Source organism: Desulfosporosinus burensis, assembly GCF_054657535.1.
In genome coordinates this window covers 117,501-175,171 of record NZ_BAAHYN010000012.1, presented here as the reverse complement: position 1 = coordinate 175,171, position 57,671 = coordinate 117,501, and the positions used below count along the sequence as shown (strand labels likewise).

The 57,671-nt window shown below is 44.0% G+C and carries 51 protein-coding genes, 3 rRNA genes and 1 pseudogene (2 of these 55 cut by a window edge); 14 read left to right on the top strand and 41 right to left on the bottom strand.

Features of this window, described 5'->3' with window-relative positions; all coding sequences use genetic code 11:
- The 28 genes from dtd to hypF all read right to left on the bottom strand — a co-directional run.
- Positions 1-87 carry the 5' portion of a D-aminoacyl-tRNA deacylase gene (gene dtd, locus ACYQ3Q_RS20625; RefSeq protein WP_459930374.1) on the bottom strand. Its footprint begins 363 nt before the window's first position, so only the first 87 of its 450 coding nucleotides appear in the window; its start codon is at positions 85-87; its stop codon lies beyond the left edge, outside the window.
- A 1-nt stretch (position 88) separates the two neighbouring features.
- Positions 89-2,299, bottom strand: a complete 2,211-nt coding sequence (locus ACYQ3Q_RS20620; RefSeq protein ID WP_459930373.1) for a RelA/SpoT family protein — start codon at positions 2,297-2,299, stop codon at positions 89-91.
- A gap of 55 nt (positions 2,300-2,354) precedes the next feature.
- Complete coding sequence (locus ACYQ3Q_RS20615) at positions 2,355-2,867, bottom strand: adenine phosphoribosyltransferase (RefSeq protein WP_034146003.1); 513 nt, start codon at positions 2,865-2,867, stop codon at positions 2,355-2,357.
- Positions 2,868-2,884: 17 nt separating this feature from the next.
- Complete coding sequence (gene recJ, locus ACYQ3Q_RS20610; protein ID WP_459930372.1) at positions 2,885-5,251, bottom strand: single-stranded-DNA-specific exonuclease RecJ; 2,367 nt, start codon at positions 5,249-5,251, stop codon at positions 2,885-2,887.
- Between the two features lie 66 nt (positions 5,252-5,317).
- Positions 5,318-6,337, bottom strand: a complete 1,020-nt coding sequence (locus ACYQ3Q_RS20605; protein WP_459930371.1) for a cation diffusion facilitator family transporter — start codon at positions 6,335-6,337, stop codon at positions 5,318-5,320.
- Between the two features lie 200 nt (positions 6,338-6,537).
- Complete coding sequence (locus ACYQ3Q_RS20600; protein ID WP_459930370.1) at positions 6,538-6,984, bottom strand: hypothetical protein; 447 nt, start codon at positions 6,982-6,984, stop codon at positions 6,538-6,540.
- A gap of 735 nt (positions 6,985-7,719) precedes the next feature.
- On the bottom strand, positions 7,720-7,899 hold the full coding sequence (locus ACYQ3Q_RS20595) for a hypothetical protein (protein ID WP_034146007.1): 180 nt from the start codon (positions 7,897-7,899) through the stop codon (positions 7,720-7,722).
- Between the two features lie 44 nt (positions 7,900-7,943).
- Positions 7,944-8,075: a hypothetical protein gene (locus tag ACYQ3Q_RS20590; protein WP_034146008.1), complete on the bottom strand. Its 132-nt coding sequence runs from the start codon at positions 8,073-8,075 to the stop codon at positions 7,944-7,946.
- 214 nt (positions 8,076-8,289) lie between these two features.
- The gene (locus ACYQ3Q_RS20585) at positions 8,290-9,177 is read right to left on the bottom strand and encodes a polysaccharide deacetylase family protein (protein WP_459930369.1); all 888 of its coding nucleotides are present in this window, start codon (positions 9,175-9,177) and stop codon (positions 8,290-8,292) included.
- Positions 9,178-9,445: 268 nt separating this feature from the next.
- Positions 9,446-10,390 (bottom strand): protein translocase subunit SecF, encoded by a 945-nt coding sequence (secF, locus tag ACYQ3Q_RS20580; protein ID WP_459930368.1) that lies wholly within the window; start codon positions 10,388-10,390, stop codon positions 9,446-9,448.
- Entirely contained in the window at positions 10,390-11,622 is a 1,233-nt protein-coding gene (gene secD, locus ACYQ3Q_RS20575) for a protein translocase subunit SecD (RefSeq protein ID WP_459930367.1), read from the bottom strand. The genes secF and secD overlap by 1 nt, the downstream gene beginning before the upstream one ends.
- A gap of 97 nt (positions 11,623-11,719) precedes the next feature.
- The gene (locus tag ACYQ3Q_RS20570; protein ID WP_034146012.1) at positions 11,720-12,382 is read right to left on the bottom strand and encodes an HD domain-containing protein; all 663 of its coding nucleotides are present in this window, start codon (positions 12,380-12,382) and stop codon (positions 11,720-11,722) included.
- Between the two features lies 1 nt (position 12,383).
- Positions 12,384-13,148, bottom strand: a complete 765-nt coding sequence (locus ACYQ3Q_RS20565; protein ID WP_459930366.1) for an EcsC family protein — start codon at positions 13,146-13,148, stop codon at positions 12,384-12,386.
- A gap of 150 nt (positions 13,149-13,298) precedes the next feature.
- The gene (yajC, locus tag ACYQ3Q_RS20560; RefSeq protein ID WP_034146013.1) at positions 13,299-13,589 is read right to left on the bottom strand and encodes a preprotein translocase subunit YajC; all 291 of its coding nucleotides are present in this window, start codon (positions 13,587-13,589) and stop codon (positions 13,299-13,301) included.
- Between the two features lie 207 nt (positions 13,590-13,796).
- Positions 13,797-14,915, bottom strand: a complete 1,119-nt coding sequence (tgt, locus tag ACYQ3Q_RS20555) for a tRNA guanosine(34) transglycosylase Tgt (RefSeq protein WP_034146014.1) — start codon at positions 14,913-14,915, stop codon at positions 13,797-13,799.
- Between the two features lie 117 nt (positions 14,916-15,032).
- Positions 15,033-16,055, bottom strand: a complete 1,023-nt coding sequence (gene queA / locus ACYQ3Q_RS20550) for a tRNA preQ1(34) S-adenosylmethionine ribosyltransferase-isomerase QueA (RefSeq protein WP_459930365.1) — start codon at positions 16,053-16,055, stop codon at positions 15,033-15,035.
- A 43-nt stretch (positions 16,056-16,098) separates the two neighbouring features.
- Positions 16,099-17,445, bottom strand: coding sequence for a SpoIID/LytB domain-containing protein (locus tag ACYQ3Q_RS20545; RefSeq protein WP_459930364.1), 1,347 nt, complete (start codon positions 17,443-17,445; stop codon positions 16,099-16,101).
- 360 nt (positions 17,446-17,805) lie between these two features.
- Positions 17,806-18,831 carry a Holliday junction branch migration DNA helicase RuvB gene (gene ruvB, locus ACYQ3Q_RS20540; RefSeq protein ID WP_459930363.1) on the bottom strand — a complete coding sequence of 342 codons (1,026 nt, stop codon included), beginning with the start codon at positions 18,829-18,831 and terminating at the stop codon, positions 17,806-17,808.
- A 61-nt stretch (positions 18,832-18,892) separates the two neighbouring features.
- Positions 18,893-19,492, bottom strand: a complete 600-nt coding sequence (gene ruvA, locus ACYQ3Q_RS20535; protein WP_459930362.1) for a Holliday junction branch migration protein RuvA — start codon at positions 19,490-19,492, stop codon at positions 18,893-18,895.
- Positions 19,489-19,986 (bottom strand): crossover junction endodeoxyribonuclease RuvC, encoded by a 498-nt coding sequence (ruvC, locus tag ACYQ3Q_RS20530; protein WP_459930434.1) that lies wholly within the window; start codon positions 19,984-19,986, stop codon positions 19,489-19,491. Before ruvC ends, ruvA begins: the two co-directional genes overlap by 4 nt.
- 69 nt (positions 19,987-20,055) lie before the next feature.
- A complete protein-coding gene (locus ACYQ3Q_RS20525) occupies positions 20,056-20,424 on the bottom strand; it encodes a hypothetical protein (RefSeq protein WP_459930361.1) in 369 nt (122 codons plus the stop codon).
- A gap of 126 nt (positions 20,425-20,550) precedes the next feature.
- Complete coding sequence (locus ACYQ3Q_RS20520) at positions 20,551-21,303, bottom strand: YebC/PmpR family DNA-binding transcriptional regulator (RefSeq protein WP_459930360.1); 753 nt, start codon at positions 21,301-21,303, stop codon at positions 20,551-20,553.
- Positions 21,304-21,419: 116 nt separating this feature from the next.
- Positions 21,420-22,343, bottom strand: a complete 924-nt coding sequence (gene cysK / locus ACYQ3Q_RS20515) for a cysteine synthase A (RefSeq protein WP_459930359.1) — start codon at positions 22,341-22,343, stop codon at positions 21,420-21,422.
- 88 nt (positions 22,344-22,431) lie between these two features.
- Positions 22,432-22,842, bottom strand: a complete 411-nt coding sequence (locus ACYQ3Q_RS20510; RefSeq protein WP_459930358.1) for a DUF3842 family protein — start codon at positions 22,840-22,842, stop codon at positions 22,432-22,434.
- Between the two features lie 21 nt (positions 22,843-22,863).
- Positions 22,864-23,856, bottom strand: coding sequence for a hydrogenase expression/formation protein HypE (gene hypE, locus ACYQ3Q_RS20505; RefSeq protein WP_459930357.1), 993 nt, complete (start codon positions 23,854-23,856; stop codon positions 22,864-22,866).
- Positions 23,856-24,947 carry a hydrogenase formation protein HypD gene (hypD, locus tag ACYQ3Q_RS20500; protein ID WP_459930356.1) on the bottom strand — a complete coding sequence of 364 codons (1,092 nt, stop codon included), beginning with the start codon at positions 24,945-24,947 and terminating at the stop codon, positions 23,856-23,858. Before hypD ends, hypE begins: the two co-directional genes overlap by 1 nt.
- Positions 24,931-25,161, bottom strand: coding sequence for a HypC/HybG/HupF family hydrogenase formation chaperone (locus ACYQ3Q_RS20495; RefSeq protein WP_459930355.1), 231 nt, complete (start codon positions 25,159-25,161; stop codon positions 24,931-24,933). The genes hypD and ACYQ3Q_RS20495 overlap by 17 nt, the downstream gene beginning before the upstream one ends.
- The gene (gene hypF / locus ACYQ3Q_RS20490; RefSeq protein WP_459930354.1) at positions 25,162-27,459 is read right to left on the bottom strand and encodes a carbamoyltransferase HypF; all 2,298 of its coding nucleotides are present in this window, start codon (positions 27,457-27,459) and stop codon (positions 25,162-25,164) included.
- Positions 27,460-27,756: 297 nt separating this feature from the next.
- On the opposite strand from hypF, the gene ACYQ3Q_RS20485 reads away from it, so the two are divergent.
- The 5 genes from ACYQ3Q_RS20485 to ACYQ3Q_RS20465 all read left to right on the top strand — a co-directional run bounded on the left by ACYQ3Q_RS20485 (position 27,757) and on the right by ACYQ3Q_RS20465 (position 34,183).
- Positions 27,757-29,961, top strand: a complete 2,205-nt coding sequence (locus tag ACYQ3Q_RS20485; RefSeq protein WP_459930353.1) for a sigma 54-interacting transcriptional regulator — start codon at positions 27,757-27,759, stop codon at positions 29,959-29,961.
- Positions 29,962-30,442: 481 nt separating this feature from the next.
- Complete coding sequence (locus tag ACYQ3Q_RS20480; RefSeq protein ID WP_459930352.1) at positions 30,443-31,516, top strand: hydrogenase small subunit; 1,074 nt, start codon at positions 30,443-30,445, stop codon at positions 31,514-31,516.
- Positions 31,517-33,079: a nickel-dependent hydrogenase large subunit gene (locus tag ACYQ3Q_RS20475; protein ID WP_459930351.1), complete on the top strand. Its 1,563-nt coding sequence runs from the start codon at positions 31,517-31,519 to the stop codon at positions 33,077-33,079.
- Between the two features lie 16 nt (positions 33,080-33,095).
- Positions 33,096-33,686 carry a Ni/Fe-hydrogenase, b-type cytochrome subunit gene (cybH, locus tag ACYQ3Q_RS20470; RefSeq protein WP_459930350.1) on the top strand — a complete coding sequence of 197 codons (591 nt, stop codon included), beginning with the start codon at positions 33,096-33,098 and terminating at the stop codon, positions 33,684-33,686.
- 2 nt (positions 33,687-33,688) lie between these two features.
- On the top strand, positions 33,689-34,183 hold the full coding sequence (locus ACYQ3Q_RS20465) for a HyaD/HybD family hydrogenase maturation endopeptidase (RefSeq protein ID WP_459930349.1): 495 nt from the start codon (positions 33,689-33,691) through the stop codon (positions 34,181-34,183).
- 239 nt (positions 34,184-34,422) lie between these two features.
- Here the strand turns inward: ACYQ3Q_RS20465 and hypB are convergent, their stop codons facing one another.
- On the bottom strand, positions 34,423-35,100 hold the full coding sequence (gene hypB, locus ACYQ3Q_RS20460) for a hydrogenase nickel incorporation protein HypB (RefSeq protein WP_459930348.1): 678 nt from the start codon (positions 35,098-35,100) through the stop codon (positions 34,423-34,425).
- Positions 35,101-35,442: a hydrogenase maturation nickel metallochaperone HypA gene (hypA, locus tag ACYQ3Q_RS20455; protein WP_459930347.1), complete on the bottom strand. Its 342-nt coding sequence runs from the start codon at positions 35,440-35,442 to the stop codon at positions 35,101-35,103.
- Positions 35,443-35,735: 293 nt separating this feature from the next.
- On the opposite strand from hypA, the gene ACYQ3Q_RS20450 reads away from it, so the two are divergent.
- Positions 35,736-35,957: an alpha/beta-type small acid-soluble spore protein gene (locus ACYQ3Q_RS20450; RefSeq protein WP_034146038.1), complete on the top strand. Its 222-nt coding sequence runs from the start codon at positions 35,736-35,738 to the stop codon at positions 35,955-35,957.
- Between the two features lie 206 nt (positions 35,958-36,163).
- Here ACYQ3Q_RS20450 and larA read toward each other — a convergent pair whose 3' ends face one another.
- Complete coding sequence (larA, locus tag ACYQ3Q_RS20445) at positions 36,164-37,417, bottom strand: nickel-dependent lactate racemase (RefSeq protein WP_459930433.1); 1,254 nt, start codon at positions 37,415-37,417, stop codon at positions 36,164-36,166.
- Between the two features lie 44 nt (positions 37,418-37,461).
- On the bottom strand, positions 37,462-38,325 hold the full coding sequence (locus ACYQ3Q_RS20440) for a methyl-accepting chemotaxis protein (RefSeq protein ID WP_459930346.1): 864 nt from the start codon (positions 38,323-38,325) through the stop codon (positions 37,462-37,464).
- 241 nt (positions 38,326-38,566) lie between these two features.
- Here ACYQ3Q_RS20440 and ACYQ3Q_RS20435 point away from each other — a divergent pair, with 241 nt between their 5' ends.
- A complete protein-coding gene (locus tag ACYQ3Q_RS20435) occupies positions 38,567-38,959 on the top strand; it encodes a YmaF family protein (protein WP_459930345.1) in 393 nt (130 codons plus the stop codon).
- Positions 38,960-39,180: 221 nt separating this feature from the next.
- Here ACYQ3Q_RS20435 and ACYQ3Q_RS20430 read toward each other — a convergent pair whose 3' ends face one another.
- The 6 genes from ACYQ3Q_RS20430 to ACYQ3Q_RS20405 form a co-directional block, all read right to left on the bottom strand.
- On the bottom strand, positions 39,181-39,513 hold the full coding sequence (locus ACYQ3Q_RS20430) for a type II toxin-antitoxin system RelE/ParE family toxin (RefSeq protein ID WP_459930344.1): 333 nt from the start codon (positions 39,511-39,513) through the stop codon (positions 39,181-39,183).
- The gene (locus tag ACYQ3Q_RS20425) at positions 39,510-39,800 is read right to left on the bottom strand and encodes a type II toxin-antitoxin system Phd/YefM family antitoxin (protein WP_459930343.1); all 291 of its coding nucleotides are present in this window, start codon (positions 39,798-39,800) and stop codon (positions 39,510-39,512) included. The genes ACYQ3Q_RS20430 and ACYQ3Q_RS20425 overlap by 4 nt, the downstream gene beginning before the upstream one ends.
- Positions 39,801-40,289: 489 nt before the next feature.
- Positions 40,290-40,405, bottom strand: a 5S ribosomal RNA gene (gene rrf, locus ACYQ3Q_RS20420).
- A 238-nt stretch (positions 40,406-40,643) separates the two neighbouring features.
- Positions 40,644-44,199 (bottom strand): 23S ribosomal RNA (locus ACYQ3Q_RS20415).
- 499 nt (positions 44,200-44,698) lie between these two features.
- Positions 44,699-46,460, bottom strand: a 16S ribosomal RNA gene (locus ACYQ3Q_RS20410).
- Together the 16S, 23S and 5S rRNA genes form the textbook arrangement of a ribosomal RNA operon.
- Before the next feature lie 399 nt (positions 46,461-46,859).
- Positions 46,860-47,087, bottom strand: coding sequence for an arsenate reductase/protein-tyrosine-phosphatase family protein (locus ACYQ3Q_RS20405; RefSeq protein ID WP_459930432.1), 228 nt, complete (start codon positions 47,085-47,087; stop codon positions 46,860-46,862).
- 607 nt (positions 47,088-47,694) lie between these two features.
- Between ACYQ3Q_RS20405 and acs the strand changes: the two genes are divergently transcribed.
- From acs to ACYQ3Q_RS20370, 7 genes are all read left to right on the top strand, one after another.
- Positions 47,695-49,653, top strand: coding sequence for an acetate--CoA ligase (gene acs / locus ACYQ3Q_RS20400; RefSeq protein WP_459930342.1), 1,959 nt, complete (start codon positions 47,695-47,697; stop codon positions 49,651-49,653).
- 45 nt (positions 49,654-49,698) lie between these two features.
- A complete protein-coding gene (locus tag ACYQ3Q_RS20395; protein WP_459930341.1) occupies positions 49,699-49,992 on the top strand; it encodes a DUF4212 domain-containing protein in 294 nt (97 codons plus the stop codon).
- The gene (locus tag ACYQ3Q_RS20390) at positions 49,989-51,680 is read left to right on the top strand and encodes a sodium:solute symporter family protein (protein ID WP_459930340.1); all 1,692 of its coding nucleotides are present in this window, start codon (positions 49,989-49,991) and stop codon (positions 51,678-51,680) included. The genes ACYQ3Q_RS20395 and ACYQ3Q_RS20390 overlap by 4 nt, the downstream gene beginning before the upstream one ends.
- Positions 51,681-51,853: 173 nt before the next feature.
- Entirely contained in the window at positions 51,854-52,285 is a 432-nt protein-coding gene (locus ACYQ3Q_RS20385) for a hypothetical protein (protein WP_459930339.1), read from the top strand.
- A gap of 58 nt (positions 52,286-52,343) precedes the next feature.
- Positions 52,344-54,224 carry a DUF294 nucleotidyltransferase-like domain-containing protein gene (locus ACYQ3Q_RS20380; protein ID WP_459930338.1) on the top strand — a complete coding sequence of 627 codons (1,881 nt, stop codon included), beginning with the start codon at positions 52,344-52,346 and terminating at the stop codon, positions 54,222-54,224.
- A gap of 14 nt (positions 54,225-54,238) precedes the next feature.
- A complete protein-coding gene (locus ACYQ3Q_RS20375) occupies positions 54,239-54,937 on the top strand; it encodes a 3'-5' exonuclease (RefSeq protein ID WP_459930337.1) in 699 nt (232 codons plus the stop codon).
- A 301-nt stretch (positions 54,938-55,238) separates the two neighbouring features.
- On the top strand, positions 55,239-55,787 hold the full coding sequence (locus tag ACYQ3Q_RS20370) for a hydrolase (RefSeq protein ID WP_459930336.1): 549 nt from the start codon (positions 55,239-55,241) through the stop codon (positions 55,785-55,787).
- Positions 55,788-55,895: 108 nt separating this feature from the next.
- On the opposite strand, the gene ACYQ3Q_RS20365 is transcribed toward ACYQ3Q_RS20370, so the two are convergent.
- From ACYQ3Q_RS20365 to ACYQ3Q_RS20355, 3 genes and pseudogenes are all read right to left on the bottom strand, one after another.
- Positions 55,896-56,057: a hypothetical protein gene (locus tag ACYQ3Q_RS20365; RefSeq protein ID WP_459930335.1), complete on the bottom strand. Its 162-nt coding sequence runs from the start codon at positions 56,055-56,057 to the stop codon at positions 55,896-55,898.
- Between the two features lie 26 nt (positions 56,058-56,083).
- Positions 56,084-56,425, bottom strand: a pseudogene (locus ACYQ3Q_RS20360) (methyl-accepting chemotaxis protein); the annotation flags it as partial.
- Between the two features lie 106 nt (positions 56,426-56,531).
- A protein-coding gene (locus ACYQ3Q_RS20355; protein ID WP_459930334.1) for an IS1634 family transposase crosses the window boundary here: on the bottom strand, positions 56,532-57,671 show its 3' portion. It continues 627 nt past the right edge of the window; 1,140 of the gene's 1,767 nt are visible here — the last part of the coding sequence; its start codon lies off the right edge, out of view; the stop codon is at positions 56,532-56,534.

The following is a 57,671-nucleotide window of genomic DNA, read 5'->3' as shown; positions in this document are numbered from 1 at the left end:
AACTAGGAGACCACCAGATATCTGACCCACGGTTTCACCATGGACGGTTACAGAGGCGCGTTTAACACGCTGAATCACACTGCGCATTCTATCTTCCTCCTGAATGGATCCGCTTAACCTCCGTGATATCCTTAACCTTGCGGATTTTATGCATGACCATCTTGAGCTGATCAAGGTTTCGAATCTCAATCCGCAACTGAATATGAGCCAAGTTATCCTTACCTACCCGAGCGTTAATTCCCAGAATATGCGTGCGAGTATCTAAGACTGTATTCATGACCTCCGTAACCAGACGCGGCTTGTCCATCCCAAAGATTTGAATATCGACAGGATAAGTGGAATCCACTTGTTCTGCCCAGACGACTTCCACAACCCGCTCACTCTCATCTTCAGAGTGGCTGAGGATATTGCTACAATCTCCACGATGAATAGAAACTCCTCTGCCACGAGTAATGTAACCGATAATGGTATCCCCCGGAAGCGGATTGCAACACTGTGCAAACCGAATTAACACATTATCAATACCCTTAACCCTTACACCGTGCGAAGCTTTACCGTATGAAGTCTGAGTGGGTATTTTCCCCTCTCCCTGCTGAAGTGACGCAAGCTGCAGCTTTTCGCGTTCCTCTTTGGAGAGATCCTCACGCAAACGCATCAAGACCTTATTGGTGGTAAGTACACCATCTCCAATAGCGGCATATACATCATCCAAAGCCAATAAATTTTGACTTTTGCCAATGGCTAGCAGGCTTTCTGGCTTGAGAATATCCGGATCCACTCCATGTTTACGGACCTCCCGTTCCAAGCTTTCTCGCCCTCGGACAATGTTATCCTCTCTTTGCTCTTTCTTAAACCATTGCCGAATCCTATTCTTAGCCTGAGACGTTTTGACAAAAGCTAGCCAATCTCGGCTGGGAGCGCCTCCTTGCTTCGAGGTAAGAATTTCTAGAATATCGCCGTTGGTAAGTTTAGTTTCCAGCGGAACAATCCGACCATTAATCTTCGCACCAATACAACGATGCCCTACATCCGTATGGACTCGGTAAGCAAAATCAATCGGACAGGAATCCGCTGGTAGTTCAACCACGTCTCCCTTAGGGGTAAATACAAACACCGTATCTGTAAATAAGTCAATCTTTAAGGATTCCATAAATTCTCCGGCATCCCGGGAATCATGTTGCCACTCGAGTAATTGACGCAACCAAGAAAGTTTTTGCTCAAAGTTAACGCTTGCTGTCTTGTTACCAGCCTCTTTGCCGCCCTCTTTACTACCTTCTTTGTACTTCCAATGCGCAGCGATCCCATATTCTGACGTGCGATGCATTTCACAAGTTCGAATTTGAATTTCAAAAGGTTCCCCGTGAACCCCGATCAGTGTAGTATGTAGTGATTGGTACATATTAGGCTTTGGCATAGCAATATAATCTTTAAATCGACCTGGTAGAGGCTTCCACAAAGTGTGGACGATTCCGAGTGCGCCATAACAATCATTGACTGATTCCACAACCACTCGAATCGCCATTAGGTCGTAAATCTCACTCAGTTCTTTATGCTGAGTGGTCATTTTACGATAGATACTGTAAAAATGCTTGGGACGACCAGCAATGTCCGCATAAATATCGACTTCTCTTAAACGTTCTCGCATTAATACAATAACTTCGTTGATATAGGCTTCCCGTTCACGTCGTTTGAGGGCAATCCCTTCCACTAGATCATAGTATTCTTGAGGTTTTAAATATCGAAACGAAAGATCTTCCAACTCCCATTTAATCCGAAATATTCCTAGACGATTAGCCAGAGGTGCAAAGATTTCAAGTGTTTCTTGAGCAATTTCCTTTTGTTTATCAAGCGAATGATATTTCAACGTACGCATATTATGGAGTCGATCAGCCAATTTGATGAGAATTACACGGATATCTTTGGCCATGGCCAAGAACATCTTGCGTAAATTTTCGACTTGTTGCTCCACTTTACTCTTATACTCAATTCGCCCAAGCTTGGTAACCCCATCGACTAATAACGCAATTTCCGAACCAAATTCCTTCTCAATGTTTGCAAGGGTGAACGAAGTATCTTCCACAACATCATGCAGCAGGGCAGCGGCAATGGTCGCCTCGTCCAATTCCAGTTCGACCAAAATTTGCGCGACTTCAAGAGGATGAAGAATATAGTCTTCTCCGGAGTTTCGAAGTTGGTTTCGATGTGCCACTTCAGCAAATTCATAGGCCTTATCTACAATTGCTAGACGTGCCTGGGGAGATTTCTTTTGTAGTTTTACCCTTAACTCCGCGAAGGACATTGGCGAACCTCCTCTCATCCGATATCGATTAAGCTATTTATATCGCAGCGTTAAATTAGTACTCCACCAATGAAAAAACGGGATATTCTACAAGCTTTTCCCTACCCTTTAAAAACGTTAATTCAATCAAAAATCCCATACCCAGCACGTCCGCTCCAATTTTCTGCATTAAATTTGCGGTTGCCAGCATTGTTCCTCCGGTTGCTAGCAGATCATCAACGATCACGACCCGTTCTCCCGGACGAATGGCATCGGCATGGACTTCTAAGGTATCAAAACCATATTCTAAGGCATAGGTTTCAGCGATTGTATTAGCAGGTAACTTGCCCGGTTTGCGGACAGGAACAAAGCCAATTCCCAAGGCATAGGCGACCGGAGCTCCGAATAAAAAGCCCCGTGCCTCTGGACCGACGATCACGTCAGGTTGCCATGGTTTAATTTTTTCTACGAGGGCGTCTATCGCTGAGCGGTAGATCTCACCATTTTTAAGCAAGGTAGTAACATCTTTATAGGATATCCCTTCCTTAGGAAAATCAGTAATTATGCGAATATGATCTCGAAAATCCATTGTAATTAGGCCGCCTTTCAATTATAAACTATTCCAACACTATTTAATAATTCAAGCTGAAATTTCAGAGCTTTTTCTAAGCGTTCTTTTGCAAACCGAAAACGTAAAGATGTCTCAAGATCTAGCTTGCTTTGCGCCGGAATCCACTCTATGGCAAGCTTATCAGTTCCCCCTAAAATACGGAGTAGCCCCAATTCTTCAAAAATCTTCAGGGCGAGCTTCCCATTTTGTGAGACTTTGGCGTCAAACTCCCAATGAAAGGGATTCCCTGTTTTCGATTTAGCAAGGAGCTCCCGATACAGATTGATAAGTTCTTCACGCGCTATAAACCTACACCGCTGACGAACCTTTTCCTCATCAGGACTTTGAAATCCTGCAAGGGCAATCCGAAAAACTCCTAAATCTTGTAGCTTCTCGACCGCTTCCCTAAAATCTTCTTCCGTTAGCGGTAAACCGAGAATCACACCAAAACCTGCACCCTGAATTCCAGTCTCTTCTTGATCCAACTGTGAAACGAGTTCATTCTTCCCTCGACGAAGGGCAAGCTCGCTCAGATCCGTGTCCCATATCCAGAGTGGCTCCTCATCTCGTAAAGGCCAATCTTCTTGGCTTAAGTTGCGCCAGTCCAACCACTCCACCGTAGGTTCATCATTCGTAGCCGCAATTTCCTGAACTGAAGACCATTGCGCTTCAGATTGGATATCCTTGATCATTAATTGAACGTTTTCCCGCCCTCGAAAGGTATTCCAATCTAAGCTGAACGCTGCATCAAGGCTTATTTTATCCTTTAGTTCATTCATGCGATCTCCCAATCGAAAGGCAATTCCTTCCTGTTCTCCTTGAGCTCCGAAACGAAACTTTATATGACTCCGTTCTTTGCCAACCGCACTGACAGAATGCACGGGAATTGCTTGAGAGGCTAGAGTCGGTCCAGGATTTCCATAGCCAAACGGGGCCATTTGTTCAAGTTGACGGAGCAAATCCGCCGAAACCGCCTCGATAGAAACTTGCCGGTCAATTTTTAGGACTTCTTGAAAAAGAGTTTCCTCAAAAACCAAGGCCTGTTCATTTAATCCTGCTCTAAAATGCCCGATATCTGCTGTGAGAAGAGAAAAGCCAGCCGCCTGTCTATGCCCGCCAAACTTTATTAACAGCTGCGCTTGGGTACTCAGTTGTTCCAAGACAGGATAACCCGCTATCCCACGAGCTGAGCCTTTAGCTTCGTCCCCTTCTTCCGCTATCATAAATACTGGACGATAATAACGTTCCACCAAGCGAGATGCCACGATCCCAATCACACCGTGGTGCCAATGATCTGCAGATAGAACAATTACCCTAGGGATAGGTTCACATTCCAGCATAGCAATCGCTTCAGCCAGAATCGCTTTCTCGACGTCCTGACGTGCCTGGTTTTCTAGAGTTAATTGATGAGCAAGCTCACTCGCTCGTTCCTGATCCCCCGTCAAGAGCAGTTCCAGTCCTGCTCGTGCGCTGTCCATCCGTCCGGCCGCATTAATCCGAGGAGCTACCATAAAGCCAATCTGACCTGCTTTTAGAGGAGAGCCGTTCCTCAGCCCACACTCTTCGAGTAGAGCTAATAGTCCTAGGTGATGAGTATCTGCCATCTGGCGAAGGCCAAACTGAACAAAGATCCGGTTTTCTCCAACCAATGGAACTAGGTCTGCAATCGTCCCTAAGGCCACTAAATCTAAGAGTTGGGTTTCAGTATGAATGCCCACTTCCTGATTTCCGAATGAATGGAGTAACGCTTGGGCTAACTTGAAGGCCACTCCTACCCCGGCTAAATCTCGAAATGGATAACCTGAATTCTCAACTTTGGGATTTAAGATCGCAAAGGCTTCCGGTAAAGTATCGGGAGGTTCATGGTGATCTGTAATAATGACATCAATCTTCAAGGTATGGGCAAGTCTCACTTCCGAAACAGCTGTGATTCCGCAATCGACCGTTATTAGAAGACCTACACCGGCCTTTGCGGCCCGTTCAATAGCTTCAGAATGTAATCCATAGCCCTCGTCTTGGCGGTGGGGAATATAGGCTACTGCTTGGAAACCCAAATCACTGAGGACTTTGTATAATATAGTAGTACTTGTCACCCCATCTACATCATAGTCTCCATAAATGAGTATCTTTTCTTTCTGTACAAAAGCTAAGGACAAGCGCTGGACAGTTTTATTCATATCCTTAAAACAAAACGGTGAAAGCAGATTCAAGAGTGTTGGTCGCAAAAATTCGATCGCTTCCTCTGGTTCCCGAAAACCCCTTTGGGCCAAAATATCGGTTACTACTGGAGAAATACCCAAGGAACCGCAAAGGATTTCTGACATTCGTCCGGAAGATTGTTGCATGGACCATATTCGTTTCATTTATACTCCCCCATACTCGAGGCGCGAGGTTCGAGGCTCGATGTTCGAACTTCGGACCTCGACTTATTAATCTTGAACCTCTGACTTCTGACCTTTGATTAACCCCTGGTTTCTGACCTCTGGCTTCTGACTTCTGGTCTCTGGGTCAAGTTGGCAACGTTGACAGACGGTCGCTATCCCTTCTTCAACAGGGCATTCCACATCCCTGGTACTGCAAGGTTCTGCGTGAATCAGGACAAACGCTAAATGTAATCTCACATTAATTTCTTGCTCAATCCTGTCACAAAGTTCATGCACATCAACGACTGGAGTGTACTTCGGAACGACTAAATGTAAATCGATATGTCTTTCCGCTCCAGCCTTCCTAGTGCGAAGCTTATGAAACTCCACAAATTCATCCGCATGAAGTAAGAGAACTTCGGCAATTATTTCACGTTCTTCATCCGGTAAACTAACGTCCACCAGGGGTGCAAACGCTTTCTTCGTTAAATCGATGGATGCCTTGATGATCATTAACGCTACACCGAGCGCTATGATCGGGTCAAGAATGGTCCAGCCAGTAATTTTTATTAGTAGTAGCCCGAAAAAAACCCCCACTGAGGTAAACACATCGGTCCGTAAATGCAAGGCATCAGCTTCGAGGGCTACTGAATCAGTACGTTTAGCTACCTTCATAAGTCGTGTTGATACGATCAAATTAGTGATTGCCGAAACACCCATGACGAGCAGACCTAGGCTCAAGCCCAAATCTGAGACATGCCCACCTTGACCATAAATGATCTCCATAATCTTCTGAAACGCTTCAAAAATGATCATTAGGGCAGCAACAAATATCAAAGCAGCCTCAATCGTACCAGAAACATTTTCGATTTTTCCGTGTCCATAAGCATGACAAGAATCTGCTGGTTTTCCCGACTGCCTCACCGCAAAAAGCGCGATAAAAGCCGCCACCAGGTCAATACCAGAATGAATTCCCTCTGACAGGATGCTCATCGAACCGCTAGCTAACCCAATTACGATTTTACTAAATGTTAAGAAAGTATTAGAAACGACAGATAATAATGCCACCTGCGTCTTCTCATTCACGACCTACTCTCCTCACCTTCAAAAACTCTGCCTAAGGTATTTAAAATCATGACTGCACATAAAAAATAGGACCCCTTATATCAAGGAAGTCCCGCGGATTCCTCCGCTGCCTCAACACATGAAGCCCAGCTATTGCCTGACAAAGATAGTTTATGTATAAGATATCAAAAATTATACCGTAAAGCAAGGTTTATTCTGGATCAGATTGTTAAGAAGTTACCATAGAAGATTAATGCCAGCCCTATAAGTAAGCGCATAATTGTGGGAGAGTAGATTTTTATGACCTGTCTCTTTTTATTCTTCGGAATAATTCCTGTACCAACCACCATGAACCAAATAATTAAAGCCGCAAGCGGGGTGAGAAAAGCACCGAAGAGAACCAAACTGATCAATCCTCCGACCAACCCGCTTGCTTTGTTATTGTGATTGCATATTTTCCCAATAATAAGTTGGAGTATTATGCCTATCGTTCCACCGATCAGAAAAGGTATTTCCCATTGCCAAAATTGTACCGCATCATAAACAAGATGATTAAGCCCACTTAGGACAATCATCGCTAAAAAAGTTCCCCATATTCCCCCAAAAAAAATTAATCCTGCGGAAATAAGGAGCACCCCCTCTAATAATACCAATTGAAGAAATTCCAATTACCTCCCCCCCTCTTTGCTCGTTGTAGTATATCCCAATAAAATCCAATCTAATCAATCTATGCTTCTATACTGTAATTGTATCGCAATTTTAATTGGAACATTATTCCTTTATTTTTCATACTCTGTATTAGCATTAACTTCTACAAGGCGAATTATAACAAGAAGGAGGTTTTCTCTATGTGGTGGGGTCGCTGGGGCTTTGGTTTCCCTTGGTGGGGCGGTTTTGGATTTGGTCCATGGTGGGGCTTTCGTCGTTGGTGGTGGTAAGCGTTGCTTAACCTAAGGACTAATTTCTTTATGTTGATTCTTAAATCTTATGAATCTCTAAATTCTAAGCATATATTCTAAATCAAAAGGATTGCTTCATGTTCAACATGTTAGCGGTCCTTTGTATTTAAATTGAATAAGTGTCACCATTCCTAATTTAAAGAGGACCCCTAAATAAGGGTCCTCTTTAAATTCGCTTTGAGATGGTTTAAAAGATAACCCCCAAGGCAATGAGAATCAAAATCGCAATTGCAATAATCCCAGCTCCTACACATCCACCAACGCCAGCTCCATACCCGTACATAAACTCACCTCCAAGTATCACAACTTTCATTAGTTTCTTAGAATACGATTCCCATTGCAATCAGCAAAAGAATAATTACGACAACAGCAGCGATTCCAGCGCCAATTCCGGTTCCACCTGTAAACATAGTTTCGACCCCCTTCGTTAAAGAATCTTTTAGTTTAGAAAATTACGCCTAAAGCGATTAAGATTAGAATTGCGATAGCAATGATCCCAACACCAACACCACACCCGACTCCAACAGGTGCAACGACTGGTGTGCATGGAGGTGGGCAACAACCAACTCCATATCCTGTGCGACCTGCTGCATATCCTGCATAACCTGCTCCAAATCCGTACATGGTATACCCTCCTTTATTTTTTTAGTCATTAGAATTAATTGAATTTAGAATACGATACCCATAGCAATCAATAAGAGAATTATGACTACGACAGCTGCAATACCAGGTAAATAATTTGGCGGACATACACATCCTACAGCTTCAACACCATCAACAACGCCTGCCCCATATGCCATATCGAACAACTCCTTTTCCATCTCTTGAATTATCGTGCTCTCACAGTACAATATGAAAATAAATGCTTAATTGTTAATAATTTCCTTAAAATATATTCTCTTTTTATAAAACCCTGAGGCTACCACTTCAACGAGGAGTGACATCCCTGAAGAGTTCAATGGCATATAAAATCCCGTACTTCGAGTATTCGGAGTGCGGGATTTTATATAACTATTAATAGTCTGAGTTCTGTAGACGCCGAGCAAATTCGTTCTGCCCCATATTAGCATAGCAATAAACACGTTTAACCTGAAATTCATCGACTGTGAAGCTTGCCCAGCCTCGTTGTGTAGTAAAAGACATCAGATACCCAGTATCCTGCACCGCTTTTAAGACAGCAGAATTAAAGTCTCCATATGGATAAGCAAAGAAATTCACCGTCTTTCCTATCCCTTTTTCTAATAGATCCTTAGAGCTTTTGAGTTCCTGCAACAAAGATGCACCGTCAACTTTTGTTAAATAGGGATGAGTAGTCGTATGACCTTCGACTTCCCAGCCATTAGCGGCAAGCTCTTTGAGCTGCGCCCATGACAAAAAACCTTCTCCATCAATATAACTTGAGACCATGAAGACCGTAGCCGTGAACCCATACTTTTTCATAATAGGGAAAGCAGTCGTATAATTATCGACATAGCCATCATCAAAAGTGATTACAAAGGGTTTGGGAGGTAAACTACCACCCTGATAATAGGCTTGGTACAACTGCCCTAAGGTTATACTTTGATACCCATTGTCACGCAAATAAGCCATTTGAGCTTCAAACTGGTCGGGAGGCATTCTTACTTCGTTCCCGACCTCCAGCATAACTGAATGGTAGTAAAGGATAGGTACCGCTTGAGCTTCTTGTACGCTTGGTAATCTTGATGTATTAGCTGGCGAATCAGGCAATACAGCGCTAGGATTTGTTTCTTCCAATTGAGCTTGATAAGTAGGAGGAGGCGCCTCACGAGTATCTGTCTGATTCGATGGATCTTGTGATGGCATCATCGACGCCCCACCACAACCACTGATTCCAAGTACAAACATAGTGTAGATGAGCACTCTGATAACTTTCTTCAGCATCATAAACTCCTTTGATGATATGTCGAACATTTCAAGTGATAATTAGAATATGCCGGTAGTTCAGTAGTGTAGTTCAGTATTTTCTATCTCATTTTAGCATATAATTCGGCGTTCATCAGTCATTATTTAGTCACCAATATATTTCATGCACCCGATTATTCCATTGAACCGAATATTCCCCTGTACCGAAGCTTATCCATCCTGATAAAAAAGGAGACCTCAAGAATAAATCTCAAGATCCCATTAATAACCTATCGTTCAGTTGAACTTAAGCGCGAACTACTTTACCACCCTTACGTGGCTTCTTCATACGCTTCTTGATTTCCAAGAGGATTTGGCTGGCGATAAAGATCGAGGAGTAGGCTCCTGTAAATACCCCGATCAACATAGCTAAGGAGAACAACTTTGTGGATACGCCGCCCAAGATAAATATCGAGAGCAAGGCGATCAGTACCGTGAGAGACGTGTTGATGGAACGGCGCATAGTCTGCCAAATAGATTTATCCACCATATCTTCGAAAGTATCTCCCTTTTTCATCTTAGCTTCATTCTCACGAATCCGGTCAAAGATAATCACGGTATCATTGATCGAGTATCCGAAAACGGTTAGGATCGCCGCTACAAAGGAGGAATCGATTTCTAATTGGAACAACGAGAAAATCCCAACCACCACTAAAACATCGTGTAATAAGGCGATAATCCCAGAGATTGCGAAAACGAACTGGAACCTGATCGTAATATAACCGATCATTAAACCCATCGCAATGAGTAATGCCCATAAAGCATTTCTGGTCAGCTCTTGCCCCATCGCTGGGCCAACCTTATCGTCTTTAAGAGAAGTTTTGTCATATTCCCCCACATTGGTTTGCAAGGCCGCTAGTAATTCATTGCGTTTTTCTTCTTCGAGAGCTTCTGTTCGTATTAACGCTGAAGTATCCCCATTAGACAATTGCACGGGTCCTTCAAGTCCCACGGATTTCATCGTATCAGTAATTGCTGCCTGGGTCACTGGTTTGTTGAACGTCATATCAAGCATTGATCCGCCCTTGTAGTCAATTCCTAAATTAAGCCCCTGCATGAAAAGGGAAATAATTCCTGGAATAAGGACAACTAACGAGAGGGCAAACCACCATAACCGTCTCTGCACAATATTAAAGTAAAGTGGGTGGACCTGCTTCACTTCATCGTATGTCGCTGGATGTCCAGTTTTCATTATCCATCCCTCCTAACGCCAAACCATGTTGTGTTCATTTTTGGACTAGTACCCACAATCCATCGTAGCACTGTTCGAGTAAAGGTAATACCAGTAAACAGTGTGACAACAATCCCAACACCTAAGGTTAAAGCAAACCCTTTGATGGCGCCAGTTCCAAAGTAGTAAAGAGTTAGCGCAGCTATCAGTGTTGTTACATGAGCATCAATAACTGTGATAAATGCGCGGCTAAAACCAGATTCCACGCCTGCTCTAAGGGATTTACCAGCCCGAATTTCTTCTTTTATCCGTTCATAAATAATGATATTGAAGTCTACAGCCATCCCGACCGAGAGAATAAACCCGGCGATGCCTGGAAGGGTCAATACAACTCGAAAACCCCAAAAAACCCAAAGCACAATAAGGGCGTATACGAACAATGAGAAATTGGCGACAGCCCCTGGTATTCGATAGAAAATTAACATAAAGAGGAAGATAAAGATTAAACCGTATAGCCCTGCCTGAATACTTTTATTTAAGGAGTCTACCCCTAAAGACGCTCCTACCTGACGTTTTTCGGCAATCGACATGCTGACAGGCAGAGAACCAGAACGCATGAGCACAGCATCATTTGCTGCAGACTCTAAAGTATCATACCCAGTGATCTCCGCTTGACCGTTGAGAATGGGTGTATTAACCGTTGGATTTGTTAAAAGATCATCATCCAAATACACACCAAGTCTTTGACCGATTAACTGGGTGGTTAAATCCCCAAACTTTTTAGCCCCTTCAGATGAGAAGGTTAAATTGACAACGTATCCACTGACTTGACCTTGCCCACCCTTAGCATCCTTGAGGTCCTCTCCTTTTAAGACGACATTTCCTTGAGGATCCCTGAAGGTTAACTTAGCAGTCGTTTTCAAGATATCGACTGCTTTGTCTGGGTCGGTAACCCCAGCCAAATCTATTACGATTCGCTTTTTATCATAATCCGGTTGGACTATGGGCTCGGATACCCCGAGATCGTTAACCCGTTTCTCGATGATCGCTTTCGCTTTGTCTATATCATCTTTAGTAATAGGAGTACCGTCTTCATTTGGCTCGGCTTGTAGCACCAAGTGCACTCCACCGCGCAGGTCAAGTCCCAACAGGACGCCCTTTACGGGATCCACTAGGGGTTTAATCGATAGTGCAACAGCTGCTGCCACTAATAGCACCAAAACTACCAGCTTGATGATGTTTCCCCGTCTCATCTACTTTCCTCCCTTTTAATATGATGGGACTTGCCCATACCATCCACCATTATAAAACTTACTGGATTGCTCTGTCAATCATAGGAAAACAATGGCACTAGAGTAACTTAACCTCGTTAATCTTTAATTCGAATGTAGTAAGCAGAAATTCGGCTGCTTTACGGGACAAAAGCATCCGCGCAAGAAAGATCTCAAAGTACTCCATGACTGGGCAAATTTCAGTATCAATCGTGAGTTCTAAGGCAATACGCTCTTGAGGATAGACTCTTAGAAAAGAGCGTTTAACCGCATAATTAACCCGATCATGAATATCGAATTTTACCAGGTCATGGTTACGAACCCTTGATCGATGAACATCCGATTTATCGGCTAGAATCAAGGCGGCAGAAATAACATTGACAGGATTCCCATCCTGCTCATCATGATTTCCAATAGCCCCAATGATAATCGCAATTTCTTCTGGTGTCATATCATGGCGTTCTAAAATCCCTGCCGCGAGAATTGCCCCTGAATGAGCATGAGCCACACGATTCACAGCATTCCCTATGTCATGTAAGTAACCTGCAATGGCTGCCAGTTCGCACTCCCTTTCGGGATGCTCCATTTTTACTAAAATATTCGAGGCAATATGGGAAACCAATCCCGCATGCCTTAGCCCATGTTCAGTAAAACCAATGGCTTCCAGGTGACGGTTTCCTGCTTCAATTAATGCATGAACATAAGGATCCGCTTTTATCTCTTGCAGAGTAACCTTTGACAACCTATATCCCTCCAACAATTCGTAATCGATAACAATTCATTCCGATGGTTCCCAGATCATCTAACAGCCCATAGTTTGCCCAAGCACCTACCACAGCACCTAAACCCGGTATCAGCTGAAGTGTCTTTCGAAAATCAATAGCATCCCGGTACTCCCGCTGAAATTGTTCCCAATCAATCTGCTGTGGATCCCCTGCCACTGCAGGCAATTCACTCAAAGTCTTCTCCCAATTGAGGATAACCTGGAATAATTCCGGGCGTTTCTCTTGACTAGAGAACGCCAATTGAAAAACATACAGTAAAAATAACCGTTCCCGATAATCCTTGGTTGAAAACCCATAAATATGGGCCAACTCAAAGAGAAATTTCATTTTTATAACAATCAGGGCTGGGAAATCAGCAACTGCAAGGGTAAAGCCACCTGCACCTGTTCCAGCTCCTTCGGCTGCAGCAATCTTCCGATATTTTACAAGAAGTCTTTGAGCTCTTTGGTCGCGCTCTTGCAGCTGCATTCCATAAAAGGTAGGGCTATTAGGGATATACTCCAGTCCAAAGACGACCGATTTAACCAACCCTTTAACCGTTGCGGTGATGACAGTATGGACTTTTTCTGGAATTTTATCATTAACTTTCGTTTGAATTACTTTCGAGGTGCGTTCTAAAAATCCAGGCCTTTGTAACAACTTCCTAATCCAGCGGTTCAAATCAGCTCGTACATGCTCTTCATAAGTATGATCATTATTTTTCTGATCTTTAGACAAGGGCACGGTGTTCACCTCGTTTTCACTCTATGTAAAAATAGCTCAAAAGCAAGTGGTCTGCGCCACTTGCTTTTGGATAAGAATTCTTTTTCGTCACATATCTCTCTTTAAGTTCTCTACAGAGACTAACCACTATACCGTCATCGGTCTGAGTCTTTATTTATCCTTTTCCAAGTCGATCTCACGATTTTCAATGCTCACAATCCCACTTTTGGCTATTTCAACTTCTACCTTATCCGCGATCTGCAAAATAACGGAATCGTCCTTAACTTTGGATATTTTACCGTAGATTCCTCCGGTTGTGATTACCTGGTCTCGCGCGCGAAGACTGCTCATCATAGCCTGCCGTTTTTTTGCTTGTTTTTGTTGGGGGCGAATCATGAGAAAATACATAATCCCAAAAAAGACAGCGAAATATAGGACTAAGGTTAATGTCGATTGATTCATTAATAATTCCTCCTTTATTCATATCCTAAACTATTCACCATATCAGAGTGAAAATCCTTCTGGTTTTTTGCAAAAAATAAACTCTCCGTAGAATTACGGCACCTGAAGTTTGGTTGAACAGATATAAGGGCGTTAGACTAATTGCTTTTCTACTCAAGAAATTCGTTCTCTGACCCCCGGCATCTGAACTCAAACCTCTTACCTCTGTCAAATGTACCCGTAATCTGTAAAACAGGTTTGACGATATTCAGTTAAACGATCTTCCTTAATCGCCTCTCGGATTTCACGCATTAAGTTCTGTAAATAACGCAAGTTATGAATCGTCATTAAGCGCAGACCCAAAACTTCTTCAGCTTTAATTAAGTGCCGAACATAGGCCCGCGAATAATTGCGACAGGTATAACAATCACAAGTTGGATCAATTGGACCAAAATCATGGGCGGAACTAGCATTGCGAATCGTCACCTTACCGAAACGAGTCATTGCTGTCCCATTTCGAGCAATCCGGGTGGGGAGAACACAATCAAACATATCTACCCCCCGGATAACCCCTTCAATAAGGGCATCGGTCGAACCAACCCCCATCAGATAGCGAGGTTTTTCCCTAGGAAGTAAGGGGACTGTATACTCTAAAACGTCATACATCATTTCTTTCGGCTCCCCGACACTTAACCCACCGATCGCATAACCCGGCAAATCCAGTTCTGTGATCTCAGCAGCACTCTGCCGGCGAAGATCTTCGTACATGCCGCCCTGAACAATCCCAAACAAAGCTTGAGTATCCGTCGTAGTCAACGTCTCTTTGCAGCGCTTAAGCCAACGCGTCGTGCGCTCAAGTGAATCTTTAGCGTACTCATGGGTGCAAGGATAAGGGGCACATTCGTCGAAGGCCATCACCACATCGGAGCCAAGTGCCATCTGCACCTGAGTCGCGATTTCTGGGCTTAAAAATTGGCGTGAACCGTCGATATGCGATCTGAATTCTACGCCCTCTTCCTTAATCGTGCGCAAATCACCAAGACTAAATACTTGGAACCCGCCACTGTCCGTCAAAATAGCCCCATCCCAGTTCATGAAACGGTGAAGTCCACCCGCATCGCGAATCAAGTCATGGCCTGGACGCAAGAAGAGATGATAAGTGTTACTTAAGATCATCCCAGCTCCGATCTCTTTGATCTCCTCTGGGGTAATCGTTTTTACCGTTCCTTGAGTCCCAACCGGCATGAAAACAGGTGTCTCAATCACGCCATGTGGAGTATGTAATTTTCCCAAGCGCGCTCTCGTTCGAGAATCTTCCTTAAGTATTTCCAAATGAACCGCAGCCAAACCCTTCACTTCCTTTTATTTTAAAAAATAACTTCTATAAAGACACGAGAAAGCCATGTCCTAACTCCAAGATTTTGGCGATTCGCGTACCATCCATAGCATAGCACATCGCTCTACTCATAGAATTAGCATAGCATCTCCAAAACTATAGAACCGATAGTTCTCCTGCACTGCAATCTCGTACGCTTTTAAGATAAGTTCGCGCCCCGCCAAGGCGCTCACCAACATCACCAAGGTTGATTTTGGAAAGTGGAAATTGGTCAAAAGAGCATCCACTATTTGAAACGAATAGCCTGGATAGATAAAAATATCCGTCCACCCTACTCCTGATATAACCCTTCCGTCCTTGCCCACGGATTCTAACGTCCGCGCTGCTGTTGTCCCTACTGCAATGACCCGTCGTCCTTCTCGCTTGGCGCAGTTAATTCTCTCGGCCGCCTCTAAATCAACTCGGTAATACTCCGAATGCATTTCATGGTCACGAATATCGTCCACTTTTACTGGACGAAACGTTCCTAAACCAACATGGAGAAGGATCTCTACAATTTCCACGCCCTTTTTCTGGAGTTGGTCCAAAAGTTCAGGCGTAAAATGCAACCCTGCCGTTGGCGCAGCGACTGACCCTCGTTCCTTAGCGTATACTGTTTGATAGCGTTCTTGGTCTTCTAGTTGGGCCGTTATATAGGGGGGAAGAGGCATCTTGCCAAGCTGGTCCAGGATTGTTTCGAAAACCCCTGCATAGTTAAATACGATCTTCCGATTTCCGTTTTCTAAGATACCCTCCAGTACTCCCTCCAAGATACCCTGCCCAAAATGGACCTTCTGACCTAGTTTAAGGCGTTTCCCAGGCTTAATCAAAGCTTCCCATACATCTAATTCTAGTCTTTTTAAGAGGAGAACCTCTATCTTTACCTCAGTTCCCTCTTTCACTCCGATCAGACGCGCAGGAATCACGCGAGTGTTATTGACTACTAGCACGTCACCTGATTTTAAGAGGGACACTAGATCTCTAAACGTATGGTGGTCAATCGTTTCATGGCCACGATTGACCACCATCAGGCGAGAAGTATCTCTTGGTTCCACTGGATGTTGAGCAATTAACGATTCCGGTAAATAAAAATCAAACTCCGAAACATTCAACGACGGATTCTCCTTTTTCTAATCAACATACTTTTTGTCAAATTCATGATCCTTTAGAAATTAAAGTGTTGGAATAATAAAAATCTAAAATATCTTGATAATTATACCCTAATTGCGCCATATGGTAAGCACCCCATTGTGACATCCCCACCCCATGTCCCCAACCACGACCCTTAAAAATAAACACTCCAAACGGCTGAGAATCAGGATTCGTTCCTAACGAGGTACTGAGAATTTTAGATAGTAAAGGGCCTTGCTCTGCTTGATACCCCTTGGTTATCCCCCTATCTCCCAAAGATTTGAGAAACACTGCTAATCCTGTTTTCTCGTAGGAGTCCCATTTTGGGGGAATAATTTGAGCTTCAAAGAAATTCCCCAGAAAAGCTTCTGCTCGAATGGGCTGCCCAAAAGGATAAAACGCTTTGACGAACGTCCGACCTTTAACCGTCTCGATATTTCCAAATCCATCTTCCATACTTACACTTTTTACCCTACCAGAGGGGAACTTGTCAAGTTCAATGTTTCGTACAGGTCCTAAGCTAAAGGTTGAACCGAGAAGAGGAGCAGAGACAATATACCGCCAATGATCGACAGGACCCCCGACACCTTGGGAATAAGGATCAGGGTGGGATATATTGTGGATATCTGTATTTCCCCAGACATTATTGGCGTCCTCAGTATATCCCCCGCTATGCGAAGAATACAAGGCATCAATCGGTTGCCTGGTTTGAGCATCGACTAAAATTTCGCCCCGAGTAGCTTCAACTGCTGCAGAAGCTTCCCCTTCCACATTCCTACCAGCATAGGCCTGATCAATATCAGGAGAGTCGGTAATCATTTTTTTACCACTCTCCGAATGTTTCATGAGATAGGTCCGAGCCGCAACCGCTTGAGCTTTAAGAGCCTCGGTCCCACTCCTAGCCCATTCGTTACTCATTTCGATGGGTACGACCCCTTTGAGGTAGTCTTCGCTATCGACCAGATTAATTAACCGCCAATGACCCTCTTGCCAATTGAGTTGAAGTCCCCCGCGATAAACTACCTCTTTATCTTCAGGAGTTTTTACACGCAGAGAACCTGGCTTTAGCTCATAAACCTTCAATTCTGATCCACTAAAAACTTGGAAATCACCATGGTTAATCCGCACTACAGGGGTCCATCCCCCCCAACCCACCTGAAGTGTAGAGCCAGTCGAAAACTTAACCGCTGTGTCATTTAAAACAAGTTGATAATTTCCCTCTTCAACTTCTATTTGTACCCATCCGGCCTGGCCCAATTTCCATACTAACTCGACCGAGACCATTTCTGCTTGACACGGTGTAGCCTGGATCAGTACGAGTACTAACAAAGCCATCCACAAAAAGGGTAACCGATACACCATCCGGAGCATGCTCTTCACACCCTTTCTTACCTCATCAGAAAGTTAGCTTATTGGTGGAAGCAAGTTTCTTTATGCTCAGATTACCCTTTTTTCTCGGCATATATGCTCTTAACTTTTTTTGGATGGGGCAGCGGGGACGGTTCTTGTGCCCCCTCCTCGAGCCCATCGTCCCCTATCCTCTGTCGACCAGAAATTAAATACCCAGAGGTTGGCGTAATTGCTTCAGCTTCTTCAGATCGAGCGCTGACACTGGATGTGTCGAGTGCACCGCCGCCAAGGATGGCGATAGGCGGTGCGGAACGTAACGTGTGTGAACGTGCAATCGCCCCTTACTTTCAAAAGACCTCAAACGAATCATCCCTCGTTCCCTTACTCTGGGAAGAGTCCACTTTCCACTCGATTTTGGGGAAGAGAATAGCCAAAATGCTGATAAGCTCTTGCTGTAGCCATCCGACCTCGGGGAGTACGTTGCAGGAATCCCATCTGCAGCAAAAACGGTTCGACAACATCCTCTAAGGTTTCTGACTCCTCACCAATCGTTGCGGCCAGCGTTTCCAAGCCCACTGGTCCACCTGCAAAGGTTTGGATAATGGTTTTCAGGGTCTTTTGGTCAATATTATCCAATCCTACCGGATCGACTTCTAACCTATTTAGGGCCTCTCTGGCAATCGTTTGATTGACAACGCCGTCTTCCCAAACTAAGGCGAAATCCCGCACTCGCTTCAACAAGCGATTCCCCACTCTGGGTGTTCCCCGTGAACGACGGGCAATCTCATCAGCACCCTCGTCAGTTATTCCCAATCTTAAGATACTTGCTGTACGCAAGATAATTTCTTTTAAATCCTCCACCTCATAGAATTCCAGACGGCTTATAACCCCAAAGCGATCACGCAAGGGGGAGGTTAATTGTCCTGCACGGGTGGTAGCCCCCACCAGCGTAAACGGTGGCAGAGACAAACGAATTGAACGCGCGCTTGGCCCTTTTCCAATCACGATGTCTAGACACCCATCTTCCATGGCTGAATAAAGAATCTCCTCTGTTGTACTGCTCAAACGGTGTATTTCATCGATAAAAAGCACATCCCTTGGCTCTAAGGCCGTAAGAATTGCGGCTAAATCCCCAGGCCGTTCAATTGCTGGGCCTGAAGTGGTGCGAATGCTAACGCCCATTTCTGCCGCAATAATGTTCGAGAGGGTGGTTTTTCCTAATCCCGGCGGTCCATATAATAAGACGTGATCCAACGCCTCTCCTCGAGTAGAAGCGGCTTGAATAAAGATACTTAAATTGTCTTTTACTTTTCTCTGCCCAATATAGTCACTCAAGCGTTGAGGACGAAGTCCTTCCCCTTCATGATCTGTCAGTTGCTTTTGGGGAGCAACCAGACGCTCTTCCATCTCTTGTCCTCCTCACGTCTCATCTTTACTTGGCGCATTCTAAACTAGGCTTCTCAAGTGCCTAACCCCGCGCCAATAAGCGCAGAGCCTTTTTCACCTGATCCTCAGTCGTTAAATCCCCATTCTCTTTCAGAACCTGACCGAGAACCTGCCGTGCTTCGTCTAGACCAAAACCAAGTGCCAGTAAGGTTTGTAGTGCCTCGGAGTGTGTGTGAGAAGCTGGTTCGCCGAGCGAGACCCCTCCGGTTGGAAACGAACTATGCCCTTTAAACTTTTCTTTAAGTTCTAAGATAAGTCGTTGCGCGGTTTTTTTACCGATCCCAGGAACTTTGGTTAATAAATTAAGGTTTTCACTTACAATAGCACTTTGGATCTGAACTGCCCCAAACGTTGAGAGCAGAGAAATTGCTGCTTTCGGACCAACCCCTGAAACACTCAGCATTTCCAGAAAGAGTTGCTTCTCTTCAAAGGAGGAGAACCCATAGAGGGATAAATCGTCTTCGCGCACCACTACATGGGTGTACACGACAAGTTCCTGCTCAGGATAGGCCTTCGCCAAGAGACTGTAAGGCACAGTAAGCAGGTACCCAGTCCCGTTAACATCGATCACCAAACGCTCGGACTGGATCTCCCAAACTTTACCCCGCAACATTCCAATCATCGGAACTCCTCCATTCTCCTGTCTAAAGCGTAACTATGAGCATGACAAATTGCTATGGCTAAGGCATCTGCTGTATCATCAGGTTTAGGAATTGCGTCCAGTCTTAACAACCCTTTGACCATCTGTTGTACCTGGTTTTTCTCTGCTCTACCATATCCGACCACGGCTTGCTTAACCTGTAAAGGGGTGTATTCATAGATCGGAATACCCTGCTGGGCACCCGCCAATAAGATTACACCCCGAGCGTGCCCCACTGCTAGAGCAGTCGTAGTATTACGATTAAAAAACAGCTCTTCAACCGCAATGTGATCGGGGGTGTGTTCCCTGAGAAACGGATTAATCTGTTCATATAGCATTAACAATCGCTCTGCTAAGGGTGTGTGAGCTGGTGTCCGCCAGCAACTATAAGCGAGAGCGCTTAAATGATTCCCCTTTTGTTCAATTAAACCATAACCCATAATCGCCGTTCCGGGGTCAATCCCTAAAATAATCATCTCACGTCTTCCTTTCAATGACTACTAGTTCGACAGAAGACGGACGATTCCCTTTCTTCTTATAGACTCTTACTCTAGCCACAAAGGTTCGTCGACCGTATCAATAAACGATTGCACCTCGTCTAAGGAATAAAACTCGACGTTAGGAACCATTTGCAAAATCTCTTGGGGCCAAGACTCAACACTTACTCCGGTGACAATAACCTTACCACACATGCCTGGTTTTCCTTCGATCACAGAAAGGACCCCTTGCTCCAAACCAAAATGATAGATTTCCTTGGCTGGAGCTTCCGTAGTCAAAACGGGTTCAACCTCTAAATCATTTATGGTAGATTCAGCGAATTTTCTATCATCCCACCAAGCAGTGACATTAGGTACAAGGGTTCCAATTCCCAAGCCGAGAATAAGTACGATACTCATAACTTTCCATCGAGACATACGAAATAAGCCCTCCTGACATTATCTTGTTAGTACTAGTCTTGCCAGGAGGGCTTTCTTTAATCATTCAATTATTGCTTTAAACTTATCTCTGCGACTGACTTATCTCTAAGCTCAGATTTTTCTCTACAAGTCTTCGTCTGCCAAAGCATCGGCCAATTCAAAGTTAGAATACACTCCTTGGGAATCTTCATGATCCTCAAGTTTATCCATCAATCGCATGATTTTGCGGGCCTGGTCAACATCCGTGATTTCGAGGGTATTTTCGGGAATTGGGCTGAGTACAGATTCCACAACAGCAATCTGTTGATCCAAAAGGGCTTGATGCACTTCCTCCATAGTCTCTGGAGTCGTGTAGACCACATAGCCATCCTCATCGATTTCAATATCCTCTGCTCCGGCTTCTAAAGCCAACATCATAAAATCATCGTCACTCACTTTGATTCCCTCACGCAGGACTCTCAATTGGCCTTTCTCCTTGAACATCCAACCGACGCAGCCAGTCTCACCCATGTTACCACCATTTTTGGAGAAGATATAACGAACTTCTCCCGCCGTACGGTTTCGATTATCCGTAAGTATATCAACCATGACGGCAACCCCGCCTGGCCCATATCCTTCATAACGCAGTTCTTCATAGACTGTTCCTTCTGCGCCGCCAGTCCCTTTAAGAATAGCCCTTTGAATATTATCATTGGGCACATTAGCTGCTTTAGCATTTTCAATGGCAATCTTTAAGCGAAAGTTGTTAACGTCCCCACCACTAGCTCGGGAGGCAACTACCAATTCCCGGCCAAGTTTAGTAAACATTTTCCCCTTATGAGCATCCGCCTTACCTTTTTTATGCTTAATGTTTGCCCACTTTGAATGTCCAGACATGACATACTCCTCCTTATGCTAGTCACTATCGAATAGTTTAGCATAGGGTAATTTCCCTTGTAAAGCAATATCCAATTTCCCGCGGGTCTTAGTGATGAAAAACAGCTTATGACTCGTTAATTTTTATGGGAAAACAGTTCCGTACTTAAATAACGTTCCCCAGTATCTGGAGCTATTACAACAACATTTTTACCCTCACCTAAGGTTTCCGCTACCTGAAGAGCTGCATAAACGGCTGCACCAGAAGAAATGCCCACTAAAACTCCCTCTTCTCGTGCCATACGTCGCGCTGTCTCTAAGGCATCCTCATTACTCACTTGTATGAGTTGATCCAGGATCGTTTTGTTGAAAATTGCCGGAACAAACCCTGCGCCAATTCCTTGGATTTTATGCGGTCCGGGTTTCCCACCGGAAATAACCGGAGATGAAGCAGGTTCTACTCCGATAATCTTAACTTCAGGAAGGCGAGCCTTTAAAATCTCACCTACCCCGGTAATTGTACCGCCTGTACCAATCCCTGCCACAAAAGCATCCAGACCTGGGAACTGCTCAAGAAGTTCTAAAGCAGTACTTTTTCGATGGGCTTCAGGGTTAGCAGGGTTCTCAAATTGCTGAGGCATATAGAAATCCGGATTTTCGCCCAGTAATCGTTTAGCCTCTTCAATCGCCCCATTCATCCCCTTTGCTCCCGGAGTTAGCACAAATTCAGCCCCATAGGCCGCCATGAGCATCCTTCGTTCAACACTTAAGGAATCTGGCATTACGACAATTAGGCGATAACCCCGAGCAGCAGCAATCATGGCCAGTCCGATTCCCGTGTTTCCACTTGTTGGCTCAATGATTGTCCCTCCAGGACGGAGTGCTCCACTTTGCTCAGCATCCTGAATCATCCCCCAAGCAATTCGGTCTTTAACGCTCCCGCCCGGGTTAAAAAATTCAACTTTGACATAAACACTCGCCATTCCTGGCTTAACCATCCGTTGTAAACGAATCAAAGGGGTTTGCCCTATCAAATCCGTAATTGCATTAACTACTTGCATTATCAAATACCCCCATTTCTTATCAATTTAGTATGCTTTAATAATAACAAGCTGTATCCCCTTTGTCAAGGGAACAGTGTCTCGACAACTACCTCATGAGTCGTTCCTCAATTTCTATCACCAAGGCCTCAATTTGGTGGGGCAAAGGTGAACGTGGAACCCCTACAAGAAGGATATTTCCCCGTTGTATAGGCAGCAACACTTTATCCGCTTTACTGGCAGAAATCGCAGTAGCCATGGTCGGAGTGATCTCTCCCAATAAACCATAAGCCATCATAATTGCTAGCGAGCCTACAATAATATCTACTCGATCCACATTGAAACAAATTGCTGACTCCCCCGAAGCTCCCTCGGTAGCTCCAGCACGCACCATAGCACCAGTGGCAAGGGCATTGGTGCCCAAGGCCAGGATCTCCAACTCAGGCATTTTTTTGCGTAACTGTTCAACTATATGTTTTCCAATACCGCCACCCTGTCCATCAATGACTGCTATCCGCATAAATACCCTCCTGATTCCTTCTTAACAAATACGGGGAAGGTGTTCACCTTCAAGCATGCCAACAATTCGTTTTCCCCCCAGAGGAGTTTCTAATAGAACGAGCCCCGACTTACCTTCTTTTACTTGCCCAATACGAGTAGCTTGGCATCCCAGTGGGTGTGCTTGCATATTTCGAAGAACTTCTTCTGCCACTTCTGGGGCGACGATGACCAATACTTTTCCTTCGTTTGCTAAATAAAGGGGCTCAAGGCCTAGCATCTCACAGGCCCCTTCCACGCTAGGAGAAAGAGGCAATTGTTCTTCTACTAAGAGCATGCTTACTCCAGCTTGCCCAGCCAATTCATTGAGTGTCGTCGCGACACCACCGCGGGTAGGGTCTCGCATACATTTAACTCCTGGCATATAAAAGGCGTCAATAAGTCCGTTTAAAGGTGCACAATCGCTAACCACCGGAGTTTGAAATTCAAGTCCTTCTCGCTCAGATAAAATCGCGATCCCATGGTCTCCTATAGTTCCGGTAATCAGGATTTCATCACCTGGCCGAATCAGCCCTGGACCCACTAAACGATCTGTAATATACCCAATCCCAGTCGTGTTTATGAAGATTTTGTCCGCACTCCCGCGTTCCACGACTTTTGTATCCCCACAGACAATCGCGACGGCTGCTTCCGCGGCAGTAACAGCGACACTCTCAATAATCCGTTCCAACTCAGCCAGGGGTAAGCCTTCTTCTAAAATAAGCGCCAGTGTTAAAAACTTAGGGATCGCTCCACTCACCGCCAGATCGTTGACCGTACCACATACTGCTAGCTTACCAATATTTCCTCCGCGAAAAAACAAAGGAGAAACCACGAAAGAGTCTGTGGTTACGGCAATCTGCTCTTGCCCCGGTAACAAAGAAGCATCATTCATTTGATCTAGAAATGGGTTTCCCAAGTGTTTCTGGAAGATGGTTTTAATTAATTCATGACTAAGCCGTCCACCGCTTCCATGGGCCATCATAATACGTTCCATTAATCCACACTCCTCTGTGAGTATCTGTGATAAGCGGCACAAGACCCTTCGTTAGACACCATACAAGGTCCTACAGGCTTGAGCGGTGTACAGCGTTTACCAAACAAAGGACATTGTGTCGGATAAAGCAGTCCTTTTAAGACATCACCACACCGGCAACCCGGAGTTTCCGGAGAATGAAAAACTGGTAGGGCAAATTTTCGCGCTGCATCCCAGGCCCAATAATCTTCCCGTATACCCAAGCCACTAAGAGGGATTATTCCTATCCCTCGCCAGGACGCATCGACAGGCTCAAAGACCCGTTCAACAACCCTTTGTGCATGAGGATTTCCCTCTGCTTTGGCAACACGCTTATATTGAATTTCAATTTCCGAGCGCCCCTCAGCACGTTGACGAAGGAGCATAACGATGGCTTCCAAAATATCTAGGGCACCAAATCCGGTCACCACGCCTGGCAAAGCATAGTCTTTAGCCATAAATTCGATCGGTTTAATTCCGATAATGGCACACACATGTCCAGGATCCAAAAAGGCATCGACAACCAGTTCCTTGTCTTCTGCCAACAGTTTTAAGACTGGGGGAACGACCTTATGCATGGATAAGACGCTATAATTCTCGATTCCTTCTTGTTTGGCTGTTTCTAAACTTAAAGCTACCGTAGGGGTCGTCGTTTCAAACCCAATCCCCAGAAAAGCAACCTCTTTGTCTGGGTTTTTACGGGCTAACTCTAAGGCATCTTGGGTCGAATAAACAACTCGAACATCCGCCCCTTCTGCTCTTAAAACTTGTAAATTTTTCTCTGTCCCGGGCACTCGAATCATATCCCCAAAGGTTGCGGTAATAACCTTAGGCTGGGCAGCTAAATAAAGATAACGGTCAATATCACTGCTATCTGTTACACAAACCGGACAACCTGGTCCGGAAATTAAGCGAACCGTCTCTGGCAACAACTCACGAAGTGCATTTTTGGCGATGGCCACTGTATGCGTTCCACAAACTTCCATGATCGTCAATGAACTCTGGGCTAAGGCCTGGATTTCGGACAAATAGTCACCTGCTTTTGCTAAAAGCTCCTTACTCTCCTTCTGCATAGGCTTCGGCTACCTCCAATAAAAGTTTTTCCGTTTCTTTTGCGCTCTCATCATCGATAATTCCAATGGCAAATCCCGCATGAACTAAAACGTATTCGCCAATTTTAACCTCTGGGACCAAATCGATACTCACTAGACGTTCATTGCCCATCATATCCACTTTGGCCATTGATCTTTCGAGCGTAACAATCTTAGCAGGAATGGCTAAACACATTTATAACACCTCATTCGCAATTAATACTTGTCCGAAGGCTAGGCCTCCATCCCCCGGAGGGAGGCTTCGAGAACGCAAGACTTTAATTCCTTGGGTTTGACAGTTCCGAAGGACTGCTTCACTCATGAGTTTATTCTGGAACACCCCTCCACTCAAAACCAAAGGACCATCACTAACCCCTAATTGCAGCGCTAGATCTACAATAGCCTGAGCCATAGTTTGATGAAAACGATAGGCTATTTCACCTCGACTCACGCCTTGGAGAACGTCACTTACTAGTTCTTGGAAGAGTGGTCTGACCCCAAGGATAAGCACCCCGTTCTCCTCTCTTACTTCATAAGAATAGAGTAATTCTAGGTTTTCCAGCCTATGTTCTGCGTCTTCCAGTCGCTGTTGCTGCAAGAATCTTGTCCCAACGCTTTCCAGTTCAATCGCCGCTTGTCCTTCATAGGTTACCTTGGTACACACACCCAGTAAGGCGCTCACCGCGTCAAAGAGCCTACCTGCACTCGAGGTTTGGAAGATTTGAACACCAGTTTCCAGTTGACGATCTAAGATCTGACGTTCAAAGCTGGAAAGAGTTGACCAAAGGGGCTCAGTCTCTTCCCACGCTTCACTCGAAAAAAGAGTTTTAAGATAAGAATAAGCAATTCGCAAAGGCTGTTTGGCACCCGCATCTCCCCCGGGAAGCCCCAAGTACTCAAGATGTGCCTTGCGTTCATAACCAAAGGCGTTGCCATACAGAAATTCAAATCCCCAGATACATTGATCCTCTCCGAAACCAGTTCCATCACAGATAACCCCCAGTGTCGGTTCGGTTCTGTCCCATTCCCCCAACACACTAACTAAATGGGCATGATGATGTTGTACTGCATGTTTAGGCCAAGTCTGTTCCAGGGCAAATTTCGTCAGTTGGTAGTTTGGATGTTTATCATAGGCAATCCCACTCGGCGTAGTATTGACGACACGTTGAAAGGATGCTAGTTCCTGGTGAAAGCGCTGGAGATTTTCATACCCTTCCATATCTCCAATGTATTGACTTACAAAAGCCCTCTGCCCAGAGGCGAGGCAAAATGTATTTTTAAGTTCTCCCCCGACACCGAGAAGTGGGCTAGTGATCTGAGTCGACGACATTAGAATCGGCAACGGAACATAGCCGCGAGCTCGCCGAAAAAAAACCGTCTCGTCCCCAATAACTTGAACAACAGAGTCGTCACACGGGTGGTAAATATCTCGATCATGGAACAGGAAAAAGTCGGCAATTTCCTTTAATTCTTCTAGAGCTTCAGCATTCTTGTAAATAAGTGGACGACCACTGAGATTAGCACTCGTCATGACTAAAAAGTCATACGGTCCTGCAAATAAAAGCTGGTGTAACGGTGTATAAGGAAGCATAATTCCTAGGGAGTGGATACCTGGCGCGATATCCTCGGGCAAAGAATTTGCAAGCCTAAACTGCCTTTCCAAAACAACAATCGGGGCAGCCGGACTTCGCAACAACATCTCTTCTTTAGAGCCAATGACCACCTCATCGCGAGCTTTTTCTACTGACCGTGCCATTAAAGCGAAAGGCTTGGCCCCCCGCTCTTTTCGTTCGCGCAAGCGGCGTACAGCTTGCGCATTGCGGGCATCACAAACGAGATGAAAACCCCCTAGCCCTTTTACGGCAAGAATCCCACCTTGAGCAAGCTGATCTATTCCTAGACCTGGGAGCAGTCGACCAAGAGCATCACAGAGTTGAACCTTGGGTCCACAATTTACACAGGCCACGGGTTGAGCATGAAAACGCCGATCCCAAGGATTTTGATATTCTACGGCACAAGCTTGACACATTGGGAAATCAGACATAGTCGTTTGTGCTCGATCATACGGAACATCACGGATAATTGTATAGCGCGGACCACAATTGGTGCAATTCGTAAAAGGAAATTGGTAACGTCTGTTCATCGGGTCCGCCATATCTTGTAAACAATCTCCACACGTTGCAACGTCAGGTGAAATTAAGACATCCGCCTTTTCTTCTGCTTCACTTTCAACAATTTCAAACATTCTATACTTATTAAGCTCTATCTTAAGGGTTCGTACAGTTACAATTTGCGCCAAAGGAGGGGCTTCCTTAAGCAGACGATGATAAAACAAATCGAGATTATCCCCTTCGGCATGGATAGTTACACCACGGCTTGAGTTATTCACCCACCCTTTGATGCTCATTTCTTGGGCGAGTTTAAAAACAAACGGCCGAAACCCTACCCCTTGTACAATTCCATTGATGTAAATCGCCTTTGCCTGTAAAGTCATATCTTAACAACCAGCTTTCAATACTTTTCCTTGTATTACGTTTCCCTCTAATCCTCTCTATTGTACACGCCTCGCTGTATTTCCTTCAAGGGAATAATAGTAACATAATTTTTGTTAAATAAAATCAGATATTTTGGACCTTGACAAAGTTGGAATATTGCCTATAAACTAAGAAAAAGTGTACAATTATTAGACATTTATCCCGTGTGACTCCCTCTTCTCCAAGTGGGAGTAACTCGATGTTCAGCTTTAGTTGAACGAGTTCACTAGATAAAGACCCCTTAGGAGGGTATTATCATGTCAATCGTTAGCACAATAGATGATAAATGCAAGGCCTGCTATTCCTGTGTGCGAAATTGTCCAGTAAAGGCTATCAAGGTAGAATTGGGTCAATCACGAGTCGTAGAAGAACGTTGTATCAGTTGTGGCAATTGCGTTAGGGTATGTCCCCAAAATGCTAAGCAAATTGTCAGTTATGTCGATGAGACAGAAAAATTCTTGGGCCGTGAAAAGGTAGTGGCTTTACTGGCACCTTCTTTTCCTGCTAGCTTTCACTATTTGGAGCCTGCAGAGTTTTTTGAAGCACTTAATGAGTTAGGTTTTACAGATGTATTAGAAGTAACTCTCGGTATTGAATTAACTGTCCCGGCTTATCAGGAATTTTTGGCTACAAATCCTGAAATGGCTATTAGTTCATTCTGTCCCGCTATTGTTGGAATGATCGAACGACAATTTCCATCCCTCTTGCCTTATCTGGTACCCGTTGATTCGGCTGTTTTAGCGGCAGCTAAATATGCATCTTGGAAGTATCCCCGGGCTAAAGTAGTTTTCATTGGTCCCTGCATTGCTAAAAAACAAGAAATGATTGATTTTGGTACTGGTTTTCTGGATGCAGTACTCACCTTTAAAGAGCTAAAAGGAATGTTTGATTCGCGAGGATTACATGAGAACCAAGATCGGACTTATAAAGCGCCAGAGGGTTTCAGTTCTCTGCCACCACTTTTTCCGATTAGTGGTGGTCTAGCCCGCAACCTTGATCCCCAGGGGATTCTTTATCGAGAAGAAGAAATAGCGGTTGTCGACGGAAAAGAGGATTCTCTACATTTTTTGCAAAACCTGCATAGTGGAAAGGTAAAATTTCAATTTATCGATATACTTTTGTGCAAAGGGTGTATCGATGGACCAGAAATGGACAGTCCTCTAGACTTATTTAGCCGGAAGCATAGTATTTTAAGATATGCCAAAAGCAAGGAGAAAGACAGTTTGGGGACAATACCCTTTTTTGACTTGCAGCGCAGCTTTACAAACCGCTATAATCCTTTGCCTGAACCTACTCCGACTAACATTAAAGAGATTCTACGCTTTACTAATAAATTCACGCCTGAAGATGAGCTTAACTGCGGTTCTTGTGGCTATAATACCTGCCAGGAAAAAGCTGTCGCTGTATACCAAGGCCTAGCGGAAATAGATATGTGTTTACCCCATTTGTTGGAACAATCCCGCGGTGAATTTGAAATCTATAAAGAGCGCTTAAATTTCAAAAAGGTCTATAAAGAGAATGAGCAATTTCTGATTGGAGAGAGCAAAAGTACTATGGAATTACGGCGTTTGGCAGTCCAAGCCAGTCGCAATGATGCCAACGTTTTAATTCTAGGCGAAAGTGGCGTAGGCAAAGAGGTTTTTGCCCATCTTACCCATTTTCTAAGTAAACGGCGGGATAATCCCTTTATCGGAATAAACTGTACTGCTCTGCCGGAAAACCTCTTGGAATCAGAACTGTTCGGGTATGAGGAAGGAGCTTTTACAGGGGCCAAAAAAGGTGGCAAACGTGGTAAGTTCGAAATAGCTGAAGGCGGAACCATCCTTTTGGATGAAGCGGGAGATATGCCTTTGACTCTTCAGGCCAAACTTTTGCGTGTTCTACAAGAGAGAGAGTTTGAGCGAGTAGGTGGTACTCGAACCATAAAATTGGAAGCCCGAGTTATGGCAGCGACTAACCGAGATCTCCAGCAGCTTGTTAGAGAGGGAAAGTTTCGAGCAGACCTTTATTATCGCTTAAATGTGATTAATATTTATATTGACCCACTTAGGGAACGCAAGGAGGATATTGCACCACTGGCTATTAACTTCTTGCACAAAATTACTCAAACTAAAAAAATATCCCCTAAGATTTTCTCAGCAGAGGCCTTAGATTGCCTGATGCAATATAATTGGCCGGGAAATGTCCGGGAACTAGAAAATATAATAGAACGACTACTTTATTCAGTTGAAGATAATGTGATCAAAGTGTATCATTTACCACAATTTTTAGGTGGTTATATCGAGAATTACCAGGCTTTGGAGATTCAGCCGCTTAAGCTAGCAGTGCAAGATTTGGAAAGGAAAATGATAACTCAGGCTTTGCTCAATACAGGTGATAACCGCGCAGCCGCCGCCAACTCTCTTGGGATCCCTAGAGCTACTTTCTACCTGAAACTTAAAGAGTATGGGTTCTTAGATTAAACTTTCGCACAGTCTTAGTGTCTATAACTTGTACATGTACAAGTTATAGACACTAAGAGCCAGGACAAGCTTATAAAGGGCGTTAATCCGAAAATAGCAATGGCTCAATAATACTGAATTGTCTAAATATTGGACAAAGTGGCCATAATAGAGCCTTATTATGGTGGCACGCAATTTGCAAGTATATTGTTAATTAACGAAAGTTCAAAAAATTCAAAAATTTACTAAAGTATCTTAAATGGAGGTGGAAACAAAATTTCTCTCAAATAGGGTCCTCAACAAATCTTTTTTATAGGTTTTTTCGGTCGCTCCATCATTGCCATTTATTTTATTACCCCATTATTTTCTTATTACTTTTATCCTTTTTTACTAACCCTTTTAAAAATAGTCTAGAAGTAATTAAGCGTTAATACTCTTTGGTATTAATACTTGCCATCCCCAACCAATAAGACAACACAAATTAGGAGGTGTTCTGCAAAGTATGGGTAATTTCGATTTACTCAAAGCCAAAGGGGTTTCTCGTCGTGATTTTATGAAATTAATTGCAGCAACAACAGCAGCACTTGGCCTACCCGAGCTTATTGTCCCTCAAGCGGCCAATGCCGTAGAACAAGCACTAAAAAAACCACCTGTTATCTGGCTGGAAGGTATGGATTGTACCGGATGCACAGAATCCGCCATTGCCACATTAAACCCTTCACCCGCCGAACTTATTCTAGATATGCTCTCGATTCGCTATCATGAAACTATTATGGCCGGATCCGGTCATACATCAGAAGAAGCTTACCAAGAAGCCCTTAAAGAACAATTCGTTCTCGTCGTAGAGGGGTCCTGTCCTGCCGAAGAAGGCCGTTTCTGTAAGATTGGAGGAAGGCCCTTCCGCGATATCCTGATTGAATCAGCCCAAAAAGCTCAAGTGATTATCGCCATTGGCAGTTGTGCCAGCGAAGGGGGCGGCATTCCAGGGGCTTGTGCGACTGGTGCCGTCGGCGTGGCGGAAATCCTCAGAAAACAGGGCATTAACAAACCCGTGATTAACCTTCCTTGTTGTCCGGTCAAACCGACTACTTTAATTGGCACTATTCTATACTACTTAACCTATAAAAAAGCTCCAGAACTTGATTCACAAAATCGCCCCGTTGTCTTCTACGGAAGTTTGTTACATGATAACTGTCCACGGCGCGGTCACTTCGAAAATGGTGAATTCCTAACCGATTGGAACGACCCTATCCAAAAAGAGTATTGCCTGATTCTAAAGGGCTGCAAAGGTCCGAAGACTTACACCGACTGTGCGCAAGTATGGTGGAATGACAACGCCAACTACTGTATAAATGCTGGATCTCCATGTGCCGGATGTTCAGAGAAGGACTTTTATGATGGATTTAGCCCATTATATGCTAAACAAGAAATGTTTAAGCTTCCGGGTATAGGCCAGGTTAATGCAGATACCGTTGGGGCCGTTATCGGAGGGGCTGCAGCAGTCGGCTTAGGGGTCCACTTAATTGCGACAGCAGCCAGCGGAAGACTTAAAAAGGATCATAAGGAGGACATGTAGATGGCGAAAGTAGTTATCGATCCTTTAACACGCATTGAAGGACATTTAAGAATTGAAGTAGAAGTCGAGAATGGTAAAGTTGTTGACGCACATGTTATAGGTACCATGTACCGGGGAATTGAACCTATGCTCCGTGGTCGTGATCCTCGGGATGCAACGTATGTTACAGAACGTGTCTGCGGAGTATGTGCCGGCTCCCATGGCTGGGCGTCCTCATTAGCCCTGGACAAAGCCTTTGGAGCAAACGTTCCAGCCGGCGGTCGGATTATCCGAAACCTGATCCTAGGGGCCATGTGGTTACATGACCATCCGCTGCATTTTTATCACCTCAGTGCCCTTGACTACCTAGATGTCATGGCTGTAGCTGAGTACAAAGGCAAAGATCCTGGACTTCTGGCAGTTAAAGATAAAATCGTGAAACTTGTTATGGCCGGAGACACCGCTCCTTTGACCCCTCGCTACAAACCGGATGCTTTCAGTGTTAACGATCCGGAATTAGTAACGATGGCTGTCGCCCACTATCTTCAAGCCCTAGAGATGCAAGCGAAGGCCAAGAAAATGTCCGCCCTTTTTGCCGGGAAACAGCCCCACCAATCTTCGATTGTCGTTGGTGGCGTAACGATGCTTCCTAACATTCAAACAGTTGAGCAATTCCGGTCGATGCTATTTGAGCAGCTCGATTTTATTGAAAAAGTTTATTTGCAAGATGTTTTAACATTTGGTACTGGCCCACTTCTACCGTTAGCCCAAGCAGGTGTCGGTGGAGGAAGTCCTCACTATCTTTCGTTTGGCGCATTTGCTCGTGACGATGCTGGTAAAGATTTATTTCTTAAAGCTGGTGTCATCATGGATGGCAATTTAAGCAATATCTTACCGGTCGATGAGAAGAAAATCACGGAGGATGTTCAATATTCTTGGTATAAAGCCAGCGCTAATGGTAAAACCCCATTCACTGAGGATACTGTACCCGATCTGGATAAGAAGGGTGCCTACACCTTTGTTAAAGCTCCACGCTATGCTGATAAACCGATGGAAGTTGGACCTCTCGCTCGTATGCTTGTTATGCAACCAAAAGGGCTTATGGACATCATTGGCAAGTATAATATCAAGCCGGGTGCTGTAGCACGTCATGCTGCCCGAGCTTATGAAACCCTCCTGCTCGCTAAGGAAATGTTCTCTTGGTTAGATGCTTTAGAGAAAGAAATGGGATCTAAGGAATTTCGTATCCATGATACTGCACATTGGGAAGCTCCGGTTACTGGGCAAGGTGCTGGTATGGTTGAAGCTCCAAGAGGCGCCCTTGGCCACTTTGTCAAAGTTGCCGATCACAAAATTGAGAACTATCAAATGGTCGTTCCAACTACCTGGAACTTCTCTCCAAGAGATGACAAGAGTGTCCGTGGTCCACTGGAACAAGCCTTGATCGGCGTACCCGTTCCCGACCTTGACAATCCTGTAAATATTGTACGGGTAGTCCGGTCCTATGATCCATGCCTTGCCTGTGCAATTCACCTCATCAATCCAGTAACTAACAACATCCAAAAATTCCAGATCGGCTGGTAATAAAGGAGGGAAGGACATGTCTAGCCAATTAGACTTAGACCACCCATTGTTTCAGCGCGTTAGCCACTGGATCAATTTGATTAACTTTTTGATTTTAATCATTACAGGTTGGTTCATTCATTCCCCTTATCCTGGAATGCCTATGAATCTAATCAGAAATTTACATTTCATTTTCATGTATCTCTTAATCATTAATGGTATAGTACGGTTCTATTTCTCCTTTTTTGGAAAGCATAAAGACTATAAGTCCTTCTTTTTTGACTCACAAGATGTCAAAACAACTTGGCCACAAATAAAGTATTATTTATTTATGGGCAAGCATCCAAAAACAGGTAAATACAATCCTCTTCAAAAAATGGCCTATATTGCCTTACCTATTATGGCTGTGCTTCAAGCCGTAACAGGATTCATACTCTACAAAGGGGAACAATTGGCTGGCCCAGCCGGTTATTTCGGAGGTTTAGCTGCTGTACGCGGCTTCCATTACCTCCTAATGTGGTTATTTATCGCAGTGATCGCTATTCATGTTTATCTAGTCTTTACCGCAGCCTATGAACAATTCTTATTTATGTTCTTCGGCAAGATTAGAAAGGAGAAGAGCATATAAACATGCAGTCACCAAAAATTATGGTGATGGGAGTAGGAAACATCCTCTTATCTGACGAAGGTTTAGGAGTTCGCTTTTTGGACCAACTAGCTAAAACTACGCTTCCCGACAATGTAGAACTACTTGAAGGGGGTACGGCCGGGCTTGAACTCGTCCATTTGATACAAGATATCGACTTTCTGATTATCGTCGATGCCTTTAATGCAAACGCTGAACCTGGGGCATTGTTCCGCTTTCAGCCAGGAGATCTTCAAATCATCCCTGAACAATACGAAGTTTCATTTCATCAAATAGGCATAATAGAGGTCCTTGCCATGGCTAAGGTATTAGGCCAGGCTCCACAAACCCTAATTTTCGGTGTTCAACCTAAAAGTTTAGAATGGGGATTGGATATCAGCCCTGAAATCGAAGCGCTCTTTCCTCGTCTAGTAGAGTTTGTTCTCAAAGAAGTCGATTCCATTCAAAGCGAAGGGAAATTCACTGCAACGCTGGATTAAAGCCAACATAAAAAACACACTGCTTAAGTAAACTCAAAGAATTACTTAAGTAGTGTGTTTCTTTTTTCTTTTTTCTAACTTTGCTATTTCCCTATATGACTCTCCGTATTGTTAACTAGGAGGAGCTTACTATGTCTCGACCCCCTTGTTCGAGTCATGATCGTCGTCTAACTGGCGCTAAGCCAACTGGATAAGATCAACTAAACTTAGGATGGCGTAGAAGATCATCTAGTTTGGTTTTATTGATTATCCTGATAATTAGCGACTTCTTGTTTTAGCCAATTTGTCCATTCTTCCAGCCCGTTTCCTTTACGGCAAGAAACTTCGAAAATCATGATGTCCGGATTAATCGCCAGAATATCCCGTCTCATATTATCCATATTTACATCTGTCAGAGCTTCCAGATCCATCTTATTAAGTACAACCACTTTGGCATTGCGGAAGATCACAGGATATTTTGCGGGCTTATCATCCCCCTCTACAATACTCAAAACAATAACCTTAAAAGCTTCTCCTAAATCAAAATCCGCCGGACAAACAAGGTTTCCAACGTTTTCAATGATTAAAAGGTCTATTCCCTTCCCCTCAAATTCAGGTAGTACTTTGTTGACCATTTTACTATCTAGATGGCATCCTCCGCCAGTATTAATCTGAATAACCGGAACCTTGTAAGCGGCAATGCGATCTGCATCTTTACTGGTAAAGATATCCCCCTCAATTACTCCCACCTGCATGTTCAGCATTAACAGTGGTAAGGTTTTTTCTAAGAGGGTCGTTTTCCCTGCTCCTGGTGAGCCGATCACGTTGATCACTAAACAATTACTTTTTCTGAAATGAGCGCGATTCAGATCGGCTTGCCTATCATTTGAACTAAGTAAGTTAGCCATGACCTCGATTTCACGACGGTTTGATTCCATTTATTCAACCTCCAGACTTTCAAGTAATAGTTCCTCACCCTGTATCACATCTATACCTGAATTTTGACATTTGGGACAGAGAAACAGCATAGTTGCTACCGCGAATTCTTCATGACATGTTTGACAACGCCCCCGCACCGAGACACGTTCTACTATCAACTCTGCTCCTTCACATAGTGTACCCTTGCTATAGGCTTCAAAGGCCATTTTTAAGGCTTCAGGTTCTGCATTGGTCAACTCTCCGACCTTAAGCTTAACTTGCAATACACGCTTTATATCATGTTGGGATAGGGTCTGTTCTATAACCTCAAATACCCCTCCCATCAAAGACATTTCATGCAAAGATTATCACTCCTCGTATAGCATTGTATCCTCTCCATCTTATCATCATAATTCGACGGGACGTGTGGATATCCTTTACAATCGCTGTAATAATTCGGAATTATCAGAAGAACCAACCCTAAAAGGCTGGATCCTTTTTCTCTAGAGTGAACTCGTTCAAATAAAGATGAAGACTAAGTCTTAACGTAACAGGCTAGCTGATGTTTCTATAAATTTGTATAGGGTTTTCTATGCTGGATAGGATAATAAATGAGTTTCAAGTACAACAACTGAAATAAAGGAGGATGGTAAAAATGAGCCGTAATAAACCTGAGGTTCCTGAATCCGAAAGACAGTTGGATCAACTAAAATGGGAAGTCGCTGAAGAATTAGATTTAGACGATGATATTCAAGAAAAAGGATATGCCAATATGACTACCCGAGAAGTTGGTCAAATCGGTGGAAACATGGTCAAAAAGATGATTACCTATGCTGAAAAGGAAATGGCAGAGCAAGGTGCGGATATTATGGATTAACGGAAGATACCGCTGGACAATAGTTTAGGAGCGACCACACTAACCTCGTAAGATAATATATATGGTTATTAAACAAAAAGGAATGGGGCGATCGGTCATGAAACATCGTCCCTTTCACTTATCTTTCTGCCCTAAAATAAGAATTCATTTCATTCATCAGTGATGCCGCTTTAGCGGCATGGGGATTCGATATATATAAAGCCGACTTATTCCTCCACGTATGGAATAGTCAAGGGACCAAGTGGCAATACTGCAATACTCATTTTCTCGCCATATTTACCCATCAGTTCCTTCAAAGTTTGTTCAATATCCTTCGTCTGATTAAGCATGGCGATTTTGATTGATTCCTCAGGTAGTAAAGAATATACATATACATCTGCCCACTCCTGAATCATGGCAAGTCTTTGTGCTTCCCACTGATCGAACATTTGAAATGAAGGGTCATTAATCATTTCTAAGAGTTCCTTTGGAGATTCTCGCATCTGCAATATTTTAACGAAGTTACCGTGTTCGGGCATCCCTTCACTACATTCAGCTGCGCAAATGATTGTACCTCCTTGTTTAACGATCATACGGGCAGCATCCATGCCCTTCACTGCTTGATATAGATTCTGGTCAAGAGGGTAACCAGCGTTTGTTGTAATGACCACATCGTAACGTTCATCACATTTAATCATGGCATGCTCTTTGACATATGTACACCCAACAGCATGGGCCGCAGTCAGTTCACCAGCAAAAACATTCGTGATCTCTTTCTTCCCGTTCAAAGCGACATTGAGAAGAAAATCCGGCTTACAAAAATTATTGACTTCCCTTGTCATTTGTTGAAGAGGATTTTTGTCTAAGATACCCCATGTAGCCATCGGGTCCCCTATCATTCTAGCATTATGGAACGTCAGAATAGTTTCAATGCCCGCTATGCCGGGCATAATTCCCTTGGGCCCTCCCGAAAAGCCTGCAAAAAAGTGAGGTTCGATAAACCCTGTCACAATTCTAAAGTCAGCCTCAACATATTCTTTGTTAAGGTATACCTCACAACCGTAGCTACTTGTTCCTAGATGTGTCAATTCAGATTTTTCGTGACAATGGTGATTGATAATTCGTACTGAATCAACAATTGTCTCTCCTAACATTTCCACGAACTCTGGTCTTGTTTGGTCACGGTGCGTCCCAAGACCATTAATAATCGTAACATTCTCAAGCGGAACATGAGGTAGCTCCTCTAATATCCAAGGTATTAACTTATAGTTAGGGGTTGGCCGAGTAATATCGCTGATTACAATGACGACCTTATCCTTAGACTTAACCATTTCGCGGAGGGGTTTAGTACCGATAGGATTGCGCAGAGCATTTAGGACAAGTTCATGATCATCCTCAGGCAACTCCAAAAAGGTGGGTTCTACAATCCTCGTATCCTCAGGAACGTTCACACTTAGTCCACTTTTTCCATAAGCTAACATTACATTCACAAAAACATCCTCCTATTCTCTGATTCAACCCGCTTTCATAAACTAGTAGCTAATGTTCTTAACTCACTACTTACTAGTTGGACTCCATCAATCAATTTAGCAATTTCCTGATTGGCCTGTGCTTGTTCTTGTGTAATTTCACGATTACGCAAGGAGCTTTCGGTGATTTTTTGGATTATTAATTGGAATTCAAGTAATATTCCACTGATCTCACTAGCAGAACGATTACTTTCTTCTGCCAATTTCCGCACTTCTCCAGCAACTACCGAAAAACCTCGACCTTGTTCGCCAGCCCGTGCAGCTTCAATAGCTGCATTCAAGCCTAATAGATTAGTTTGCTTGGCCACTTTCCTAATAAGTTCTAAAATACTTGAGGTAGAATGTAGCTGATTTTTACCTTGTTCCGCTTCTTCAGCAATGACATGGCTTATCGCCGCAACTTCTTGGGCAGAAGCAGCAGTTTGTTGGACTGCACTCGCGGCTTGTTCGATCGCTGTGGTTAGAACCTGCACTTGATTACGAATGATAACTTTCAGTTCCTCATCCCTTAACAACATCACAACCAACCCAGTTGCAATTTTAGCAACAGGCGTAACTATATCCAATGGTCCGGCAATTCCAAAGGTACCGATTTTAACTCCATCTACCTTGATTGCCTCATTATAACCCTCTTTAAGCTTTCCCTCAGAAGCTTCTGCTTCTTGAATTGTGACTACAGTAAAGTCAATGTTGTTTGTTAATATTTTCCGACTCCCTTTATGTTGCACACCTATCCTAGTTTTGGCTGAATCAGCAATGATTATCCCCGTTTCATCACAAACGATCACAGAATATCCACATTGATCATGAATAAAATTAGCAATTTTATTAGCAACATCCTCACTCAACTTAGAGACCATTAATCATCTCTCCTTATAAGCTGATTCTATATCACATTATACCACAATTGTCTGATGGCCGGACCAAGAATCTATATTATATATTGTTCCTTAGTCTATATTGTATCACATCGAATGCACCTGTAACCAACGTGGAAACTACCACAAATGACAAACTCTTATGTTCTAGCAAGAACAAACATAGTTAATCTCCTTCGCTCGTCTTTATCCATATAATGGTATTAAAGATTTTTGAGAAGAGGTGATTTTGTTGTATCAGGCTGCAGAGATATTTCACGTTCATAACTATAGCATTCCCACTACTTTTGACGACGGTCACACCCACAGAGTATTTGGTGTAACCAGTCTCGGAGTTTTAAAAGGAAATACCCACCTCCATTACTACCGTGGGTACACCACCCTAGAAGATGGTCATGTCCATTACTTTGGAGGTGTAACCGGACCTGCCATCTTCCTACCCGGTGGCGACCATATCCACAACTACAGAGGAGTTACGAGCTTTAACGATAGGCATAGACATGCCTACGCCAGGACAGACTCTCCTTCTTATTCTTATAGTGGCCAAACAAGGGGACAGGTGCCTTGTTTTGCTAAATGCTTGATGCTCGAAAAACCCTTGTTCAAGAACACTTAAAGACTGCCTATCAAACTTAGAGGCAGTCTTTTACTATTTCTTGGGAGAATTACTTTTTCAAAGGCGAAACAGGGGGAAAGGTGCGTTGTTTTGCTAAAAGCTTAATGCTCGAAAACCCTGTGTTCATGAACAATAAGAGACTGCATCTAAAGATAGATATAGTCTCTTACTATTTACTGATGCACTACTTTCTCAAGGCCTATGCCTCAAGTATCATTGCCCTAGAGATAAATGAATCTTTCAAGTAATATGTCCTCTACATTTCTTCTTCCATCGATCAATGCAAGCACCCATACCTTATTCTCTTCTGTCTTATAAATAATTCGCCAAGGCGGACTAATTAATTCCCTGTAAATCATGATACTATAATATCTTAATTCGGAAACAATTCGTCCTTGTAGAGGCATCTGCCGTAAGTTATCTGCTTTTTGTCTAATAGCAAGATAAACACGCCTTGCTTGAATGTGACTATCCGCTGCAATGTATTCTATTATTTTTTTCAAGTCCTGCTGAGCAGTTTGCGTCCAGAAGACACAATGTTCGTTTATAGTCATGATCTTATATTATCATAGTTATCTAATTCACGATCTAAGCTTGAAAAGAAGTCTTCCTGTGCTAAAACTTTCCCCTCAACAATATCACATTCCCCTTGGGTCAGTAATTTTAACAAGCCGAGAGCCTTTTTCATGTTTTCATAGGATTCAGTATCTACTAAAACCGCCCTAGCTTCTCCATTTTGGGTTACATAGACAGGTCTGCGGGTCTCATTCACCTGTTCCAGAATTTCGGCAGCATTGGCTTTAATATAAGAGATGGGTCTAATATCTTCTTTAATATTCATTGCATCATCCCTCCCTATACAAATATAGTACCAAATTAAGTCCGGAAGGTCAAGGATTGTAAAACTCAGCAGTAGGATCGAACGGGTGGAACACCGGTACCTCGTTCTACAGTATAACGAACACAGAAAGGACTACCTCATTAGAGATAGTCCTTTCGCTTGTTACCTGAAGATACGATAGGCACGATAGTCTCCAGTGGAGAGTATCGCCGAGCCACCCACCCTAAAGGAACACTTCGTGGCGAAGGTGAGCCTATCGCCACACTGCGACTCATAACGCAGACTCCAGCAGTGAGGATCCTACTTTCCCAGGGGCTATGCCCCAAGTATCCTCGGCCCTGGAACGAAAGGCGGATGAGCCTTTCGCCACACTGCGACTTGTAACGCACACTCCTGCAGTGTGGATGAACGGGTAAAACCCCAGCCCCATATTACAGTATAACTAAACACAGAAAAACTATCTCGTAAAGAGATAGTTTTTCGCTTGTTACCTGGCGATGACCTACTTTCCCAGGGGCTATGCCCCAAGTATCCTCGGCCCTGGAGGTCTTAACTTCCGTGTTCGATATGGGAACGGGTGGAACCCCTCCGGCATGATCACCAGATGCGGAATCGAAGTCCGATGTCCGAAATCCGAAGTCCGAATTTGTATGTTTTCTAAAGAAAACAGGATAAGGAATTATCCTTAACCGCTGTTCTCTCAAAACTGCACAGAGTCTATTATCTAGTAATTGTCGTTAGAATTTGAGCCACTTACCTAGTTTTGTTAGCAATCTCGAAGTCCTCCGTCCTCAACCGTCCGTCCTTTCGGACCTCGGACTTCTGACCTCGGACCTCGATTATTAGGTCAAGCCCTCGACCTATTAGTACCAGTCAGCTCCACACGTCACCGCGCTTCCACACCTGGCCTATCAACCTGATCATCTTTCAGGGGTCTTACCAGCTTACGCTGTGGGAAATCTCATCTTGAGGTCGGTTTCGCGCTTAGATGCTTTCAGCGCTTATCCGCTCCGAATATAGCTACCCAGCTGTGCCTCTGGCGAGACAACTGGTACACCAGGGATTCGTCCATCCCGGTCCTCTCGTACTAGGGACAGATCCTCTCAAATTTCCTGCGCCTGCGACGGATAGGGACCGAACTGTCTCACGACGTTCTGAACCCAGCTCACGTACCGCTTTAATGGGCGAACAGCCCAACCCTTGGGACCTACTACAGCCCCAGGATGCGATGAGCCGACATCGAGGTGCCAAACCTCCCCGTCGATATGGACTCTTGGGGGAGATAAGCCTGTTATCCCCAGGGTAGCTTTTATCCGTTGAGCGATGGCCCTTCCACTCGGTACCACCGGATCACTAAGCCCGACTTTCGTCCCTGCTCGACTTGTTGGTCTTGCAGTCAAGCTCCCTTATGCCTTTACACTCTGCGCGCGATTTCCAACCGCGCTGAGGGAACCTTTGGGCGCCTCCGTTACTCTTTAGGAGGCGACCGCCCCAGTCAAACTGCCCACCTGATACTGTCCTAATCCCCGCTTCAGGGGACCTAGTTAGAACTTCAGTACAAAAAGAGTGGTATCCCACCGTTGACTCCACCAAGGCTGGCGCCCTAGCTTCTTAGTCTCCCACCTATCCTGTACATTTTATACCAAAATCCAATGTCAAGCTACAGTAAAGCTCCATGGGGTCTTTCTGTCCTGTCGCAGGTAACCCGCATCTTCACGGGTATTACAATTTCGCCGAGTCCCTCGTTGAGACAGTGTCCAGATCGTTACACCTTTCGTGCGGGTCAGAACTTACCTGACAAGGAATTTCGCTACCTTAGGACCGTTATAGTTACGGCCGCCGTTTACTGGGGCTTCAATTCAAAGCTTCGACCCGAAGTTCCAAACCCGATTCTTCGTTCCATTCTTTTCGAACCTCGAACTTCGAGCCTCGAACTTCGAGTCTAACCTCTCCTCTTAACCTTCCAGCACCGGGCAGGTGTCAGCCCCTATACATCTCCTTTCGGATTAGCAGGGACCTGTGTTTTTGTTAAACAGTCGCCTGGACCATTTCTCTGCGGCTCTTCTTGCGAAGAGCGCCCCTTCTCCCGAAGTTACGGGGCTATTTTGCCGAGTTCCTTAACGAGGGTTTTCTCGCGCGCCTTAGGATTCTCACCCCATCTACCTGTGTCGGTTTACGGTACGGGCACCGAGAGAGCTCACTAGAGGTTTTTCTTGACAGCTTGGAGTCGGTTACTTCGCTACTCATTTTCGCTCCCCGTCACGTCTCAGACTTCTCGCAGGGCGGATTTGCCTACCCTACATCCTACTCGCTTGGGCCAACTCTACCAACGGTTGGCTTAACCTATCCTTCTGTGTCACCCCATTGCTCAAACGCTTCTCGCTGGTACTGGAATGTCAACCAGTTGTCCATCACCTACGCTATCACGCCTCGGCTTAGGTCCCGACTTACCCTGGGCGGACGAGCCTTCCCCAGGAAACCTTAGATTTTCGGCGGGAAGGATTCTCACCTTCCTTTTCGCATACTCATACCGGCATTCTCACTTCTATCCACTCCACCAGCCCTTACGAGCTGACTTCTCTGCTGATAGAACGCTCCCCTACCCCTCAGAGGTCAGTTGTCAGAATCCAGAAGCCAGATTATTTCCATTTTTGGTGAAGAGTATATAACTGTTTGCCCAGTTCATCATATCGTTCAAACAATTTTGCAAATACAACTTCTTGGATATAACCTAGATCTTTTGCTAGTTCTAACAACACCTTGGTTTCGTCTTTCGACCCTTGTGCCATTGCAATTCAGTAATCAGATGTCGGATACCAGATATCAGATACTTGTTCTGACCTCTGGCTTCTGCCCTCTGTATTCTGGAATTCCAAGTTCGTACTTTTCAAAGTCGGGGAATTTTAAGGTTAGTTTGTGGACTTCAAGTGCCAATTCATAAGATATTTGATACACTCTTAGATCACGATAACTTTCTATCATACTACCCTCATTTTCCGACTTCTGGCCTCTGTCAACTGACCTCTGAAGCCATAGCTTCGGTGATACACTTGAGCCCCGTTACATTTTCGGCGCAGAACCACTCGACCAGTGAGCTATTACGCACTCTTTAAATGGTGGCTGCTTCTAAGCCAACATCCTGGTTGTCTGTGCAATTCCACATCCTTTCCCACTTAGTGTATACTTAGGGACCTTAGCTGATGGTCTGGGCTGTTTCCCTTTCGACTATGAAGCTTATCCCCCACAGTCTGACTCCCAATCTAAATCGTATGGCATTCGGAGTTTGATAAGGTTCGGTAACCTGGTAAGGCCCCTAGCCTATTCAGTGCTCTACCGCCATACGTCATCAATTGAGGCTAGCCCTAAAGCTATTTCGGGGAGAACCAGCTATCTCCGTGTTCGATTGGCATTTCACCCCTACCCACAGCTCATCCCCTGCCTTTTCAACGACAGTGAGTTCGGGCCTCCAGTGGGTTTTACCCCACCTTCACCCTGGCCATGGGTAGATCACACGGTTTCGGGTCTACAGCATGTAACTATTCGCCCTTTTCAGACTCGCTTTCGCTTCGGCTCCAGCTTCTCGCCTTAACCTCGCTACATACCATAACTCGCCGGTTCATTCTACAAAAGGCACGCTGCCAGCCGAAGTCCGAGGTCAGATGTCCGATGTCCGATGCATGTACTCCTTTTAAGAATACCTGGATCGGACTTCGGATTTCGGACCTCGGACCTCGACCTACAACTGCTTGTAAGCGCACGGTTTCAGGTTCTCTTTCACTCCTCTTCCGAGGTGCTTTTCACCTTTCCCTCACGGTACTTGTTCGCTATCGGTCGCTAAGAAGTATTTAGCCTTGGGAGGTGGTCCTCCCTGCTTCCCACGGGGTTTCACGTGTCCCGCGGTACTCAGGATTCCCTCACAGTTTGATTCCCTTTCGTTTACAGGGGTGTTACCTTCTCTGCCCGAACTTTCCAGTTCTGTTCAGCTAAGGAATCATTCTTAATAGAGGGTCCTACAACCCCCTACCCGAGATCAGAATTCCGATGTCCGATGTCCGATATAAGCATTCCTCTTGAGATTCAGCTTAAGCTCGGACTTCTGACTTCGGACCTCGGATCTCGAGTAGGGTTTGGGCTGTTCCCGTTTCGCTCGCCGCTACTCAGGGAATCGATTATTCTTTCTCTTCCTCCGGGTACTTAGATGTTTCAGTTCCCCGGGTTGCCTTCGTTAACCTATGTATTCAGTTAACGATAACCGGATATGACTCCAGTTGGGTTGCCCCATTCGGGTATCCACGGATCAAAGCCTGCTTACGACTCCCCGTGGCATTTCGCTGTTAACCGCGCCCTTCATCGACTCTTAGCGCCTAGGCATCCACCGTACGCCCTTAGTAGCTTGACCTATTGATCGCTACTTCTAGGTTGATTTGAAACTTACGTTTCAAAGTGAATTCTTTCGACTTTTTACTAGATTATTTCCTCTATGCAGTTTTCAAAGAACATTACGCGATGCGCGAAGTTCGAGGCGCGATGTTCGAATCGAAGTTTTAGCCTTTGGGCTAAAACAAGATCGTTATCTTACTTCTATATTCACGTTCGCTGAAAAATATAGGATCGGTAGTCAAGCATTTCTGCTTTAACTTCAATCCCGTCTGACTGAGTTTCCATTTCACAAAACCCTTCGTCCAACTCCCGTTATCCTTTCGGATCTCGGACATCGGACTTCGGACCTCGATCATCTGGTCTCTCAAAACTAAACAACAGCTCTTACCAATGAGTTGCCGATCCCTCGGCATGAGTCTTGCGACTCTAATGATCTCTCGCCAGACGTTAAGTCCTTTAAAAGAATCGACCCTTAGGATGTTCGTTTAAAGCGTGACGCTCTAAACAGTTCTCCTTAGAAAGGAGGTGATCCAGCCGCACCTTCCGATACGGCTACCTTGTTACGACTTCACCCCAATCATCGGCCCCACCTTCGACGGCTAGCTCCAATCCAGAGGTCAGAACTCAGATGCCTTTTCAGAGATCGGTTATCAGAGGCCAGATGTCAGATGCATGTAGTCTATTTAGACTAACTCTACTCTGACCTCTGGCTTCTGACCACTGACTTCCGTCTTGGCTTCTGCCCTCTGTCCTCTGGACCGGTTACCTCACCGGCTTCGGGTGTTGCAGACTTTCGTGGTGTGACGGGCGGTGTGTACAAGGCCCGGGAACGTATTCACCGCAGTATGCTGACCTGCGATTACTAGCGATTCCGACTTCATGCAGGCGAGTTGCAGCCTGCAATCCGAACTGAGACCGGCTTTCTCGGATTTGCTCCACCTCACGGCTTTGCTTCCGTCTGTACCGGCCATTGTAGCACGTGTGTAGCCCAGGACATAAGGGGCATGATGATTTGACGTCATCCCCACCTTCCTCCGGTTTATCACCGGCAGTCTGTCTAGAGTGCTCGACCTTACTCGTTAGCAACTAAACACAGGGGTTGCGCTCGTTGCGGGACTTAACCCAACATCTCACGACACGAGCTGACGACAACCATGCACCACCTGTCTCTACGCTCCCCGAAGGGCACTCCCTAGTTTCCTAGAGATTCGTAGGATGTCAAGCCCTGGTAAGGTTCTTCGCGTTGCGTCGAATTAAACCACATGCTCCACCGCTTGTGCGGGCCCCCGTCAATTCCTTTGAGTTTCAACCTTGCGGCCGTACTCCCCAGGCGGAGTGCTTATTGTGTTAACTGCGGCACAGAAGGGGTCGATACCCTCTACACCTAGCACTCATCGTTTACGGCGTGGACTACCAGGGTATCTAATCCTGTTTGCTCCCCACGCTTTCGCGCCTCAGCGTCAGTTACAGTCCAGAAAGTCGCCTTCGCCACTGGTGTTCCTCCACATATCTACGCATTTCACCGCTACACGTGGAATTCCACTTTCCTCTCCTGTCCTCAAGATCCCCAGTTTCCGATGCACTCTCAGGGTTGAGCCCTGATCTTTCACACCAGACTTAACGATCCGCCTACGCGCCCTTTACGCCCAATAATTCCGGACAACGCTTGCCCCCTACGTATTACCGCGGCTGCTGGCACGTAGTTAGCCGGGGCTTCCTCCTTGGGTACCGTCATACTGACTCAATATTTTCAAATCAGTCATTCTTCCCCAAAGACAGTACTTTACAATCCGAAGACCTTCATCATACACGCGGCGTTGCTCCGTCAGACTTTCGTCCATTGCGGAAGATTCCCCACTGCTGCCTCCCGTAGGAGTCTGGGCCGTGTCTCAGTCCCAGTGTGGCCGTTCACCCTCTCAGGCCGGCTACTGATCGTCGCCTTGGTAGGCCTTTACCCCACCAACTAGCTAATCAGACGCGGGTCCATCCATAATCGGTAGCATACTCAGAGGCCACCTTTCCTTAAACACTGATGCCAGCATCTAAGATTATCCGGTATTAGCCCTCGTTTCCAAGGGTTGTCCCGGCTTTATGGGTAGGTTACCCACGCGTTACTCACCCGTCCGCCACTCCGGTTGTCAGATGTCAGAAACCGGATGCCAGATTAGGGTTTTTCCCTTCTGGCTTCTGGCCTCTGTCATCTGACTTCCGGCGTTCGACTTGCATGTGTTAGGCACGCCGCCAGCGTTCGTCCTGAGCCAGGATCAAACTCTCCAAAAAAAGTTATTCAAACTTCTCACTTGAAGAAGATGATTCGCTCATGATTTATTTTGAAACTCTTGCGAGTTTCTCTCATTGGCTGTCCTTGTTGTTTAGTTTTCAAAGACCAAGGCCGTTATGGCCGGATCTATATCTTAGCATTTTCAACTCACGTTGTCAATAACTAATTTGCTTTGTCTCGATTGCATAGTTCGAAGGTTTTAACCTGTTTACTATTAAGACTGTGCGTCGTTTTGGCGCTTTGTTAGAATACCCCTTTTAGCACGCGCTGTCAACTGTTATTTGTATTCATTATTGTCCTAGCCTAAGCTACCTTGACATCTCATCCATCCCACCTCTCAATATTGATAAAAAAGACCTCCTGGGCGTTTTGCTCAAGAGGTCTTGTACACTAGTCGTTTAACGCTCAATTACATAACCATAGAAATTCTTCTCTTTATATAGATTAAAAACACTTTGTATCTTTTTGCCCGCTAGATCAATTCCCTCTTCTTTCATAGCTTGAATAACAAGATGATTAATTTCTGTAGGCTCAAAGCCAGCACTTTCCACTTCAGATTTATCCCCACCAAGTAACCTTAGAAACTCTTCTGCCATTTGACTTCTTGCCGAATTATGAACACAAATAAATAGGACTTTTCTCTTAATAAGATTAATCGCCTCCCTTAACTATAATTGGTTTTATTTTCTATTCTTTCTTTATGCTCGAAAAAGCTTCTGGCTGAACTGGATTTTCAACATAATACATAAGTGAAGAAGAAATGACTAACAAGAGCAAAACAATACCTAATGTAAAAATCAGTTCTTCATATTTTGCAACAAAAACACGCCCCAGTTTGCCCCAGTTTCTGAATTACTTCAGAATAACGCCCAAGCTTGAGGAGCCTTACCATCCTAACAATTCTCAATATACGAATAAACCTAAGATCAAAAGGAAATATCATAGGTAAGAAAAACGGTAAAATCGCCAGTAAATATTTTTCGACATTTCTTAGAATCTTTTAAAAAAATTATTTAGCAAGAATTTAACCTCTGTATTATATCAGTTTATGATTTATTGTATTTAATATATAATAAATTTTTAAATATATGCTCGTCTAATAGCTTGGATACATTATCTGTTATATTACACAAAATCATTTATTAATCTTTTATATGTTAGGTATTAGATATTCATATTCGCATTATTAATAAAATTCAAATATACTGACAAAAACAAATTGGAGGTGCATTTATGAAAGAAAAACAACTTGAAGCTTTATTGCACGAAAACAGACAATTTCTACCATCCGAAGAATTCCAGAGTAAAGCAAATGTCCAGACCTCCGATATTTACAAGGAGGCATCTGAAGACAGATTAGGGTTTTGGGCCAAACAATCTGAACGATTAACATGGTTTGAACCGTGGAATGAAGTATTAGATTGGAAACCGCCTTTTGCTCAATGGTTTGTTGGTGGTAAATTGAACGCTGCCTACAATTGTGTAGATCGTCACATTAACTCTTGGCGGCGCAATAAAGCAGCCATTATCTTCGAGGGTGAAAATGGAGATAGTCGGGTGCTTACTTATCAGGATTTATATCGAGAAGTGTCTCAATTCGCCAATGTATTAAAATCTATGGGGGTCAAAAAAGGTGATCGAGTAACTATTTATCTTCCCATGATTCCTGAAGCAGCGATTGCTATGCTTGCTTGTGCTAGGCTCGGGGCTCCACATAGTGTCATTTTTGGTGGTTTCAGTCCAGAATCATTGAAAGACAGAATACTCGATGCCCAAGCTAAGGTGCTAATTACCTCCGATGGTAGTTTCCGTCGAGGAAATGTTATTCCGCTTAAATCTAATGCTGATACTGCTTTGCAAGGCGTTGATTGTATCGAGCATGTTGTCGTTGTGAAGCGTACTAATAACGAAGTGAGTATGCAAGAAGGCCGTGATATCTGGTATCACGATGCTATGAAAAATGCTCCGCTTTCGTGTCCTGCTGAACCTATGGATGCTGAGGATATGCTCTTCATTCTATATACCAGTGGAACTACGGGTAAACCTAAAGGAGTCGTACACACAACGGGTGGCTATATGGTCGGTGTTTCGACGACTCACGATTGGATTTTCGATCTTAAAGAAGACGATGTGTATTGGTGTACAGCCGATGTCGGTTGGATAACGGGTCATAGTTACATTATTTATGGTCCTTTAGCGAATGGTGCTACCGTATTAATGTATGAGGGTACACCGGATTATCCTGCCAAGGACCGATTTTGGGAAATTATTGAAAAATATGGTGTTTCGATTTTTTATACCGCGCCTACGGCCATCCGTACCTTTATGAAATGGGGACCAAGTTACCCGCAGGGAAGAGATCTCTCAAGCTTAAGGGTATTAGGTAGTGTTGGTGAACCAATTAATCCCGAAGCTTGGATATGGTATCACAAAAATATTGGCGGAGAACGTTGTCCTATTGTTGATACTTGGTGGCAAACGGAGACTGGCATGATTATGATGACTCCCTTTCCAGGTCTAACAGCAACTAAACCAGGATCCTGTGCAGTGCCTTTCCCAGGCATAACCGTGGATATTATTGATCAAGATGGAAATTCAGTTCCTAAAGGAAGCGGCGGGTTCTTAGCCATACGTGAACCATGGCCCGCAATGCTTAGGACCGTTTACAATGACCCCGATCGATATGTCAGCACCTATTGGAGTAACTGGGAAGGGATTTATTTCGCCGGTGACGGGGCAACGTGGGATGAGGAAGGTTATTACTGGCTCTTAGGCCGTGTCGATGACGTTATCAATGTTTCCGGGCATCGCATAGGAACGGCTGAAGTGGAGAGTGCCTTGGTGGATCATCCATTTGTTGCTGAGGCAGCATGCATCGGAAAAAATCACGAGGTAAAAGGTCAAGCTGTTATAGCTTTCGTCAGCTTAAAAGAAGGCTTTAAGATTAAAGATGGATTCATTAATGAACTTAAAGCCCACGTTGCCATGAAAATTGGAGCCTTAGCACGCCCAGATAATATTTTCTTAACTGCAGAATTACCCAAAACCCGGAGTGGTAAAATCATGCGACGACTTTTACGTGATATTGCTGAGGGCCAGGCCTTAGGGGATACTACGACCTTGGCGGACCCTGCGGTCGTTAATTCCTTGAAAAAACAATATGATGATGATGGTTTCAAAATAGCTATGTAAAGAATCCCTACGACAGAGGGGTAAAAATGGCAGGGAGGTAAAAAAATGAATGACAGTAACATGAAAAAATACTGGCAAAAGAATCTAAGGTTAATTGTAATATTACTGACTATTTGGGCAATGGTTTCTTTGGGCGCAGGGATTATCTTGGCCAAACCGTTATCTGCGATTCAATTCGGCGGATTGCCATTATCGTTCTGGTTTGCCCAACAGGGGTCAATAATAACCTTTGTCATTTTAGTTTTCACTTACGCTTGGCGGATGGACCGACTTGATAAGGAGTTTGACGTGCAAGAATATAGCATGAAAAAATCCGCCGGGAAGGAGGGTCTCAAATGAGTGTTGAAACATGGACCATTATTCTGATTGGGTTAACTTTCGCCACGTACGCCTATATTGGCTGGGCTAGTAGGGTTAATGATACCCAAGGATTCTACGTGGCAGGCCAGGGAGTTCCGGCGATCGCCAACGGGGCGGCCATAGCGGCAGATTGGATGTCGGCAGCTTCCTTTATCTCCATGGCAGGTCTGATCTCGTTTATGGGATATGACGGTACTGTATACCTGATGGGTTGGACCGGAGGTTATGTGTTATTAGCTCTACTCTTAGCGCCATATCTTAGAAAGTTTGGCCGTTATACGGTTCCCGACTTTATCGGAGACCGTTATTATTCCAAATGGGCTCGGGCTGTTGCGGCCGTTGCGACCATTATCATCTCCCTTATTTACGTAGCAGGACAGATGCGTGGGGTAGGGATTGTATTCAGCCGTTACTTGGAAGTCAACATAACCGTTGGAGTTATTATCGGCTCAGTAATAGTGGCTTTCTTCGCAATTCTGGGCGGAATGAAAGGTATTACCTGGACCCAGGTTGTTCAGTACATTGTTTTGATCGTTGCCTATTTAGTACCGGCCATTGCAATCTCTAACATGTTAACCGGAAATCCTATACCACAGTTAGGATTGACATTCTCAGATATTGCCAGTCAGCTTAGTCTAATTCAAGTCGATCTGGGATTAGGTGAATACCTGGCGCCCTTCCAGAACTTGTCTGCACTTAATGTTTTTGCCATAACCGTATCCTTGATGGTAGGAACGGCAGGCCTGCCGCACGTTATTGCCCGTTTCTATACCGTGCCAAGCGTTCGAGCAGCCCGTTATTCCGCCGGTTGGGCCATCTTATTCATTGCTCTTCTCTATACCACTGCTCCGGCTATTGGAGTTTTTGCCAAGTATAACTTAATTCAAAGCCTTAATGATAAACCGGTTGCTGAAGTTATGCAAATAGACTGGGTATCAAAATGGTCCAAAACCGGTTTGTTAAAACTGAACGATAAAAATAATGACGGCAATCTCACTTTTGCCAAAGATGCTAAGACTAATGAGGTAATCATCGACAAGGATATCATAGTTCTTTCCACTCCTGAAGTAGCAAAGCTTGCACCTTTCATTATTGCTCTGGTAGCTGCGGGAGGCCTGGCTGCAGCTCTTTCCACAGCGGCAGGATTGCTTCTAGCGATGTCCAGCGCCGTATCTCATGACCTATATTACCGGATCTTTAAGCCGGATGCTACTGAAGCCCAGCGGCTAAAGACTGGAAGGATCATGGTGGGCGTTGCTGTTATTGCAGCGACTTGGTTCGGAATTCATCCCCCAGGATTTGTGGGTGAGGTGGTGGCTTTTGCCTTCGGCCTGGCTGCGGCCAGCTTATTCCCGGCCATCTTGCTCGGAATTTTTGATACCAGAATGAACAAAGAGGGAGCAATCTCTGGAATGCTGGCCGGGCTGATCTTCACTATGTTGTTAATTGTTTTAATTCGATCTCAGCCCATCTTGGGAACTGCCCAGCCCCTGCTCAAGGACTTCTTTGGTTTCAATGCTCAAGCCGTAGGGATGCTGGGAATGATATTAAACTTTGTAGTATCATTCGTAGTTTCAAGGCTTACCCCTGCGCCTCCTGAGGAAATCCAAGCTTTAGTACGTAACATCCGTACACCTAGAGGATCCAGTGCAACCAGTGCTCACTAAAATCTGATGCTAAGCCTTGGGGCTTAATCGAGAATCGAGTGCATGTCGACCTCTGGTGGGCCATCCTGCCGGTGCTAAAACCGGCAGGGATGTCTCATCTAAATGAATTGAAACCATACATACAACAGAGTAATTTAAATGAGCCTGGAATATAAGCTGTCAGGGGGATTCTAATGAATACGATGATCTGGTCATTGTTTTTTTCCTTATTAGCAATTGTTATTTATATATTACAGCCTAAGTTAAGGCAATCTGCCCTGCGTAAAGTTTTAGGCATAACTTTTTTCCTGGAGATCTTTTACCTAGCCGGTTACTATTTTTATAACTGGCCATTCCCTAAACCATATGTAATATTGCAGCTGGTGACGATTGTAGGCTTGGGATTTGCTTTAGGAGCAGTTTTCTCTCTGGTTTGGCCGATACCTTTACAAAAAGGATTTGAAAGGGTTATGCGGACATTATTAATCAGTATCCCGGCTTTAGGTTTTGGAATTGGTTTACAACTCTTAATGCAAGGAAATGACCCTACACAGGCCTTATATATTATTTTTGCTTTTGCCGCTTGGTTTGGATCCGATTACAATATTAGAGTTGAAAAAGTATAATTCAATGCTAAATTTATTTAGATAAAAACATTTAGGTATTTGGGGGGACAGTTTTGCCATGAAATTGCAAGATTTTAAACCTTTTGATCTTTTGCCCACCTCTGTTCTGGAGGATTTGGAAAATAACTTAACACAAGAAACTTACTCAAAAGATTCTTATGTATTTACTGAGGGCCAGAGGTCATTAGGACGTCTCTTTCTTGTGATTTCAGGATTAGCGGAAATCACAAAAGGAACAGGGATGATCGGATTACGCCGCTCTGGAGAGTTTTTTGGAGAAACCGTTATTCTCACAGGAAAGAGATACCCAGCTTCAGTGATAGCGGCAGAAAACCTTACTTGTTTTTTATTAGATAAAGACTATTTTGATAGCCTTTTGCAAAACTATATAGAATTCGCCGCCTATTTTAGTCATATTTTGACAGATCGGCTAAGAGATCTTTATGAGGAAATGGTTTTGGATCAACCGTATGATTCGTTCGGCTTTGGTTCTGAACCTTTTAAACAACGTATCTTTAATATCATGTCTACTCCGATTGTTACCAGCGCTCCAGAAAGTTCAGTTTATGAACTCGCCAGAACACTTAGCGATAAAAAAATTAGTTCAGTTATTGTGAGTGACTCAAATGGAAAAATGCTTGGACTTGTTACTGAGAGGGACTTAATTACTAAGGTTTTAGCCCTTGAAAGTAATCCTGCAGTTGTAACTGTCAAAGATATTATGTATAAAAACCCTCCTACATTACCGTCAGATGCTTTGTTTTATCAAGCTTTATTAACAATGTTAAAAAGTCAGGGGAAATATATTGTCGTTATGGACCAGACTAGGCCGATTGGCATTCTTACAATTGGGGACTTAACAAAAGCCATAACCACTTCTTCGCTTAATACTGTTAAGCAGATAGATTCTGCAACAAATATCAATGAACTAATTGAAGCGACAAAACTCATTAATAAGATTGTAGTTAACATGATTAGAGAGAAAGCAACAGCTAATGAAATTAATTTAGTTGTCTCAGAGCTAAATGATATTTTAACCAAGCGTTTATTAGTTTTAGGAGAGAATGAGCTTTATAGAAAAGGATTTGGCCAGCCACCTATTGATTACTGTTGGCTAACCTTGGGCAGTGGGGGGAGAAAAGAGTTAACACTGTCTTCTGATCAAGATAATGCAATAATTTATTCTGATCCGGAAGGGAAGGATGAATTACGAATTGCTGAGTATTTTAAAGCATTGGCTGAATATGTGTCCAATGGATTGGAAAAATGTGGTGTTATTAAATGTCCCGGTGATATTATGGCAACAAATCCTGCCTGGTGTCGTTCGCTTAGCCAATGGAAAGACATAGTAACGATATGGACGAATTCGCCAAATCTTGATTCTTCACGAGAATTTACCATCTTCTTGGATTTTCGGACGGTTTATGGTCAAAACTATCTTGCTAAAGATTTACGTGACTTTGTTTCTCGCTTATTCCGAGTTTCTCCCGCTATTCTTCATACAATGGCTATAGATGACAATTCTCATCGTGTTCCTCTTAACCTTTTTAAACAAGTCCGAGTTGAGAAAAATAAAGAGCATAAAGATGAAGTTGATCTTAAGAAAGCAGCAGGTGTGCATATTGTGAACTGTGCAAGGCTTTTTGCCATGCGTGAAGGCATCTCCGAAACAAGCACTTTAGGAAGATTGGAAAAGCTGGTTCAGATTAAAGCACTTTCAATAGAAGATGCTGAATACTATGAGGCAGCCATACAATCCCTTACGATGTTCAGAATTCGTGAAAATCTTCGTAAATTGAGCCTCGGTAAAGTTCCTGATAATTATGTTAATCCTAATAACCTTAGTAAAAGAGAACGAACAGTATTAAGAGAGAGTTTTTTGGCAACCGAGCAATTTCAAAATTTTACTGCATTTAGCTTCCAGGTAGAGAGGGGTTAAAGAGGGGGAGGATTATGTTAGGTTCATTATTAAACATTACAAAGCGAGATTTGTTTGATTTAGCTATATGTCTTGCTGGCGGAACTTGTAGCAAAGTATTATCACAACAATCAACCTCTTGGCCCGACCTTGTTCTCAAGGAGGATAGGTTTATCGTTTTTGACACCGAGACTACCGGGTTTAATTGTCATAAAGGAGACGAAATAATTTCTATTGGAGCCGTAGTGATTGAAAAAGGAAGACTTACTGAGAATAGTTTTACCAGCTTGGTTAATCCAAAACGAAATATTCCCACCATAGTAGCGGAATTGACCGGTATCAATGACGATATGGTTGTGGACTCACCTGAAATAATGGAGGTTTTAGATAATTTTCTAGAATTTACCAGATTTTCAGTACTGATTGCACACCATGCACAGTTTGATCTCGGATTCATTAATAAAAAACTTTGTAAATATTGCGGTCATATGCTTAATATGCCCGTTATTGATACCTATGTTTTATCTCATCTACTTTTTCCTTATGCTCATGATCGGAGTTTAGATAATCTTGCTCATTACTATGACATCACTTTAGACGGCAGGCATACAGCTTTGGGAGATTCAATTATAACGGCTCAAGTCTTCCTGAAAATGCTAGATGATCTGGAAAACCGTGGAATTAAAACGACTACGCAGTTGCTAAGCAATTTTCATTTTAATCGTTTGTTCTAATTAAAACGGGAAAGATATTATTTATCTTAAGTAGGTGTTTTATTTCATCGATTAAGAGGGAATATAAGAATATATTAGCGAACTTATTTCGTATATAATATAATATCAGATATACTACGAACCTATTTCGGTAATCCGAAGTTGAACTAAACCACTGCGCGGTATGCGAAAGCCTTTGTCCTATTTTACTTGGATGAAGGTGAGTAATGTATTACCTTAGCAACAGGTTACACATAGGTTTCCAAGTATTAACTCAGATTTACTATATGGAAACATACTTTTTTACAGAGGAGTGTCAACATTGAACAAATACGTTTTAATACGGGAAGAAGCCGTTTTATTGGTAATAGACCTTCAAGAAAGATTAGTTCCTGCTATGAAATACGGAGAACAAGTTATTCGAAACACCAATACAATAATTTCCTTTGCCAAAAATTTAGGGGTTCCAATAATCGTCACAGAACAATATCCCAAAGGCCTAGGGAAGACCGTTTCTGATGTGAGCAACAATCTCGAGGAATCGTTAACCTTCGAAAAGATTACCTTTTCGGGCTGCACCAGTGAAGTAACTTCGGCACTAAAGGGACTAGGAAGAAAAAAGATTATTATTACCGGAATGGAAACCCATGTTTGCGTTTTTCAGACGGTAAGGGATATACTTGCTTATGGTTACCAGGTTTTTGTAGTGGGTGATGCGGTGTGTTCACGAACCAAGGAAAATTACCTAAACGGGTTATCTCTTATGTCGTCTATGGGAGCAGTAGTAACTAACACAGAAACAGTATTCTTCGATTTGATGAAGGAAGCGGGTACACCTCTGTTCAGAGAACTTTCCAAACTGATTAAATAGGCTTACGCATGGGGCATAGCGATATTTCAACGGCCAGAAGTCAGAATTCATTCACCTTAATGCTACTAAAGCGAAAAGACTACCTCGTGAGGCAGTCTTTTCGCTTGTTTACCTGGCAATACGATAATCACGAAAGCCTCCAGTGGAGGCTTTCCCCAAAGCCGCAAATCCCCAAAGTATACCTACCGGCGTAGGATGAGTATCGCCGAGCCACCACCCCAAAGAAACACTTCGTGGCGAAGGTGAGACTTTCGCCACACGGCGACTCATAACGAACACTCCTTGGGGCCTAGCCCCTAGGAAAGTAGGTCATCGCCAGGTAAACAAGCAATTTCCTGATTAGCCATAGCCTGCTCATGGGTAATGGCACTATTGCGGAGGGAACTTTCCGTAATTTTCTGGATAATAGACTGAAATTCCAGTAGAATCGCGCTTATCTCATTGGCCGAGCGATTACTTTCTTCTGCTAATTTGCGCACTTCACCTGCAACTACTGAGAAGCCACGACCTTGTTCACCAGCCCGGGCTGCTTCGATCGCGGCATTCAATCCTAAAAGACTGGTTTGCTTGGCTACTCGCCGAATAAGCTCTAATATACCGGAGGTGGACTGTAGCTAATTTTTTCCTTCATGGGCTTCCTGGAGGGCTTTAAACAGATGCCAGAAGTCGGAGGCCAGAGATCAGAAAGAGTTCGAACCTGTAGACCCACATTCCGCGCTCATTCTGAGAAAATAAATAGTTAATTTATTCCATTAAGTCCTTGGGTTCCATACCCATTATCTTTAATAGCGTCATGCCCCTTAGTGTATTTAAGCTATCATCAAGATAAAAAGTGTATTCTTCATGTCCAATCTTTATAAAATGCATCTCCTCTAAAGCATACTGTAAGAAAGCAAAGGTCGGGGCATCCTGAAGCTTTGCCCCGTTATAGCCAATTTTGGGGAGTTCACCTGTCCATTCTTTGCGTCCTTTTCTCAGTTTATATTGAATTAAAGCTCGTATCAGCAAGGATACGTTTAATAGCATCATCAGAGCCCTCACTCGATGAGGATGCTTTAAGAAAATAACCGATGCGAGGCAGGGTTCTTTGTAGTATCTGAAATCTATCTCAACCACCATCTGATCTTTGTAATAGGCAACAATATCCTTATCTGAAGCTTCTTCAACGGGTACATTGGAAACCAGCACGAAAGATTGTTCAGATTCTTTCAGTGTTTTAGCCTTTTCTTCGTCAAGTCCTGCCAGAGTGATATGGATTTTCCAAGTCGATTTGTATTCATTTGGAACCTCCACTTTCAACGAAGGTCTACCCGGTCTGCGTTTCAGGGTCTTTGTCTCTTCAAATACGACCTGACACGCATAGGCAAGCTTACTGTGCTTTTTGCTAAACCGATCCCATTCCGCTACGGCATCTGCTTCACAGGCAAAGCTCTTTTTCGAACTATCTTCAATGGCCGTCTCCAGGATGTTGCGCTGTCTCTCCAATTTATTGTTATATCGGGATTCCCCTGCGGAAGTCTGGACCACGATGACACGCAAATCGGTTTCCTCAAATCGCTCGCTAAACCCTTGCACGCAATAGTTGCAAGCCTTTTTGCTTTTGCCCAGGACTCCAATATCCTGCCACTGGTTCTCTGTATAGGCTCGTTCTACCATTCTGCTTTCCAATTTATGATAGAAGTTCGCCGGACACCTTGAAATAAATTGGATTCCCTTGGGCTTTTGGAGCATTTTTCTGACCAGATCCGTTGTCATCAGCTTTGAATCCGCTATATAAATCCCTTGGTTCAAGCCGTTTTCCTGTAAATCATGGACAAGATCAATCGCCATTTTGTTCCATTCAATATCCGAAGTGTTCCCATCCATAACTTTTGCAGCGAGCGG

Coding starts and splice junctions, on each gene's coding strand:
- ACYQ3Q_RS20475 (WP_459930351.1), top strand. CDS start 31,517: ATGGCGAAAGTAGTTATCGATCCTTTAACACGCATTGAAGGACATTTA.
- cysK (WP_459930359.1), bottom strand. CDS start 22,343: ATGCAAGTAGTTAATGCAATTACGGATTTGATAGGGCAAACCCCTTTG.
- yajC (WP_034146013.1), bottom strand. CDS start 13,589: ATGAATCAATCGACATTAACCTTAGTCCTATATTTCGCTGTCTTTTTT.
- cybH (WP_459930350.1), top strand. CDS start 33,096: ATGTCTAGCCAATTAGACTTAGACCACCCATTGTTTCAGCGCGTTAGC.
- ACYQ3Q_RS20430 (WP_459930344.1), bottom strand. CDS start 39,513: ATGACTATAAACGAACATTGTGTCTTCTGGACGCAAACTGCTCAGCAG.
- ruvC (WP_459930434.1), bottom strand. CDS start 19,986: ATGATTATTTTAGGGATTGACCCCGGAACGGCGATTATGGGTTATGGT.
- ACYQ3Q_RS20365 (WP_459930335.1), bottom strand. CDS start 56,057: ATGAGTCGCCGTGTGGCGAAAGTCTCACCTTCGCCACGAAGTGTTTCT.
- ACYQ3Q_RS20380 (WP_459930338.1), top strand. CDS start 52,344: ATGAAATTGCAAGATTTTAAACCTTTTGATCTTTTGCCCACCTCTGTT.
- ACYQ3Q_RS20395 (WP_459930341.1), top strand. CDS start 49,699: ATGAATGACAGTAACATGAAAAAATACTGGCAAAAGAATCTAAGGTTA.
- ACYQ3Q_RS20585 (WP_459930369.1), bottom strand. CDS start 9,177: ATGCTGAAGAAAGTTATCAGAGTGCTCATCTACACTATGTTTGTACTT.
- hypF (WP_459930354.1), bottom strand. CDS start 27,459: ATGACTTTACAGGCAAAGGCGATTTACATCAATGGAATTGTACAAGGG.
- ACYQ3Q_RS20485 (WP_459930353.1), top strand. CDS start 27,757: ATGTCAATCGTTAGCACAATAGATGATAAATGCAAGGCCTGCTATTCC.
- ACYQ3Q_RS20425 (WP_459930343.1), bottom strand. CDS start 39,800: ATGAATATTAAAGAAGATATTAGACCCATCTCTTATATTAAAGCCAAT.
- hypB (WP_459930348.1), bottom strand. CDS start 35,100: ATGGAATCAAACCGTCGTGAAATCGAGGTCATGGCTAACTTACTTAGT.
- ACYQ3Q_RS20465 (WP_459930349.1), top strand. CDS start 33,689: ATGCAGTCACCAAAAATTATGGTGATGGGAGTAGGAAACATCCTCTTA.
- ACYQ3Q_RS20385 (WP_459930339.1), top strand. CDS start 51,854: ATGAATACGATGATCTGGTCATTGTTTTTTTCCTTATTAGCAATTGTT.
- ACYQ3Q_RS20375 (WP_459930337.1), top strand. CDS start 54,239: ATGTTAGGTTCATTATTAAACATTACAAAGCGAGATTTGTTTGATTTA.
- hypD (WP_459930356.1), bottom strand. CDS start 24,947: ATGCAGAAGGAGAGTAAGGAGCTTTTAGCAAAAGCAGGTGACTATTTG.
- larA (WP_459930433.1), bottom strand. CDS start 37,417: ATGTTAGCTTATGGAAAAAGTGGACTAAGTGTGAACGTTCCTGAGGAT.
- ACYQ3Q_RS20620 (WP_459930373.1), bottom strand. CDS start 2,299: ATGTCCTTCGCGGAGTTAAGGGTAAAACTACAAAAGAAATCTCCCCAG.
- ACYQ3Q_RS20545 (WP_459930364.1), bottom strand. CDS start 17,445: ATGCTCCGGATGGTGTATCGGTTACCCTTTTTGTGGATGGCTTTGTTA.
- ACYQ3Q_RS20480 (WP_459930352.1), top strand. CDS start 30,443: ATGGGTAATTTCGATTTACTCAAAGCCAAAGGGGTTTCTCGTCGTGAT.
- ACYQ3Q_RS20525 (WP_459930361.1), bottom strand. CDS start 20,424: ATGTCTCGATGGAAAGTTATGAGTATCGTACTTATTCTCGGCTTGGGA.
- ACYQ3Q_RS20450 (WP_034146038.1), top strand. CDS start 35,736: ATGAGCCGTAATAAACCTGAGGTTCCTGAATCCGAAAGACAGTTGGAT.
- secD (WP_459930367.1), bottom strand. CDS start 11,622: ATGAGACGGGGAAACATCATCAAGCTGGTAGTTTTGGTGCTATTAGTG.
- ACYQ3Q_RS20520 (WP_459930360.1), bottom strand. CDS start 21,303: ATGTCTGGACATTCAAAGTGGGCAAACATTAAGCATAAAAAAGGTAAG.
- ACYQ3Q_RS20390 (WP_459930340.1), top strand. CDS start 49,989: ATGAGTGTTGAAACATGGACCATTATTCTGATTGGGTTAACTTTCGCC.
- ruvB (WP_459930363.1), bottom strand. CDS start 18,831: ATGGAAGAGCGTCTGGTTGCTCCCCAAAAGCAACTGACAGATCATGAA.
- hypE (WP_459930357.1), bottom strand. CDS start 23,856: ATGGAACGTATTATGATGGCCCATGGAAGCGGTGGACGGCTTAGTCAT.
- ACYQ3Q_RS20595 (WP_034146007.1), bottom strand. CDS start 7,899: ATGTACGGATTTGGAGCAGGTTATGCAGGATATGCAGCAGGTCGCACA.
- secF (WP_459930368.1), bottom strand. CDS start 10,390: ATGAAAACTGGACATCCAGCGACATACGATGAAGTGAAGCAGGTCCAC.
- ACYQ3Q_RS20495 (WP_459930355.1), bottom strand. CDS start 25,161: ATGTGTTTAGCCATTCCTGCTAAGATTGTTACGCTCGAAAGATCAATG.
- recJ (WP_459930372.1), bottom strand. CDS start 5,251: ATGAAACGAATATGGTCCATGCAACAATCTTCCGGACGAATGTCAGAA.
- ACYQ3Q_RS20590 (WP_034146008.1), bottom strand. CDS start 8,075: ATGGCATATGGGGCAGGCGTTGTTGATGGTGTTGAAGCTGTAGGATGT.
- ruvA (WP_459930362.1), bottom strand. CDS start 19,492: ATGATTGGAATGTTGCGGGGTAAAGTTTGGGAGATCCAGTCCGAGCGT.
- ACYQ3Q_RS20440 (WP_459930346.1), bottom strand. CDS start 38,325: ATGGTCTCTAAGTTGAGTGAGGATGTTGCTAATAAAATTGCTAATTTT.
- acs (WP_459930342.1), top strand. CDS start 47,695: ATGAAAGAAAAACAACTTGAAGCTTTATTGCACGAAAACAGACAATTT.
- ACYQ3Q_RS20615 (WP_034146003.1), bottom strand. CDS start 2,867: ATGGATTTTCGAGATCATATTCGCATAATTACTGATTTTCCTAAGGAA.
- ACYQ3Q_RS20510 (WP_459930358.1), bottom strand. CDS start 22,842: ATGCGGATAGCAGTCATTGATGGACAGGGTGGCGGTATTGGAAAACAT.